General features: G+C 33.3%; 51 protein-coding genes (1 of these 51 running past the window's edge). 14 read left to right on the top strand and 37 right to left on the bottom strand.

All coding sequences use genetic code 11. The features are described from left to right. The 3 genes from sucC to Q1A60_RS18955 all read left to right on the top strand — a co-directional run. Positions 1 to 582 carry the 3' portion of an ADP-forming succinate--CoA ligase subunit beta gene (sucC, locus tag Q1A60_RS18965; RefSeq protein ID WP_299768885.1) on the top strand. Its footprint begins 609 nt before the window's first position, so the window shows 582 of its 1,191 coding nt (coding positions 610-1,191); the start codon falls outside the window, past its left edge; it ends in the stop codon at positions 580 to 582. Between the two features lie 279 nt (positions 583 to 861). After that, positions 862 to 1,200, top strand: a complete 339-nt coding sequence (locus Q1A60_RS18960) for a hypothetical protein (protein WP_299768882.1) — start codon at positions 862 to 864, stop codon at positions 1,198 to 1,200. 117 nt (positions 1,201 to 1,317) lie between these two features. After that, positions 1,318 to 2,535 carry a DUF4105 domain-containing protein gene (locus tag Q1A60_RS18955; RefSeq protein WP_299768879.1) on the top strand — a complete coding sequence of 406 codons (1,218 nt, stop codon included), beginning with the start codon at positions 1,318 to 1,320 and terminating at the stop codon, positions 2,533 to 2,535. Between the two features lie 6 nt (positions 2,536 to 2,541). On the opposite strand, the gene Q1A60_RS18950 is transcribed toward Q1A60_RS18955, so the two are convergent. Genes Q1A60_RS18950 through Q1A60_RS18910 form a run of 9 tightly spaced genes read right to left on the bottom strand, consistent with a single transcriptional unit; the run spans position 2,542 to position 12,732 of the window. Further along, a complete protein-coding gene (locus tag Q1A60_RS18950; RefSeq protein ID WP_299768876.1) occupies positions 2,542 to 3,936 on the bottom strand; it encodes a sugar transferase in 1,395 nt (464 codons plus the stop codon). Positions 3,937 to 3,972: 36 nt separating this feature from the next. Beyond that, positions 3,973 to 4,989: a glycosyltransferase family 4 protein gene (locus tag Q1A60_RS18945; RefSeq protein ID WP_299768873.1), complete on the bottom strand. Its 1,017-nt coding sequence runs from the start codon at positions 4,987 to 4,989 to the stop codon at positions 3,973 to 3,975. Further along, positions 4,943 to 6,307, bottom strand: a complete 1,365-nt coding sequence (locus Q1A60_RS18940) for an O-antigen ligase family protein (protein ID WP_299768870.1) — start codon at positions 6,305 to 6,307, stop codon at positions 4,943 to 4,945. The genes Q1A60_RS18945 and Q1A60_RS18940 overlap by 47 nt, the downstream gene beginning before the upstream one ends. Beyond that, positions 6,304 to 7,377 (bottom strand): glycosyltransferase, encoded by a 1,074-nt coding sequence (locus Q1A60_RS18935; RefSeq protein WP_299768867.1) that lies wholly within the window; start codon positions 7,375 to 7,377, stop codon positions 6,304 to 6,306. Before Q1A60_RS18935 ends, Q1A60_RS18940 begins: the two co-directional genes overlap by 4 nt. Beyond that, positions 7,374 to 8,483: a glycosyltransferase family 4 protein gene (locus tag Q1A60_RS18930; RefSeq protein ID WP_299768864.1), complete on the bottom strand. Its 1,110-nt coding sequence runs from the start codon at positions 8,481 to 8,483 to the stop codon at positions 7,374 to 7,376. The genes Q1A60_RS18935 and Q1A60_RS18930 overlap by 4 nt, the downstream gene beginning before the upstream one ends. Next, positions 8,483 to 9,028 (bottom strand): serine O-acetyltransferase, encoded by a 546-nt coding sequence (locus tag Q1A60_RS18925; protein ID WP_299768860.1) that lies wholly within the window; start codon positions 9,026 to 9,028, stop codon positions 8,483 to 8,485. Before Q1A60_RS18925 ends, Q1A60_RS18930 begins: the two co-directional genes overlap by 1 nt. Before the next feature lie 5 nt (positions 9,029 to 9,033). Continuing rightward, positions 9,034 to 10,062 (bottom strand): glycosyltransferase family 2 protein, encoded by a 1,029-nt coding sequence (locus Q1A60_RS18920; RefSeq protein ID WP_299768858.1) that lies wholly within the window; start codon positions 10,060 to 10,062, stop codon positions 9,034 to 9,036. After that, a complete protein-coding gene (locus Q1A60_RS18915) occupies positions 10,055 to 11,596 on the bottom strand; it encodes a glycosyltransferase family 2 protein (RefSeq protein WP_299768855.1) in 1,542 nt (513 codons plus the stop codon). Before Q1A60_RS18915 ends, Q1A60_RS18920 begins: the two co-directional genes overlap by 8 nt. Then, complete coding sequence (locus Q1A60_RS18910) at positions 11,593 to 12,732, bottom strand: glycosyltransferase family 4 protein (protein ID WP_299768852.1); 1,140 nt, start codon at positions 12,730 to 12,732, stop codon at positions 11,593 to 11,595. Before Q1A60_RS18910 ends, Q1A60_RS18915 begins: the two co-directional genes overlap by 4 nt. Before the next feature lie 297 nt (positions 12,733 to 13,029). On the opposite strand from Q1A60_RS18910, the gene Q1A60_RS18905 reads away from it, so the two are divergent. From Q1A60_RS18905 to Q1A60_RS18895, 3 genes are read left to right on the top strand one after another with little or no spacing between them, the layout of a single operon-like run. Beyond that, the gene (locus Q1A60_RS18905) at positions 13,030 to 14,181 is read left to right on the top strand and encodes a hypothetical protein (RefSeq protein WP_299768849.1); all 1,152 of its coding nucleotides are present in this window, start codon (positions 13,030 to 13,032) and stop codon (positions 14,179 to 14,181) included. A 33-nt stretch (positions 14,182 to 14,214) separates the two neighbouring features. Beyond that, positions 14,215 to 15,168: a glycosyltransferase family 2 protein gene (locus Q1A60_RS18900; RefSeq protein ID WP_299768845.1), complete on the top strand. Its 954-nt coding sequence runs from the start codon at positions 14,215 to 14,217 to the stop codon at positions 15,166 to 15,168. After that, positions 15,155 to 15,787, top strand: coding sequence for a class I SAM-dependent methyltransferase (locus Q1A60_RS18895; RefSeq protein WP_299768842.1), 633 nt, complete (start codon positions 15,155 to 15,157; stop codon positions 15,785 to 15,787). The genes Q1A60_RS18900 and Q1A60_RS18895 overlap by 14 nt, the downstream gene beginning before the upstream one ends. A gap of 564 nt (positions 15,788 to 16,351) precedes the next feature. Here the strand turns inward: Q1A60_RS18895 and Q1A60_RS18890 are convergent. From Q1A60_RS18890 to Q1A60_RS18755, 28 genes are all read right to left on the bottom strand, one after another. Beyond that, positions 16,352 to 17,752 (bottom strand): UDP-glycosyltransferase, encoded by a 1,401-nt coding sequence (locus Q1A60_RS18890; RefSeq protein WP_299768839.1) that lies wholly within the window; start codon positions 17,750 to 17,752, stop codon positions 16,352 to 16,354. Next, entirely contained in the window at positions 17,745 to 18,554 is an 810-nt protein-coding gene (locus Q1A60_RS18885; protein WP_299768836.1) for a formyltransferase family protein, read from the bottom strand. Before Q1A60_RS18885 ends, Q1A60_RS18890 begins: the two co-directional genes overlap by 8 nt. Continuing rightward, positions 18,532 to 19,482: a polysaccharide deacetylase family protein gene (locus tag Q1A60_RS18880; RefSeq protein ID WP_299768833.1), complete on the bottom strand. Its 951-nt coding sequence runs from the start codon at positions 19,480 to 19,482 to the stop codon at positions 18,532 to 18,534. The genes Q1A60_RS18885 and Q1A60_RS18880 overlap by 23 nt, the downstream gene beginning before the upstream one ends. Positions 19,483 to 19,492: 10 nt before the next feature. Beyond that, complete coding sequence (gene asnB / locus Q1A60_RS18875) at positions 19,493 to 21,196, bottom strand: asparagine synthase (glutamine-hydrolyzing) (protein ID WP_299768830.1); 1,704 nt, start codon at positions 21,194 to 21,196, stop codon at positions 19,493 to 19,495. Then, a complete protein-coding gene (locus Q1A60_RS18870; RefSeq protein WP_299768827.1) occupies positions 21,196 to 21,894 on the bottom strand; it encodes an acylneuraminate cytidylyltransferase family protein in 699 nt (232 codons plus the stop codon). The genes asnB and Q1A60_RS18870 overlap by 1 nt, the downstream gene beginning before the upstream one ends. Then, entirely contained in the window at positions 21,894 to 23,051 is a 1,158-nt protein-coding gene (gene neuC / locus Q1A60_RS18865) for a UDP-N-acetylglucosamine 2-epimerase (RefSeq protein WP_299768824.1), read from the bottom strand. The genes Q1A60_RS18870 and neuC overlap by 1 nt, the downstream gene beginning before the upstream one ends. Then, entirely contained in the window at positions 23,044 to 24,045 is a 1,002-nt protein-coding gene (locus Q1A60_RS18860; RefSeq protein WP_299768821.1) for an N-acetylneuraminate synthase family protein, read from the bottom strand. Before Q1A60_RS18860 ends, neuC begins: the two co-directional genes overlap by 8 nt. A 13-nt stretch (positions 24,046 to 24,058) precedes the next feature. Beyond that, the gene (locus tag Q1A60_RS18855) at positions 24,059 to 25,204 is read right to left on the bottom strand and encodes a hypothetical protein (protein WP_299768818.1); all 1,146 of its coding nucleotides are present in this window, start codon (positions 25,202 to 25,204) and stop codon (positions 24,059 to 24,061) included. Beyond that, positions 25,201 to 26,304, bottom strand: coding sequence for a glycosyltransferase (locus tag Q1A60_RS18850; protein ID WP_299768816.1), 1,104 nt, complete (start codon positions 26,302 to 26,304; stop codon positions 25,201 to 25,203). Before Q1A60_RS18850 ends, Q1A60_RS18855 begins: the two co-directional genes overlap by 4 nt. A gap of 17 nt (positions 26,305 to 26,321) precedes the next feature. After that, positions 26,322 to 27,404: a glycosyltransferase gene (locus tag Q1A60_RS18845; RefSeq protein ID WP_299768813.1), complete on the bottom strand. Its 1,083-nt coding sequence runs from the start codon at positions 27,402 to 27,404 to the stop codon at positions 26,322 to 26,324. Positions 27,405 to 27,409: 5 nt separating this feature from the next. Beyond that, the gene (locus Q1A60_RS18840; protein WP_299768810.1) at positions 27,410 to 28,663 is read right to left on the bottom strand and encodes a glycosyltransferase; all 1,254 of its coding nucleotides are present in this window, start codon (positions 28,661 to 28,663) and stop codon (positions 27,410 to 27,412) included. A 19-nt stretch (positions 28,664 to 28,682) separates the two neighbouring features. Next, a complete protein-coding gene (locus Q1A60_RS18835; protein WP_299768807.1) occupies positions 28,683 to 29,591 on the bottom strand; it encodes a hypothetical protein in 909 nt (302 codons plus the stop codon). Between the two features lie 67 nt (positions 29,592 to 29,658). Continuing rightward, a complete protein-coding gene (locus Q1A60_RS18830) occupies positions 29,659 to 30,546 on the bottom strand; it encodes a glycosyltransferase (RefSeq protein ID WP_299768804.1) in 888 nt (295 codons plus the stop codon). 2 nt (positions 30,547 to 30,548) lie between these two features. Further along, the gene (locus tag Q1A60_RS18825) at positions 30,549 to 31,646 is read right to left on the bottom strand and encodes an acyltransferase (RefSeq protein WP_299768801.1); all 1,098 of its coding nucleotides are present in this window, start codon (positions 31,644 to 31,646) and stop codon (positions 30,549 to 30,551) included. A gap of 2 nt (positions 31,647 to 31,648) precedes the next feature. Beyond that, complete coding sequence (locus Q1A60_RS18820) at positions 31,649 to 32,650, bottom strand: glycosyltransferase family 2 protein (RefSeq protein ID WP_299768798.1); 1,002 nt, start codon at positions 32,648 to 32,650, stop codon at positions 31,649 to 31,651. Between the two features lie 12 nt (positions 32,651 to 32,662). Next, positions 32,663 to 33,874: a glycosyltransferase family 4 protein gene (locus Q1A60_RS18815; RefSeq protein WP_299768795.1), complete on the bottom strand. Its 1,212-nt coding sequence runs from the start codon at positions 33,872 to 33,874 to the stop codon at positions 32,663 to 32,665. 95 nt (positions 33,875 to 33,969) lie between these two features. Next, positions 33,970 to 34,662, bottom strand: coding sequence for a hypothetical protein (locus tag Q1A60_RS18810; protein ID WP_299768792.1), 693 nt, complete (start codon positions 34,660 to 34,662; stop codon positions 33,970 to 33,972). Between the two features lie 5 nt (positions 34,663 to 34,667). Continuing rightward, positions 34,668 to 35,489 carry a glycosyltransferase family 2 protein gene (locus Q1A60_RS18805; RefSeq protein WP_299768790.1) on the bottom strand — a complete coding sequence of 274 codons (822 nt, stop codon included), beginning with the start codon at positions 35,487 to 35,489 and terminating at the stop codon, positions 34,668 to 34,670. A 154-nt stretch (positions 35,490 to 35,643) separates the two neighbouring features. Continuing rightward, positions 35,644 to 36,846: a glycosyltransferase family 1 protein gene (locus Q1A60_RS18800; RefSeq protein WP_299768787.1), complete on the bottom strand. Its 1,203-nt coding sequence runs from the start codon at positions 36,844 to 36,846 to the stop codon at positions 35,644 to 35,646. A gap of 5 nt (positions 36,847 to 36,851) precedes the next feature. Continuing rightward, on the bottom strand, positions 36,852 to 37,556 hold the full coding sequence (locus tag Q1A60_RS18795) for a formyltransferase family protein (RefSeq protein WP_299768917.1): 705 nt from the start codon (positions 37,554 to 37,556) through the stop codon (positions 36,852 to 36,854). Positions 37,557 to 37,558: 2 nt separating this feature from the next. Beyond that, positions 37,559 to 38,656 (bottom strand): DegT/DnrJ/EryC1/StrS aminotransferase family protein, encoded by a 1,098-nt coding sequence (locus tag Q1A60_RS18790; RefSeq protein ID WP_299768784.1) that lies wholly within the window; start codon positions 38,654 to 38,656, stop codon positions 37,559 to 37,561. Then, a complete protein-coding gene (locus Q1A60_RS18785; protein WP_300008200.1) occupies positions 38,656 to 39,597 on the bottom strand; it encodes a hypothetical protein in 942 nt (313 codons plus the stop codon). The genes Q1A60_RS18790 and Q1A60_RS18785 overlap by 1 nt, the downstream gene beginning before the upstream one ends. Beyond that, on the bottom strand, positions 39,597 to 40,925 hold the full coding sequence (locus Q1A60_RS18780) for a class I SAM-dependent methyltransferase (RefSeq protein WP_299768778.1): 1,329 nt from the start codon (positions 40,923 to 40,925) through the stop codon (positions 39,597 to 39,599). The genes Q1A60_RS18785 and Q1A60_RS18780 overlap by 1 nt, the downstream gene beginning before the upstream one ends. 14 nt (positions 40,926 to 40,939) lie before the next feature. Continuing rightward, a complete protein-coding gene (locus Q1A60_RS18775; protein ID WP_299768775.1) occupies positions 40,940 to 42,214 on the bottom strand; it encodes a polysaccharide ABC transporter ATP-binding protein in 1,275 nt (424 codons plus the stop codon). After that, complete coding sequence (locus Q1A60_RS18770) at positions 42,211 to 43,029, bottom strand: polysaccharide pyruvyl transferase family protein (protein WP_299768772.1); 819 nt, start codon at positions 43,027 to 43,029, stop codon at positions 42,211 to 42,213. Before Q1A60_RS18770 ends, Q1A60_RS18775 begins: the two co-directional genes overlap by 4 nt. A gap of 4 nt (positions 43,030 to 43,033) precedes the next feature. Continuing rightward, positions 43,034 to 43,903, bottom strand: coding sequence for an ABC transporter permease (locus tag Q1A60_RS18765; RefSeq protein ID WP_299768914.1), 870 nt, complete (start codon positions 43,901 to 43,903; stop codon positions 43,034 to 43,036). A gap of 21 nt (positions 43,904 to 43,924) precedes the next feature. Continuing rightward, positions 43,925 to 46,384 carry a polysaccharide biosynthesis tyrosine autokinase gene (locus Q1A60_RS18760; protein ID WP_299768770.1) on the bottom strand — a complete coding sequence of 820 codons (2,460 nt, stop codon included), beginning with the start codon at positions 46,382 to 46,384 and terminating at the stop codon, positions 43,925 to 43,927. 3 nt (positions 46,385 to 46,387) lie between these two features. After that, complete coding sequence (locus Q1A60_RS18755) at positions 46,388 to 47,179, bottom strand: polysaccharide biosynthesis/export family protein (protein ID WP_299768767.1); 792 nt, start codon at positions 47,177 to 47,179, stop codon at positions 46,388 to 46,390. 234 nt (positions 47,180 to 47,413) lie between these two features. Between Q1A60_RS18755 and Q1A60_RS18750 the strand changes: the two genes are divergently transcribed. From Q1A60_RS18750 to secA, 8 genes are all read left to right on the top strand, one after another. After that, positions 47,414 to 49,327, top strand: coding sequence for an ABC-F family ATP-binding cassette domain-containing protein (locus Q1A60_RS18750; protein WP_299768764.1), 1,914 nt, complete (start codon positions 47,414 to 47,416; stop codon positions 49,325 to 49,327). A gap of 165 nt (positions 49,328 to 49,492) precedes the next feature. Beyond that, positions 49,493 to 50,263, top strand: coding sequence for a class I SAM-dependent methyltransferase (locus Q1A60_RS18745; protein WP_299768761.1), 771 nt, complete (start codon positions 49,493 to 49,495; stop codon positions 50,261 to 50,263). 261 nt (positions 50,264 to 50,524) lie between these two features. Then, the gene (locus Q1A60_RS18740; protein ID WP_299768758.1) at positions 50,525 to 51,214 is read left to right on the top strand and encodes an ABC transporter ATP-binding protein; all 690 of its coding nucleotides are present in this window, start codon (positions 50,525 to 50,527) and stop codon (positions 51,212 to 51,214) included. 120 nt (positions 51,215 to 51,334) lie between these two features. Beyond that, complete coding sequence (locus Q1A60_RS18735; protein WP_299768755.1) at positions 51,335 to 52,423, top strand: pentapeptide repeat-containing protein; 1,089 nt, start codon at positions 51,335 to 51,337, stop codon at positions 52,421 to 52,423. 71 nt (positions 52,424 to 52,494) lie between these two features. Next, positions 52,495 to 52,674, top strand: a complete 180-nt coding sequence (locus Q1A60_RS18730) for a hypothetical protein (protein ID WP_299768752.1) — start codon at positions 52,495 to 52,497, stop codon at positions 52,672 to 52,674. Between the two features lie 196 nt (positions 52,675 to 52,870). After that, on the top strand, positions 52,871 to 53,446 hold the full coding sequence (locus Q1A60_RS18725; protein WP_299768749.1) for a cob(I)yrinic acid a,c-diamide adenosyltransferase: 576 nt from the start codon (positions 52,871 to 52,873) through the stop codon (positions 53,444 to 53,446). Between the two features lie 173 nt (positions 53,447 to 53,619). Further along, entirely contained in the window at positions 53,620 to 53,841 is a 222-nt protein-coding gene (locus Q1A60_RS18720; protein ID WP_013751528.1) for a DUF2795 domain-containing protein, read from the top strand. A gap of 100 nt (positions 53,842 to 53,941) precedes the next feature. Then, on the top strand, positions 53,942 to 57,304 hold the full coding sequence (secA, locus tag Q1A60_RS18715) for a preprotein translocase subunit SecA (protein ID WP_299768746.1): 3,363 nt from the start codon (positions 53,942 to 53,944) through the stop codon (positions 57,302 to 57,304). Positions 57,305 to 57,671: the final 367 nt, after the last annotated feature.

The raw sequence follows: 57,671 nt of genomic DNA, 5'->3' as shown, positions 1-57,671 counted from the left end.
TTATTTGAAATCAACCCTGTTCTTAAAACGAGTGATGATAAAATAATGGCTGTCGATTCTAAAGTATCTTTAGATGAAAATGCACTTTTCCGTCATAAAGATCTTGCAGCATTACGTGATGAGCGTGAAGAAAATGCAGTAGAAGTAGAAGCTAAAGCTGTAGGTCTTAACTATGTTGATTTAGATGGAAATGTAGGATGTATGGTAAACGGAGCCGGACTTGCTATGGCAACAATGGATCTTATCAAACAAGCTGGAGGAGAGCCTGCAAACTTCCTTGACGTAGGAGGTACTGCAGATGCAGAACGTGTTGAAATAGCATTTGATCTAATCCTTAAAGATCCAAACGTAAAAGCAATTCTTGTAAATATATTTGGAGGTATTGTACGTTGTGATCGTGTTGCGCAAGGTATTGTAGATGCATACAAAAACATGGGGAATATAGAAGTACCTATCATTGTTCGTTTACAAGGAACAAATGCAGATATTGCAAAAGAATTAATAGATAATAGTGGTCTTGATGTACAAAGTGCTGTAGAATTCCAAGAGGCTGCAGATAAAGTTCAGGCGGTTTTAGCATAAACTACCTTAACAATAAGAATAAAAGCTCTTTTAGCGTAATACGTTGAAAGAGCTTTTTGTTTTTAAGCATTTTAGTATCAATCATATAACTATTTATGTATTCTTTTAAAAAGATGCTTTATACGCTTTCGCGAAAGCGTTATTAAACAATTACCCGAACGTTAACCACCGTTAATAATCGTTAAACAATGGTTAAACTACGCATGACTATGTAACGAAATACAAGAAATGTTCGTCTCTTTGGTATATCAATCTTTTAATCTTTAAAAACGAACAATTATGAAAAATCTAAAAATGTATGTAGTAGCTATTTTATTAGCAGCAGGAACAACCGTATTTGCAAACAACTCAACTCCTAAAGTTGAAGAAAAAAAAGTAGATGTTACTACTCAAATTGCAGAATTGCTTAAAAATCCAGAAATGGAGATTAATGAAGACATTAAAGCAAAAGTGACTTTTATGGTGAATGACAAAAAAGAACTTGTTGTTATTAATGTAGACACAAAAAACGAAAGTGTAGATGCTTTTATTAAAAGTAGACTTAATTACAAAAAATTAAACACACTAAAAACTGGAGAGGAGTGGGTTGTACCTGTGCGTATTGTACCCGCCGTTTAAGTAGTACACATTAAATTATCATTTGTAAAAGCCGAGCTCATCACTCGGCTTTTATTTTTATAAATACATTATGAATAGACCTATTGCTAATTTATTTTTGCTTCCTATCTTTACCTCATGATTAAAAAGCTATCTGTAATCGCTATTATTCTTGTTTTAGCATGTGTTTTCACAACGAACCTTCAAGCTCAAAATCAGTTTAAACGACTTTCTGAAGATGCAGAAATAAGTATTATTACCATAGGTCCTGGTCCCGATCTATATGACTCTTTTGGACATACAGCTATACGAGTACACGATGATGCTATTGATATCGATTGGGTTTTTAATTATGGGTATTTTGATTTTGACACTCCCAATTTTTACACAAAATTTGCTAGGGGAAAGTTACTATACATCCTAGCAGTAACAAAATATGAAGATTTCATTGATGGATATAAAGAGCAGCGACGTTGGGTAAAATCTCAAACGCTATCCTTAAATTATCAAGAGAAAACCACCTTTTTTGAATTCCTTAAAAAAAATGCAAGTCCGAAAAACAGATCATATCAATATGATTTCTTTTATGATAATTGCGCAACACGACCTGTAGATGGATTAGAAAAAGTAATTGATGAGCAGCTTACAATTGATTATAGTAGTTTTCCAGAAGGATTTACCCATAGAGACCTCATACGCCACAATGTGCATTGGAATACATGGGGAATGCTAGGAATGGATGTAGCTATAGGTTCTGTAACAGATAAACTTGCAACAAAAAAAGAATATGCCTTCTTACCCGAGTATACAATGGAGGCTTTTGCTAATTCAAAGATTTCGGATGGAACGATCCAACGACCTCTTGTTTTAAAAACGGAAACATTGCACATTCCTGAAGAAGAAAATATTTATAAAGAATCTTTTATCGTAAGCCCTATTGTTATTATAAGTCTTCTTTCTTTACTTTTAGTATATATAACGTATAGAGATTATAAAAATGAAACGTCTTTAGGACTTGTAGATACACTTATCTTATTGTTTACAGGAATCATAGGACTTCTCTTAGCCTTTTTATGGTTTGGTACAGAACATAGCACTACAAAATGGAATTACGATTTATTATGGGCATTCCCATTTCACATCATAGCCAGTTTTGTTATTAGAAAAGCAACACCTCCTAAATGGATATATCCCTATATAAAACTTTCTATTATTATGTTAGCTTTATTGGGGTTTCATTGGATAGTAGGAGTACAACGATTTGCCTATGCACTTATCCCTTTATTTATTGCCCTAGCAATACGATACATCTATATGTTAAAAGTGATAAAGAAAAGTAGAGAGACTACTCAATAATGTATGTTATTGACCTCTGTAAAATACAACAGTACTTATTGTTTTAAGCACAATACTTAAATCCATAAATAAGTTACGGCGTTTTATATAATACAAATCAAACTGTAATTTTTCTAAAGCATCGTCTGTAGAACTACCATAACTCCCCATTACTTGTGCCCAACCTGTTAATCCGGGTTTAACAACATGTCTGGTTTCATAAAAAGGAATTTTTTCAGAAAGCTCTCTTACAAAAACGGGACGTTCTGGTCTTGGTCCTATAACGCTCATTTCTCCAAAAAGGACATTAAAAAATTGTGGAATTTCATCTATTCTAGAACGTCTCAAAAATTTACCAAAACGCGTAATACGCGTATCATTTTTTTGTGCCCACATTGCCCCATCTTTTTCGGCATCAGTCACCATAGTACGTAACTTTATGATTTTAAAAGCAAAACCATTACGACCTATACGTTTTTGTGTATAGAAAATTGGCCCTCTATTTCCTATTAAATTTCCTATTAAAATAAATGGAAAAATCACTAAGAAAAAAGCAATTCCAATGAGTGCCATAATAATATCAAATAATCTATGAAATAGCTTATAGAACTTATTTTGATTACTTCTACTAAAAGGAAAGTAACGATAAAAATCTTTATCTACATACTGTACAGGAATACGTTGTGTAATCTCCTCATATACCTGCATATATTCTCGTATAGGAAAACCAGATTCCAATAAATTTATGAGTTGTAAATATAGGGGTTTAGAGACACCATCACTATAATCACTTGCTACTACAATTTCAGAAATCCCATTTCTAGACACCGTAAACGTCAAATTTTCTATAGGGTATTCTTCTACTGTTTCGGGCACTTCCCCTACTCCATTAGAGCTATCTGTATTGATATATCCTACTATTTTATAATTAGGATCTGCTCCTTCAAGATTATTAATGATTTTTTTAATATCAAATGAATCTCCAACAATTAATACTCTTTTATAAAAACGTGGGGATGATATAAGTGTAATATACAACCATCTCCACACTAATATACCAAAGGTCATGGCTAAGAAAAAGTAAATAATTTGGAGTCGATTCTCTGGTAATTCTGGTGTATAAAAAGGAGTTAATAAATAAAACAATGCAGTTACAGATACCGTAAGGATTGTATTTTTAAGAATGGTTTGAAACTTTGAGGCTTGTTGTAGGTTGTATAATTCAAATACAGTCCCGAAGATATTTAGATACCCGGTTAATAAAATAATCCACAACCAGTTTTCTTGACTTATTTTAAAGTAATCAAAATCAAAAAAATTACCAACCAATTGTAAACATGCAAGCACAAATAACGTATCCAGTATACGCAAAAGGATTTTACGTTCAGAAATTTCAAAATGAATATCTGGTAATAGTGCCATAAAGGGGGTTAGTTAGGGTAAAGATATTATATTTTTTTAGGAGAGCACCTCGTTCCAAGAAATTTTGACAAGTCTCCAATCAAAATTTTGAACACTTTCTCTTGCCTGTACTGATATTTCACGTGCAATATCAGTATTATCAATCAATAATATAAGTTTTTCTACAAAAGTTCCTATATTTTCTGGCGGACATAAAAGACCGTTCTGTGTATCTTTTATTAAAAACGGAATACCACCTACGTTTGTTGATACGACAGGGAGTCCTAAAGCCATTGCTTCTATAATGCTAACAGGGGTATTATCAAAATTGGTCGTATTTATAAATATATCATGAGAGGCTGCAAGTGAGATCCATGCTTCCTTCGATAATTTCCCTGTAAATGTCACTGGAAGGTTATGCGCTTTCGCGAAAGCGGAACAACGATCAAAACTTTCATCTTTTTTAGGCCCAATCATGGTTAATGTTGCTTCTGGATAGGTTTTTTGAAGTTCTTGTAAAACCTGAAGCGCCATCATAGGATTATAGATAGTTGCAAAAGAACGTACCCATAATAGTTTAGGTGTATATCTTTCTCTTTCTTTAAAAGGGTATTTAGAAAGATCTATTGTATTTGGAATATGACGTATGTTTGTATATCCTTCTTTTTGAAAAGCTTCCATCAAATAATGAGATGGGGCGATGTTTATATATGCATTTTGAAAAAGTTTTCTAGCACTAGAAACACTTCTCCTAATACGTTCTGGCAAATTCCCTCCATGAAGGATTGGGATATATGGTATTTTATATAATCTACAGAGTTTAGCTACATATACTGCATACCAATAGTTTGTAGTACTATAGGTATCTATCAGCACGATATCAATATGTTTTCTATGTTTACGTACAGCAGAAATCATATCCAAAAAACGGCCTATTTTATTCTTAATGCATGATACAACAATGACATCATATCCTTCTTCACGTAGTGATGTACTAAGTGTTTCTATCGTAGTTACAGTAACGTTTTTATGCGTTAATGCGTTCCCTATGTATAGGACTTTTTTTCTTTTCATTTACGATATTTAAAAGGCATAACGAATAAATAAAAGCGGGTGCTGCTATACGCATAGAGGAGTGATTTATAGTTAAAAACCAAAAACCAAGCATAGAGAAAAATAAGAAATTGCGCCTATTTGCTAGCCTATAAATTAAAGGGTAAACACCTAGAATTATAAGTGCTAAAAGGCCAGATAATCCATGTTCTGATAACATACGACTCAATTCATTATGAGATGCTGCCGATATTCCTTCAGTTTCTTCTCTATATTCTTTAATCTTTCCAACCCCAATGCCAGTTAATGGGTTATCAAAAAAAGCTTCCAATTCTGATGATATCAATTCTTTTCTTCCTGTACTTAGATCTTCTTTTATACGCCCCGCTGCATCTTTATTTGCATATCTTTTATCAATAAGCCCAGAAGTTCTTACAGAGGTTAATAGATACGTAAAGGAAGCCGTAAGTACGAGAAATAATATAGGACCTAGTATTCGTTTTTTCTTTTTAATATTAACTGCTTTAAAATAAAACAAGATAAATGCTACACTAATAATTAAAGCCGTAAGCACACCTCCTCTTGAAAACGTAACAATACCTCTATACGTTAGCAACGATAAAAGTCCTAAGTTAACAGCCAACATAATTACATTTTTACTATTCATAAATAGCTGTACTACGAGACAAAACATACCTATTCCTATAGCTGTAGCTACTTGGTTAGGTCCAAAACCTCCAGATGCTGCATAATTAGAGCCTGTACCTGATAATATATCTCTAGTATCTGGCGTATAAAAAAATAAATATACCCCCATAGCAACTGTAGGCATTAAAAGTGACCATAAGACATACTGTAATTGTTTTCTAGTAATTTTACGATCAACACAATATAGTGCTGCTATTCCTAAACAAAAGGGACCGCTTAAATTAAAAATAACTGCTTTTCTAAAATCAGTACCATAATCAAGCGTAGAAGAAGCATATATAATACCAGGAATTAATAATAATAAGTATAACCAATATGGACCAGATTTTCTAGATGTTCCACTAAAAAAAAGGCCTAATAATATAAATCCAATAACACCATATTTACCTGCTTCGTATACAGGAATAGGAGAAGCATCTGTCATCCTAAAAAGCACTTCGGCACCAGTCACATAAGCTGCGGCATATAATGCTTCATTATTCTTATTCCCATTTTTAAATAAGTAAAAAAGAAAAATTCCTATGCTTGCTACAAAATAAAACTTTGCAAAAGGTCTAAATGCATAAATTGCAAACCCAATAACTACATGTATGGTAATCAAAAACAGGTATGGATTTTTCAAAAGTTTCATGCGCTTAGTTCAGTATAAAAATTTAATAATAATTGTACTGAAGATGATTCACTATAAAAATTGGATACCCTATTCTTAAAATCAGCTCCTTTCTTAGATCGATATGATGTATTATTCATTAACTTCATTAAAACTTCAGGTCCTTGTTTTTCTAGATCATCAATCACTTCACCATTTTCTTGAATCACCTGTGCACATTGCCCCACATTTGTGACCATCACTGCTAATCCTGCAATTCCATATTCTAATAATGCCAAAGGCAATCCTTCAGATGTAGAAGCTAACACACCTATATCCATCTTCTTTAAAATTGCAGCAACATCTTTTCTACTATCGTACAAAGAAACTACATTAGAAAGATCATGGGAAGTTATAAATTCTTTTACAGAAGCACTGGTATCATCATTAAAATCTTTTCCCACCAAATGTAGTGTCCAATCTGGAAATTGAGTAGTAATTTCTTTAAAGATCCTCAATAGTCCTATATGATTTTTCTGAGGGCGTAAATTTGCAAGACATACAATACGTTTTCCGTCTATTCCTGAAATTTCGGTTGTTAGCTCTTGGTTCTTATTTTCTACAACAAAATTAGGGAGAAAAATCACTTCTTTGCAATGCAAATGAGTCTTTGCCCAAGTTGCCAAATCTTCATTACATGCAACAATGCCCGACATATACTTAGAAATAACTTTAAGTAATTCCTGCGAAGGTCTTTCTTGTACAAATTCACTTAGACCATAATGATCATGCCATATAAGTTTAAGGGTAGGATGCATCAATTTTATAAGAAAAGCGGTATAAACAGATGTTGAGTGTGCATGTAACACATCTATTTTATGCTGTTTTATAAACTTTATAATTTTTCGCACTGCTTTAAGGTCATAAAAACTTCGCTTATCTGCTATAAAAACAGGAACTTCCTGATGAATGGCACTTTCTAAAATACCTCCTCTACGAGTTGCGCAAATAGCTGCAAAAAACGAATGATTTACACTTGCATTTGCAAGATTTACAGCCATACGTTCTGCTCCTCCTGCATCTAGTGTATCAATAAGTTGTAATACCCTCATAGCAATTCTTTTATTGAATTTTCAAACGTATCTAACGTATATTGATGAGACCATTGCTGTCCATTTACAGCCATTTTCTCTAATTGCTTTTTGTCTTTTAACGCTTTCGCGAAAGCGGAAACATCCTTACTCACATCCATATCTAATAATACTCCTCTTGTCCCTTCTCCTACCATCCACGGGACACAGGAAATTGGAGTCACTAGTGGAATTACTCCCCAAAACATAGCCTCTGCAATCACTTTAGGCCATCCTTCTGACTTAGAAGGTAGTATCAAAAAGTGAGCATTTTTATATGCTTGTTGAACGACTTCTGTAGGTTGATTACCATGTAATATAACCTTAGTATGTAGCTTATGAGATGTCAGATATTTTTCAAGTAGTTCTCTTTCTTGACCTTCACCATATATATCTAAGTGTATATCTAAGTCTTGATCAAGGCAAGCTTTTGCCCATTCTAAAACATACAAAGGTCGTTTCCCTGGAGATAAACTCCCTACAAAGAGAATTGTGATTGGATTCTCAAAAATGGGTGTCTTAATAGTAGGTACATCATCATCTCTATAAGTAGCTGTAAAAAAGGATTTGATATTTTTACTTTGATTCGGCCAATTACCATAAACCAATACTTGCATGTTTCTGGTCAAAAACTCATTTCCTACAATCCATTTTTGGAGCTTGTAACTTATAGGTTGTTTTGCTTTTGGACTCCAATTACCTGCATATTTTACTGTTTTTTTCTTCGATGGAAAAAACAATTGCACCACCGAAGCTATTAAAGCTATGGTCGCCGGACAACGTAAATGAATATGATCTGCTTGTTGCATTGCTTTAAATAATCGAAAAACGATTATAGGAATTGCAATAATTGATTTAAAAATAGCAGTGATTGTTCCAAAACTAATAGCGGGTATAGAAATAACGTCTATATCTTTTCTGTCAAAAGGAGCTTTTAATAGCTTTTTTTCATAAGACGTAGGAGAAATTATAGTTACCTGATCTACATGCGAAAACCAAAGATTCATTTCTTTTACATAGGGTGCATACGAATAATACGCGCTATTTTCTAAAAGTGTAGGTGCTAATGTGATAACTAGAAAGCGCATCAAATATATCCTTTTGAATCATTAGTACTTACTGCCTTCGCTGGAACCCCAACTACTGTAGTTGCCTCTTCTACATCTTTTACTACTAAAGAATTAGCGCCTATCACTGCATTATTTCCTATAGTAATATCTCCAGCTAGTGTTGCATTTGCTCCAATATATACATTATCTCCTACTACAGGAACACCTCGATGTGCTCCCCTTCCACTTACTCCTATAGTAACTCCTTGTGATATATTGCAATTATCACCTATCACAGCATTGGCATTGATAATAATGCCTCCAAAATGTCCTATATAGAACTTATGTCCTACTGTTGCGCTGTAGGGTAATTGAATGCCAGTAACAATTTCTATATACTTTTGAGAAAACACCCCCCATAAAAGAAGAATACTTTTAATAGGTTTCGGTAATTTACTTCTGTAAATACTATTAAAAAAGCGATAACAACACAAAGCCCACAACCCTTGCTGGGTCATTAAAAGTATGAGTGTAGACTTGCCACTATACTTCTTATACTTTATGAGGTCTTCTGTAAATCGCATGGATTTTATATGTGTTTTGGTTTGTTAAATATAAGGCTTAACCATCCATAAATTCGACCTAAACTTTCGTTAAGTGCTGCTTTTTTGTCTTGACCTCGTATTGCATTACTTACTCTTACCAATGTTAGCACAAAAGCGGTGAGGTTCCATAAAAGCCGTTGTTTCAAAGTAGGGTTTTCGTATTTACTTCTCCATATATACCATCCATTACGGAGTACCATTTTGCCATATTTAAAATGATTAGGTCTTCCTCCAGGATCATGGTAATGGTGTAATTGTGCATTTGTATTTATATACAGATGTCCTTTTTTTGACAAACGCAATGTATAATCTGCATCTTCATAGAGTCCATATCCTTCAAAATATTCAGAAAATTTCTGAGACTTTAAGGCACATATTCTATAAGAAGCGACACCTCCCATTAATTGTTCTACTTGATACGTTTTTCCTGAAGGAGGTAAAAAACTAATCGATCTTCCATGAGAGAAGGTGGGTAAAAATCCCGGAGGTCTATTAGCATCTAGCCCTAACTTCTTTCGCAAGACATATCTAGAACCATCAGAGCGCACATAGCCATCATAATAAAACTGATTGATTGCCGGTGTAAAGGGTTGTTCTACTTTTTCCCACGAAACCTCATTAACAATATAACCGCCTACTCCTAATGCTTCAGGATATTCTTGATAGGTGGTAAGTATTTCTTCAAAATAAGTAGGTTCTAACACAATATCATCATCAAGGAAGCATACAATTTCGATGGCATCTCCTACCCGATCAATTCCATAATTACGTTGCTTTGTCAGCCCTCTATGCGCTGGAGGTACTTTATAATAGGTAAGGTTTTTATATACGCTCCTGCCTGCCGGCGAGGCAGGTTCGCGAAAGCGGTCTTCGGTAGCATTATCTGTAGAACCATCAATAATCAAAATCTCATCTGGGTATTTTGATTGCAACTGGACACTATCTAGTAATGTACACACCGCTACTGGTCGCATGTAGGTACAAACAATTAAACTCAGTTTCCTGTTATGCATCTAGAGGTAATTTTTTAGCCCAATGAGTACTGTTTTTCCAAGCCTTCTTGAAGTATGAAATATAAGAAAAAGGATTTTTGATATCTTGATTAAAATAATATTTAAAGAAAAGTATCCATTTATACCCTTTTAACTGCTCTTCAGTGGTATTTTTTATACGATGATAAAGAATTTGAGGTGCAGGTTTTGGACGTATTTTATCATCATCCCAAGGGAATACAGGTAAACTTCTAAAGCCTCCTATGGGTGCTTTTAGATGCTTAATCTGAATATCTGGTGCATAAATCACATCATATCCAAGTGTACGTATTTGCATGCCAAAATCTACATCTTCTCCATATCCGTGTTCTAATGCCATATCAAAAGATGTATTTTCAACGACGTCTTTATGTACTACAGAACATCCAGAGCCAAATGTCTTCCATTGTTTATAAGTGCTGTGTTTTTCTACTTCTCCTTCTTGTAAGCAAGATATATTAATACAATGAGTTCCAGTTTCTTTAATAGCATTTTCAATTTTCTCTAAAATATCAGTGTCAAACCTAATATCATCATCAAAGAAGAAAACCCAATCTGAGCTTATTTTTGACAATGCAAGATTACGTGCATGACAAGCGCCTGTTTGATGGATGAACTGATGCTCTATAGAAAACGGCCATTCTTCTGAAGTTATATACCCCAATTCAGAGGTGCTATTTAGGTCAGGATTTTGTTCTACAATTATAATTTTCTTAGGAAGAATCGTTTGTTTAGAAAAATCGTTAAGTACATCATATAAATATTTCTTCCTGCCCAAAGTTGGAATAACCACATCTACTTCAAATATATCTAACACCGTTTTCGAGGATTGTATCGGAATCTTAGCGATGTCTAAATGAGGTGTATTTCTCTTCACAAATAATAATGCATATACAAATGCAATGAGTGGAAATTTTTTCTCATATCTCATTTGAGATATGCATAAGAAAAAAAGCCATGATGTCTTAAAATGTTCTTTCACAAAAGCATACTGCTTGTGTAAGCTTGCTTTTCTTAGTGTACTTTTTTGGGGGTCTGAATGTAGTAACAACGGCTCATGATAACAGAGTAATCCCGATGTCTGTCCTTTTCGCGCAAGCGAATTTAAAAAGTAATCAAAACCTCTAGTAACAGTAATCTGGTTTCCTATTGCTAGTAAAACACTGGCATGTATGGCTCCAGCAGCGCTACTCATACACCAAGTAGGGTATGTAGTACTTGTATTTATTTTTAAAAAGGGACTGTCTTCTATATAGCCTATAGATGGTGATAAAAAAGGTGATGAAGCATCTCCATTACTTATCATTCGTCTTTTATGATGTAATAGATTTGAAAATACCTCTGTATTCAATATATCTTTATTATCAAAATGACACCAAACAATCCATTCTTCTGGATAATTTTTAGCAATAGCTAGTAAAGCTTGAGTAGGCTTTTCTTCTTGTATAGAGATAGGTATATTCTGATCATCTACTATCGTTTTTACAGTATTGTGTATGTGATATAAAAAGATCATACAGAAGTAATACGTTTATAATACTTGATATTCTTTTCTGCGATTTCGTCTTGAGTAAAATTTGATATAATACGTTTGCGCGCTTGTGTACCCATTTTTCTTGAAAGGTCCATATCTTGTATCAAAGTAACGATTGCTTTTGATACTTTCTGTGTATCATCAGGATCTGAAATATAGCCTGTTTCTCCGTTTACCATTAACTCTTTTGCCCATCCAATATCTGATGTTACCATCGCTTTTTCTAATGCCATCGCCTCCAGCCAAGTCATAGGAAATGCCTCTGCGTAGCTTGGAAGGCATACTATTTGAGCTTTTCTAATAGCATCTGCGACTTCACTATATGGGATTTGAGATGTATATGTTATTTGAGCTAATGCCTCTTTACTGCATATAGATTGTATCAATTTTATTGTACTACTCCCTGTTTTTACGTCTGTAACATCCTTACCTATAAATGTCAGTTGAGCTTCAGGTTCTTCTTGAATTACTTTATTAAAAGCTTCGGCTAGTGCAAGTACTCCTTTTTTACGAATTATCGTTCCAAAATATAAAATAGACTTAGGCACGATCTTACTATGGTCTGGTGTAAACATTGTAACATCTACTCCATTATGTATGGTCGTAATTGTTTTTTTTATTCCAAATAATGAAACGGTCTTTTCAGCTGCAAAAACACTTACTGATAGAATATAATTTGCGTTTGTCAATGCTTTTTTCTCAAAATAATAATTCTTCTTTTTTTGAGATCTTCCTTCTAAATGACAAAAGTATGTATCTGATCCATGCAGCCTTATCACTACAGGAATTTGAAATTTCATAAATGAAGTAATGCCTGTCCAATCTGGAGCTTCTATTGCCGTTATATTGGTTTGTTTTACAACCTTATTTATATAACGATTAATGTGTTTTCTATATAAAAACCATCCTCCTATTCGGTAGTTTTTATGTTTGATAAGATGTAAAGTAACACCTTGATCTTCCAATACGACATCTTCAGATTGGCTATATACAAATACGGTTACTTTTATATGCTTTCGCGAAAGCGCAACAGCAAGATTTTTAATACTAGTCCCTATTCCCGCTGCGCGTTGTATACGTGGATGTGGGTATTCTGGAGTAAGAAAGGCAATATGCATTTAATTTCGAATAAATCGTTAACAATGCGTTTTATAAAATTTTTACCACAAAATGGTAATTCCTAGTTGCAATATTAGGGGAATATTGACTAATATAAAAGATATCTTTATAGCATTATGATTTTTTCTAGTTATTGAATTTTTATAATCAATTGATTCTTATTCTATTCTGTTGTAATATTCTGAATGTATCTTTTTAGTACCCTTATAAGATAATATTTTATCATAAGTTGAATCAACTATTTTAATTGTAAATTGCAACAATAATTCGTGTTAAAAATCAGGGAAAAACTGCTTATGAAAATAACAACATATATCAAAAAAGATACGTTGTATTTTGTTTTAATTACTTTGAGTTTTTTATCATTATTAAGAGCTCTTATCGTTCCTATTTTCGCAGATGAAATTACCTATAAAAACCTAGCAGACAGCATCATGGAAGGTAGGTATTATTTAAACAACCAACCATCTACAGTTACACCCGTCATTCCTTTTATCATGTCTTTGTTTTATAGCGCATTGGCTCCTACAGTAGGCATTATACTTATGAAATGTTTCAATATACTAATGATGTGTTTTGGATTCAGATATGTTTATTTATTTCTAAAATCGCAAGGTGTTGATATACGAATTGTCACTGCTATACTAGTTCTTACTCTTACAAATACGACGAGTATTGCTTGGTTTTCTAGAATATATCCTGAAGCTATTTTATTTTTTAGTTTTTGGGGGTTTTTATATTATTACACAAAAGAAATATCTATTTCTAATTTTAGAAAGATGCTGTTCTTTTTTGCGCTATTAACTCTTACAAGATATTTATATATTTTATTGGGAGTATTTGTTCTCATATACTATTACAAATGCTTTTATAAAAAAGCATTGAATCGTCGCGACAATATTCATATTATATTAAGTTCATTAGTAATTGCGATTCCATTATTAATATGGTTTAAATACGTGTATTTTATTGAACAAAATCAAACATCGGGCATCAGTTATTTTCATAGATTTAAGGAAGATAATATCTTCATATATAATATAAAGTGTGGTTTAGGATTACTACAACATCACGAAGTAAATAAAATAAACGGTATTCCTGCATTTATCTCATTATTTGTACCCATAACAGGATTGCGAAACTTTCTAATTAGTATTGTTTTAATTGTTTTATTTTTGTTAGGCTATATCAAAGCAAAGAAGAGTTATGGTATCGTAATTTTGTTTAGTAATATCCTTATAATTATGGTAGGTTTTATTCTTGCTGGTACGGGATTCAGTCGATATTGGTTACTATTACTTCCTGGTTTTTATTTAGGATATTATTATATATATAAAACGTTTAAATTAAAAGATGAATGGTTTATCCGTATTACAAAATGTATTTCTATAGTATATGTTCTTAATGAACTCAGACTTGATTATATGGTCATTACTGCGCATTTATAATTCGTAAACCTTTTATTAAATAAACCACTATCTATGTCTTCGCTTTTAGTGTATATGCCAGCTCTTAATGAAGCAGAAACTATTGCTTCTGTACTAAACTCTGTTCCTAAAAAAATAGCTGGGTTTACAAAAGTAGATCTACTTGTCATAAATGATGGCAGTACTGATAATACTGAAAAAGAAGCCCTCAATGCGGGTGCTCATGTAATAAACCACAAAACAAATAAAGGAGTTGGAATGGCTTTTCAAACAGCCGTTAATTATGCTCTAAAGGTCAAAGCTACTATTATAGTAAGTATTGATGCAGACGGACAATTTGATGTAAATCAAATCCAAGAGATGGTAGCTCCTATTGTAAATAAAGAAGCTGATTTTTGTATAGGTAATAGATTTCATGGTATAAAGCCTCAGAACATGCCTTCTATTAAGTATTTTGGGAATAAGAAGGTAAATAGTATTGTAAGCTTTATATGTAAAGAAAAAATTGAAGACGCGTCTTGCGGCTTTAGAGCCTACTCTAAAAATGCTTTAATAAACCTTAATTTACTTGGAGATTTTACATATACGCACGAAACCATACTTGATTTAATCAATAAAGGTTTTATTGTAAAACAAATTCCTGTTAAAGTTACATACTTTGAAAATCGAGTTTCTAGGGTTGCTAATAATGTTATAGCTTATGGATTTAAGACATCCAAGATTATTTTAAAATGCTTTAGAAACTATAAACCATTTTATTTTTTTGGGGGTATCGCACTTTTCTTTTTTTCAATTGCGTTATTTCTAGGAATATTTGTATTTATTCATTGGTTATCTACTGGTTATATTACACCTTATAAGTCATTAGGGATTCTAAGTTTAATATTGTTTTTAACTTCAATATTATTCTTAGTATTGGCATTACTCGCAGATATGCTTGGAGGAATACGACAAAATCAAGAGAAAATATTACTTCTTACAAAACTTCGCTTGTATGACAGAGATTGACCATTCTAAATTAAAAGCAACTCCAGAGACAGAAGATTTTGCTGGAAAATATGAAAATGAAGGTATGATAGCAAAATACCTTGTTACTAATTATTTCAAGTCTGTACGCAAACTACTTGAAAAAATCCCTACTGTACAATCAGCTCATGAAATTGGAATCGGAGAAGGAAGATCTACCTCTATTTTGAGTGAACTTGTTCCAAATTTATCGGGTTCTGAATTTGTAGAACATTTGGTTCCATTAGCAAAAAAAAACAATCCTACTCTTTCCATTTTTCAGGAGAGTGTCTACGAGCTCAAATATGAAAATGAACACGTAGATCTAGTTTTTTTATTAGAAGTATTAGAACATCTTGATTATCCTGATGTTGCTTTGGATGAAATAAAGAGGATATCAAAAGAATATTTAATTTTAGGAGTTCCTCGAGAACCTTTATGGCGCATTCTTAATATGGCAAGATTTAAATACTTAAAAGATTTAGGTAACACGCCTGGACATTTAAATCATTGGTCAAAAAAATCACTTATCAAATTAATCGAAGCAAAATTTGGAAAAGTAATCGCTGTAGAAAACCCTATTCCTTGGACCATAATACTGGCAAAGAAGCATACATCTTAAATCAAAGATTTCAAACCATACCTATACGTTAAGAGCAAATTACTGTGTATTTAAAGAAAATTAAGACTATCATTTCAAAAAACAGTACACTATTTAAGAGGTATATTGTTATCAGTCTTATTAGTTATGGGTTTGTGTTTTCTAGTTTGTATCTTTTAATAGATATATTTCACATAAATAAAACCCTTGCTTTTATTATAACATACGGGATTGCTTATATTTTCTTATATAAAGTACAATTAACTCACTTATTTAAAACAGCACATGATTCTTATAAATTAATACGTTTTTGTGCTGCTCTTTTATTTTTCTATATCTGTGCAAATCTTTTATATAATTTGGGACTTTATCTAGGATTCCATTACCTGGTTTCCACAATATTAACAAGTGCTATATTAATGCCTTTACGTTTTATTGTTTTTAAAATATTTGTCTATAAAGCCAATCATCAATAAAAGGTAATAAATCAGATCCCTTCAAAATATTGAAACGAATTTAGTGTACACAAGTTTAGTAAAACAGTAAAATGAGTTTTACTGAGGATCAAAGCAAGTTTAACATATACTATTGAGTACGTCTTACTAATTTCTCAATACCGTTCCATATTCTATTCGGAGCTTCTATCGCTGGTTGTTTATTAATCACTGCAAACCAATCATGAGCGGCAGCTACCGTGTTAGGAACTCCTTGTAACATCTTTTCTATAGAACTAGCAATGATATTTGGATGATCTAACCATATCACTGCTTCGGGTGATGGCATAGATCTAAAATGTACAAAATCATATAAATATACGCCTTTCTGAGCCTCTTCCTTATCGTTAAGATAATTGTAATTCATATACGCACAAGCCTTTCCTGCTGTTACATAATCGAATACCATACTAGAAGCCAGATTAATAACAAATTCTGTATGTGCTATTAGATTAATTTGTAAGTGTATATCTTCTCTTGTAGGTAGTATGGTATTCCATCCATCTCCTATTTTATTCCATAAAGGAGGGAGTACTACAATCACATCTTGAAATTCATTAATTACTGCATCATATCGCGTAGAAAAATCAACAGGACATCTCCTAAAAATAAGCCCTAACGCATGTCCTTTTCCATTTAAAGTACGCACTGCGCTAGCTATATCTCTAAGGTATAATTCGTCTTTAGGAGAGGTTGTAATATCATCACCACTAAAACAAATATATTTCTTGGTAAGATCTAGGGTATGTTCTTTATAAAATGCTTCTTTGTTTAGTAACGCTTCTTTTTGAAAATGAGGTTCAAACTGAGGAGTCCCTGTGATTATAATTTGTTCAGGTTGTATATAACGTTGATAATGTAACAACTCTTTTTTCATATGATCACTCCATACAAAATAATGATCACTTGTGACCACTGTCGTAGCTTTAGGCACATTATCCCACGAAAAAATATAGGATGTTGTAGGTATTCCTAAGTCTTGTGCTGCTGTAAGTGGGGATATGGCAATCACAGATCGTTGACTTGCACAAAATAATATATCCGGTTGCTCTCTTTCCAGCATTTCTTTACAAGAACGATAATACGCTGTTTTACGCTCTTGAGCAATCATACGTTTTCGAATCGTCAATAAACCAGATTCAGAACCGTATCTATAACAAAACCATTTTATTAACGCTTTTTTTAGTCTCGCTTTTAAGGAACCTGAGGGTAATGGAAACTTATATGATTGATATACCTCATCTTGATCGCGTTTTGAAAAAAGATTTAATTCAATACGTATACATGCGGTTTTTAATACATCTGTAAGCCAGTGCGGTTTTTCTTTTTTAAAAACCACTTGATTAAACCCTAATTCTTCAAGGTCAAAAGGAGTATGATTCCAGAATAAGACTTCGTGTCCTTTTTCTAATCCTTTTTTATAAAAAGAAGTGTATGCAAAATTCCTAAGGCTTACACCATCAGGCAATAACACAAGTACTTTTTTACTCATACGAGGCAGTAATGATTGGTTTGTTTGTTTTATGTAGGTGTGCTTGCTTCAAATATAGTACAATCCCTTGATTTGCTAACACATCATGAGCTTTTCTAATCGTATCTGGAGTAAAATCTTTGATGCGGTATTCTTTAGAGCTTTCTGTTTCTCTTTGAGATACAGGTTGTATCGTATTCATTATATACCCTTTTACAATAGCGGGATATAATGCACCTGCTTTTTCAATCAACCTATTACCTATACTATGAATGGTATCATCTTCATATAATTCTTCAAGCCGTACTTGGTGTAAAATCCCACCCGCATCTACTTTTATAGTGGCTATGTGTATGGTGGCTCCTATGCATTCAAATTCATTATTGACAATTGGAAAAAAATTGGTTCCAGATCCTTTGTAATAAGGAGAAAGCCCTAAGTGAAGATTGAGTACTTTATTAGGAAACTTTTCCAGAATCATCGGCTTTATAATAGAGGTTCCAAATAGTACTATATAATCAACGTTATACGCTTCTAAACGCGCTAACGTCTGCTCAGAATTTATAGTGCCATACTTTAAAGAAATATGTGGCACCTCTTCTGGAAAGCTTTTATATGCTCCAAAAAACTGCTCTTCCGTTGCGGTTCTATCTTTAAAATGCGTGTCTAACAATTGCTGATCTTCTTCAGGATACCCACTACTATCTTCAATCTTTTGACTTTTTTCTTCGGTGATAATAACCACAATATCTAGCTGCGATTTCAATTGTGCAGCAATATATTTGTGTCTAAGATGATTACTAGTGAATAAGGCGATGCGCATGCTCAAAAGCTTTTTGGTTTTTACCTAAAGGTAAGTCATTACAGTCAAAACGTTTTAGCAACAAAGGGTGTTCATTTCCTGTATTGATACTTCTTTCCATAGTAAACCCTAATTGATGTCCTGTGTTTTTAGCTATTTCATCTACCGGAGAGGCACACGCCTCTTGGCTACCATACGGGTAACTTACATAAGGAATCCCTTGGTTGGTAAGTTGTTCTAGATAGTTTTTTGAAGTTACAAACTCCTTCATAATCTCATGACGATCTAAATATCCTAATGGCACATGACTGTGTGTATGATTACCTAACATGCCTTCTTTTGCAAGCTGTATAAGATGTTCTTCTGTCATATAAAGATCATTCACTACTTGATGACTATCAAAATGGGCGTCAAAAATAGTTTGTATAAGATTATGCTGTTCTTGAAGTGATAATTTAAAATTCAATGTAAATTTTAAGCAAGCCGTTTCTTCATCATCATAATTATAATGTACAACAGCCTGTTTTTTCTCTTTATCGGATAATTGTGTTTTTCCTTTCGCATCAAACTTTTTAAGAATATCAAAAAAGTCAGATGTAGACATTTGAGATCGAAGTAGATGTATCTTATGTACTAAGGTGACTTCTTTCTCAATAAAATTGAGACTATTGATAAAGAATAACGCTTTGACATCTAGTGCATCTAAGATAGGTTTTGCTTTAAGATATTGTTCTTTAAGCCCGTCATCAAAGGTGATTAACACATAATTGGTAGGTGATTTTATAACTTCATCATAATTTTCAAGTAATTCTTGAGGTGTGATATAGGTCCCTATTTCTTTGATAGCGAGTAATTGTTCTTTAAAGAAGGTAGGTGTTACCCCAAAAATACTAGGGTACGGAGTGGTAAAATCGTCTCTTATGTAGTGATAATTACTTACAGTAAGCATATAAGGGGAATTAATGACGAAGCGAAGATACTAATAAGCTTGTATTGACCCATTGCCAAATATGAAAACTACTATCTTGATCTCCGTTTATATAGGCGTCCCATTCTTCTTTTAATTTTTCATACTCAAACCAAGGATGCTCTTTAAAGACGTCTAACGTCTCAGACACCCAATCTTTAAGGTCTTCTGCTAGCCATTCCCGTTGCGGTGTTTGTAAAGGACGTTTAGGTGCGTACGTAATCGTATCTGATAGATATTCAGAGACTATAGATCGCAATACATATTTCTGAATACCTTCATGAATTTTATACGCTAAGGGCTGTGCAAATGCAAACTCTACCAATCTATAATCCAAAAAAGGCTCTCTTAACTCCGTACTAGATTGCATAGACACACGATCATTAAAACGCAATGCTCTTGGGATTTTCGTGTAAAATAAATCTCGGTATTGTAGATTTAAGACACGATCATCAAATGGTGTTGGGTATGTTGGTTTTTTTGCTTTCGCGAAAAATTCCTCAGCCAGTACAGAAGTTCGAAACGGAGATTTGGACACCCCTTGAATCACACTATTAGAATTCTTCGTATAATAATCATAACCTGCCCATTGCTCATCCATTCCTTGACCATCTAAGAGCACCTTCACTCCTTTGGAACGTGCTTCTTTAAAAAGTTCACCATAGGCTACCGTAGGTACACCTCCATAAGGTTCATCTTGTTGAGCACTCATTGTTTCTGCAAGAGATGCCAAGTCATCTACCTTCAGTTTTACTTTTGTTAATGGATTTTTAGTATGTGAAATAAGTCCTTTTACCCAAGGAAGTTCATCGTATCGATCATCTCCTGTATAAAATGTAAAAGCTTCTATATTCTCTCCATCATCCAACCGATTTACCAAAGCAAGCAAAGCTGAACTATCCAATCCTCCACTTACATTAAATCCTATAGGCACATCTGCTCTAAAACGAAGTTGAATACTATGATCTAACAATTGTAAATACTGCGACTTAACTTCTTCAAAAGAAAGTGCAGTTTTATATTTCTTTACCTCCTCTTCAAAATGATACCATTTTTGTATTTCAGGTAATGACGTATTCAATGTTAAAGAATGACCTCCTGGCAATTGTTGTATGCCTTCCCAAAATGTCTCTTCAGGCATTCCATAACTTCCAAACGCAAAGTAATTTGCCCAAACAGACTCGTTGGGTGATTTAGAAATTCCTGCAGCAAACAAACTTTTTATTTCTGAAGCAAAATAAAAGGTATCATGTACAATGGTATAATAAAACGGTTTTACACCAAAACGGTCTCTAGCAGCAAAAAGGTACTGCTCTTGGGTGTCCCAAATCGCAAAGGCAAACATTCCATTAAGTTTAGAAAGACATGCCTCTCCCCACTTTTGATATGCTGCTAATAAAACTTCGGTATCTGAGTGTGTTGTAAAAGAATATGCAGCTGCTAATTCCTCTTTGAGTTCTATATAGTTATAAATCTCTCCATTAAAAACAATGATATATCGCTTATCCTGAGAAAAAAAAGGCTGATTTGCTTCTGAAGATAAATCTATAATAGCCAATCTATTATGTCCTAAAGCTACTCCGTCTTCAATATATCTTCCTGTATCATCAGGACCTCGATGCGTTTGTGCTTGAAGCATAGCATCGAGTTGTGTTTGTGAAGCTTTATTTCCTATAATTCCGGCAATACCACACATTAGTCTTGAAACTTTTTAACGAGTTCTTCTGCTAGTTTCCAATCCTCCATCGTATCAATATTCACATGCCATTCAGGATCAGATTCTATATAACTAATACTTGAACCATACAGCGAATTTTGCTCTAGCAACACGTCACTTTTTGTAATATAAATAGCACCATCACGGATATATGCATCAGGTAAATCTTGTCTCCTTTTTATGATTTCTTTTTCGCCTGTAGCAATATGTAGTTTTCCATCTTCTGAGGCTTCAAATACCCAATGCGGATTATATTCATGAGGTACTTTTAATACAGAGACTAATGAATCTGTGTTTGCTTTCGCGAAAGCGGAAACAGCATCATCAATCATAGTTGCACTACGAAAAGGATTGGTTACCTGTAATAAACATACAGCATCATACTGCTTTCCTTGTGCTTGCATATATCGCAATGCATGCTGTACCACACCTAATGACCCAGAACGATCTTCGGCCAATTCTTGTGGACGTGTAAAAGGAACAGAAACGCCTAAATCACTGGCAAGCGCCATTAACTCTTTATCTTCTGAAGAAAAAATTAAGGTGTCTAATTGTGAGGCTTGTAATCCTGCGGCTATGGTATATTGTAATAAAGGCTTCCCTCCTAGTAGTTTTTTGTTTTTACCAGGAATTCCTTTACTTCCGCCTCGAGCAGGTATAAGCCCTAGTACTTTCATTAATACGTAATCGTTTTATGATATGACAATGTACATGTAGCTAATATATCGGCTATTTTTTCTCCTGCTTCTCCATCTCCATAAATAGGCGATGATGTTTTACTAGGAGCCGCTATCTGTTGCTTAATAGCCTCTCTAATGGCTTCTTTGGTATAATTTACATCAATGACATTATCTCCACGGTCTCTTCCGTGTTGACGCGTTCCTATATTTACTACAGGCACGCCCAAATAAGCGCATTCACGTATCCCGACACTACTATTTCCTATGAGACATTTTGAATTGACAAGAAGTCTCAAAAAGTCGTTCGGTTCCATATTTTTAAAGAAACGTATATTTTTTGGGTTTACGCTTTCACGAAAACTTCTAATCCCATTACTCGTTCCATCAGATCCTGCATCTACATTAGGCCAAAACCAATAGGTAGGAATCCCTAATTCGTGCACCACTTCAAGAGTGGTCATTACATCTTTTTTGGCTTGCCCATACTCTGTAGTTACAGGGTGTTGCATCACCACTAGATATGCTGCATCTTTTGCAATAGTTGCTCCTACACCTCCATATTTTTCTGATGGATGAAACGTAAGTGCTGGATTTTCTTTTACATTTTTGGCAATATCTATAGAGGGGCATCCGGTATTATATACCATCTTTTCTTCTTCTCCTAATTTAAGCACACGTGACTTTGCACTCTCACTTGCTACGAGATGAATATCTGCTAGTTTGGTATTGGCATGACGTACTTTCTCGTCTATATTTCCTGTAACCTCACCCCCTTGTATATGTACTAATGGAATATTTTGATAAGCTGCTGCAATAGAGGTTGCGATGGTTTCAAAACGATCTGCAATGGTCACAACCATATCGGGTTGTAGTTTGTAAAATACGGTTGCGAGTTCCATGACACCTAATCCTGTGGTTTTTGCCATGGCTGTTTTGTTCTCACCTTCCAGTACCATAAATACTTTCTCGGCAATTTCAAAACCATCTTGTTCTATATAATCGACCGCATTTCCATAACGTCCTAATAAGGCAGAACCTGCAATCACGAGTTGCAATTCTAAGTTAGGATGTTTTTTGATAGCTTGTAAAGCGGTTTTAATCCTACTATATGAAGGTCTCGCTGTTACTACCACACATACTTTTCGGTTACTCATGTTCAATATCAGATTCGGTTAGAAAGTCCCACTTTTGTAATTCTTTTGTAATTGGTCTTCCAATTACGGTTTCAAATTGAGAAGCATCTATACCATATCCTTTTGGTTTTTTTGCTTCTAAATCATCAAAAGTGAGTATATGTCCCTTCGGCAATGCTTTATTTACCGATAAAGATTTTTCAAAAATACGTTTTAATTCGGCAAATTGGCTATTGTTTGATTTATCAATAGGATGCTTTCGCGAAAGCGTAATACCCCTAACACTTTTTGTCATTACTGGGATATCTTTAATTTCTATAGAAGAGGTTGCATCGGGTCCAAAATCAGTATGATTAAAAACAGCATGAAATTCTAAGATTTCTGCTCCTAATGCCGTCGCCGCAATACAGGTTCCTATATCTGCCGAATGATCTGAATATCCTATAGGTACCTTATATCTATCTTTTAATTCTTGTATCACATTTAATCCGTATTGTTCTGGAGCTGTAGGATAACTCGTTGTGCATTGTAAAATTGAAAAATCTACGTTCTTTCCTTTTAAAAAAGCGACCGTCTCATCTAGTTCTTTGAAAGAACTCATCCCAGAAGATACAATAACCGGTTTTCCTGTAGCAGCAATTTTTTCTAATAACAGAAAGTTATTGACTTCTCCAGAGCCAATTTTATAGCGTTTAATTCCTATGTCCTCCAAAAGGTCTACCGCTGCATTACTAAATGGAGAAGACATAAATTCTAATCCGGCTTGATCACAGCGTTTTTTTATTTCTACCCACTGTTCTTTAGAAAACTCCATACGTTTCCAATAATCAAAACGCGTGGCATCTTGATCTGAAAACTTCACTCTAAAAGGCTCATGAATGCTACTTTCTGCCTCTGCAATATGCGTTTGAAACTTAATAGCGTCTATGCCTGTTCCAGAAAGCGCTTCTATATAGTCATATACTTTTTGGATACTTCCGTTATGTGCTTGTGCTATTTCTGCTATGATAAACATAAATATATCTTGATTACTTTTTAAGTATTTTTTTGACGTTCTTTTTTAATCTAAAGATAAAAGCAGAAAAATAATGTTTTAAAACCACTTCTTTCTTTTCTTTAAGAGTATCTAATATTTCTTGATCAATTGGATTTAACTTTTTTTGTAGCAAGTACGTACTAATGTACATATCTCTAGTAGCCACATACCTATTTAGATCAAAGACATTTCCAAATTGTGACAATCTATCTAATAGAGCTAAGCTTGTCATCGTTTTGGCGCATTTATGGCAAGAAGAACAATTTTGATACCCTCTCTCTTTTGCAAGTAACGAATTTGTACATACATCCAAATAGTTTTGAACGGTGTTCTCCTCACTAATGAAGGCCGTTCTTTGCAATCGTGTTTTATCTAATGCAGTCGATTTTATCGTGAGATAAGAACTAGATATATAAGGAAGTAACAAGCTATCCCAATTACTGGTATCCCCTCCTTTTAATGTAGATTGCTTTTCTGAAAAAGCAGAAGAATAATAATAATCGCTATATAAATTACTCAAATGATAGACACAGGAAAGATTCACTAGACTGTGCGAACTTTCAAAACTAGAGGTGACAAAGGAACTTATATTAGAGCTTATGCATATCATTTCCATATCCAAACCCTGAGCTGCCTTTGCTGCATTTTGTCTCCTAAATTCTTTAATTTGTTTTGTATGTTCTTTTCCGTACTTACCATGAGAACCTGCGTCTAAAAATGTAACATATCGAACACTGATCCTACTTTGTATGAAATCATACAAGGTCGTAAAAGAGTCTACCCCACAAGAAAATCCAGTGCCAATCTGCGAATTCTTACTCTTACTCCTATGTGTATGTTTTGCACTAATTTGTGGCGTCTTCTTACATTTTGAAATTACTGCTAACTGAGGTAAAAATTGTGTATTCAAATGAGTGAGTAATACCTCATCTACAGTACCATCTACGTATAAATCTTCTGAATTTTCTAACATAAAAGGTATCAAAGCAATCACAAACGCATCATACGTTTCTTTTTCTACAAACGATTCATATGCACGATCTATCGTATAAAACAATGCAGACGGAAAAATATCAACTGTGACACTCCTCTTAATATGTGCTTCTTCTTGCGTATATGTTAGGTGAGAGATCTTCATGAGATTTTCGAATATGCTTCTAGCACTTTTTGAGTCACTACAGTTCGATCAAATGTAGTATTTTTCAAATAGTCATTATGAGCAATTCCTTCTTCTGAAATGTTATGTTCAATGGCATTTTTCATCACTTGACGTATATGGCCTATATCCTCTGGATGTTCTATTAAGTATCCACTAACTCCATCTTTTATAATTTCTGCAGTAGCATTCCCTGGATTTGACTGAATAGGAATACATCCCGAAATAATAGCTTCTATTAAGGTATTAGGAGTTCCGTCAGAAATACTATTTCCTATATAAAACTCATGAGACTCCATAGCTTCTAATAATAATGCATGATCTATGTTTTTCCTTATCTCTACATTTTCAATTGTGACAAGGTTTTCTTTTTCTAAAAGCTTATAAAAATCATCAGAAACACCAAATACAAAGACAGATACCTCTTTTCCTTCTTTTTTTAATTCTAAAAGAGCCTTAATGACTGGCAATGCTCTACCGTGTTCATTTTGATATCCTTTTACAATAAAGCTATTTTTCTTTCTTGTTTTTGTAGAAGATATACGTTTAGGGTATCCGCCGCCGCCTGGAAAAACGCCTAGATGTTCTCCTTTAAATCCTTCTTTTATAAGAATATGCTTATCCCTTTCACAATCGGTAATAGCATAATCTAAACGGCTACATACATTCGAAATAAATGAAGTTTCTCCTGCTTTGTTTTCTCTGAAATAAATATCACTCCCCCAAGAAGAATACAACCAAGGAATTTGTTTATTTTTTTCCATAAAATTCATAATAGGCTTACACCCTATAAATAAAGCAAAGCTATGAATAACATCAGGTTGTATCTCATTTACAGCCTCTGTAAATGCGGTCTCTAAAGGAATATCAAATACATTTGATAACTGCTTATATAAATAAGGAAGTTTACTTTTTATAAAATACCGCCCTCGTTTCTTTAATACGCGTTTTTTCCAGGCGGTTACTTGATGTACCCATGGTAATGATTCGATATAGCCTTGGTCATTAATATCAAACCAATACACCTCATGCTCGCTATGTTCTAATTGTGCTACCCAACGGCGAAAGTGTATTGAGTTCATTGATACCATTAATATTCTCATAGTGATGATAGATTCATGGTACAACTAATAATTTCTTTATTCCTATCAAAAACGTAATTATATGGAGTATTACGGTGATTCTTTATGATGGTTTCCAAAAGCATACTATTTGATGCTTCTAGTGATATAAAAAGTGGCGTTCTCTTCTTAGCTATTTTCTTGATCGTTGTTTTTAATGATGTTGCATCTGGATGTAATTGTATCACTATTTGAACGACACCTTCCCAAACTCCTTCTGACAACTGAAAACAAAGTGCTGTAAGGGCATTTAGTGTACTTGTACAATCAATGGTTATTTCGGGAGTATTCAATGCCTTATATGCTGTCTCATTAGGAAGAACACCCCATTCTTTTCCTACATTAGCATGTACCTTTTTATGCTTTCGCGAAAGCATAAGATATTCATAGTTCACACGCTCTAAATAGTAATGATAAGGTGCTGTACTCTCTTTTGATCTATAAAATTTAGGATGCCATTGATGTAAAAGCAATGTTTCCTTTTCATTGAAGTGTACGGGGATTCCAAGATTTCGTAATCGTATATGCACATCTGTATCTTCCGAACCCCAGCCATGATAAAACTCATCAAATCCACGTATTTTTTTTAAAATAGTTACAGGGAATAATGTCATTCCCGTTGCTTCCTCATTGGTGTAAAATTTCACTTGATAGTCTCCAAATTCTTTTTCAAGTGTACTTTCTTCTTCTGTTAGTATTCCTACTTTAAAATAAGTGACCTCATCAGGATGAACGTATTGTTGGATTTTTATCACAAACTCAGGATGAAATAACATATCCATATCTGCCACCATAAAATACGCTGTATCGCATTGTTGTAATACGATATTAATCGCTCTGGTTTTTTGCCATAACTGCCCTTGGGTAGGGCAACACATAAGTGACACGTTTTCTAATACTGCAATATATTGTTCAAGTTCTTTTTGATATACGACCTCACTTCCATAATCTATAACAACAACCTTAACATCAGCATGTAATTGAATAGCAATAGATGCTAGGGTACGTTTTACAGTAACCAAATCTCTATTTCTATTAGGAATAACAATAGTAAGGCTCATGAGTATTATAGTGTTTTAAATTGACCCGCTACATATTCAGGAGAAAAATAATAAGTTAAGTCTGTAATTGTATCTACTTCTAAAGTTAGACTGTTTTTATCTTTTTTCCAAAGTGTATATAAGTGCTGTAAGTGTTTTTTTATCATTAGCACATCGTCTATTTCAGACCAATAAGGATAGGCATCACCTAGCAATCTTTTGGTTTCACTTTTATAAGGACCTAAAAGTAGTATCGGTGTATTTGCTTTTATACAATGTGGTATTTTACCCGGTAAAAAAGGACTAAAAGGACCTTTGGCTTCCAGCACTACATTGACTGACGTTTTATATTGCATAGATAAAACACTATCAAAATTCAAATACCCCGGATGTACATACAAAGCCGAATAATTTTTTGAAATCTTTTCTAACTCATCATGAAAAACAGATCTATTTCCTATAAAAATAAGTTGTGCATCCTTTTTAAATTCTTTATTCTCTTCTGTCAATACACAGAAAGCCTCTGTCAATGCCATTGGGTTACGAGCGCTCATCATAGAACCTGCATGCATGACGGTAAATTTCTCTTCATCAAAAAAGTCAGGAGTTTCATCACTTACAATCACATCGGGTATCTGATGAGGAATGATCACTGCTTTTCCTCTTGATTTATGATAATAGCTTTCCATCCAATCACCTAAGTACTGACTAGGGTACATCATATATTTGGCACTATGAGACATTTCTACAAAGAAATCTCTTTTTTGTTGATGCCCTGGTTCTACCCAATCATAAGGTCTAGGATATGAATGCTGAGGATATGGATCATGGATATATGCTATAAATTTACGATGCCAAATAGGCAGTTTTGTTAACGCCATATGCGCTCTAAAACTTCCTGCATAACTTAGTGCTACGACCCAGTCATACTGATCTTGGTTTTCTTTTTGTATTGCTTGTTGAATACTTGCAACATCATAGGTATGTGTATATGAAAACCCTCTACGAGATTCCGTTTTTTTATGTAATGATATTCCTAAGATTCTTTTGGTAAAAATTTGAATTTTAGCAAGTAGATAGTAGATAGAACTCTTTTTCTCCTTTATAGAAATCGTCGTTGTTTTATCAATAGGAATTTCTTTTCTAGAATAGTGAAGAACTTTCAGGTCATACCCACAAGCTATTAGACTTTCTACCAATGCCAGACTCGTCTTTGCTCCACTACTGGCATCTACATCTAATGTATCTGCTACTATTAATATCTTTAACGATGTATTCACTAGCTAGTATTAGATTTGATTAATTATATCGCATATAATTAATATAAGCACGTTTTGCTTTATACAACGCACGCCTATATTTATCTATTTTATTTTTAGGAGGTATCACTTTTGCTTCTACAAATAACTTATGTACTTCCGTTTTCCAATGTTCATCTAACCAAGTATCAAAATACCTAGGATTGCAGCCCTTTGTATACCAAGTGCTAGCTTCTTTACTCTGTTCATTTTTAAAAATATGAAAAGCAGGATAATGTGTATCTATATAAATGTCTACTCCTAATACTTCTGCACGCGTACAAATATGTCTATCTTCTCCTGCATACGGCATATTCTCTATACGTTCAAAATTAACACCTTTCTCTAAGGCATTTCTTGTAAGCAATGTACAAGCACCTCCTGCACCTACTTTATACGTTCCAGGCGTTGGGAGCTGTAATATTGTTTCAGGATAAATATAATTCCAAGAATGGATATCCCAACAATTCGGTTTTGCAAAGGTCTGATCATGAAAAACCGTCCAGAAAACTTCAAACACAAAGTCTTTATTACAGCTCATTAAATGCTGTAAAAGGGTTGGGTGTATCACTAAATCTGCATCTAAAAGAAAAATATAATCATAGCCTTCGTCCAAAGCATATGAAATCGCTTTATTTTTTATAAAAGTAATTCTATCCGTAAGAGGTCTATTCCAATTATGAGTTTTATAATTAGAATCGCTTTCTATCCAATCTCTTTGCACCTGTACATTTGGGTTTTTTGCTTCAAAATCTGCAAGAAAATGAATGGCTTTCTTTTCATTATTATCATCATACAGAAGCATATCTACCTGACAACTTCCTGTGTCTAATGCAACCCAAGAGGGAAGCACCACTTCTAGGACTTCTTTAGACTTACATAAAGATGAAAATATCAATACTTTTTTCATTGGTTCTTTAATACATGTGGCTTATGGTACTACTTTAGCACCCTATTAGGTCATTTAAATATACCCTTTATGCACGAATAAGTGTTATCCAATAAGAATACACTCTATTTAGCTCAAAAACAAATCTAACATTATCTAGTTTAAATAAATGAGTAAAAAGTTTTTTTGTATCCAGTCGCATACGATAAAATACCCCTGTAGCCATTTTAGAATTATTTTTTCTTAGAAGAATTAACTGAGCCATGGTCTGGCCTTTTCCTCTAGCCATTCTATATAAATACGATTTTGTGAGTCGGTCTTTGGGAATAAAATGCTGGAATGTATTATCACAAATTTGTCGAATCTTATATCCTTTAGACACTGCATATTCGCACATTTCTGAATCTCCTCCAGAAGATAAGCTCTTTCCTTTCCTATCAGTCATTTTAGGTTCAAAATCATCAAAAATAGATTTTCTAAAACACATTCCTGCGCCATAAACATTAGTCACATCACCATCTCTTCGACATCCTAAGGCATAGATGCTTTTAAACTTTTCAAACCATGCAGGCGCTTCTATTTCACAAGCTTCTACGCCATTTCCGCCAACAACCCCATAGCTTTCATTTTCTTCTAGAAAATCATATAAGGTTTTTACATACCTGGTATTTAACCAATTATCATCATCACAAAAAAGAATGGTATCATACTGAGCACTATCAATTCCTTTTTTACGCGCATAATTAAGTCCAGGTTTAGACTCACTTACAATACGCGCATTAGGAAAAGAAGATTCTTTGATAAGATCTTGAGCTAATGCGACACTAGTATCTGTACTTGCGTTATCTACTAGAATTAACTCCCAAGGAACAGCCTCTAATCCTTCTTGACAGAAAATACTTTTCATGGTAGGAGTGATACGACTACTACTATTGTAAAAACAAATAATTACAGAGATTCCTTTTTCTTGCACCATACTCATCGCGATGTGTTTTTAGGTATATAATTAAATTTATTTTTGAGTTTCAGAAATTGCTTTTCTATAAGCACAAAAGAGAGCCATGAAATTAAAATAACAAGTATCGAGTTTTCAAAAATCAATAACACCATTTTATATTTTACATTAAAAAAATCGGGTAACAGCGGATTAAAGTATACATCAATATACTTTTTTGTAATCATACTAGGAATAATATTATGGTATAAATATATCCCATAACTTATTTTTCCTATAAAAATCAATATCCTATTATTTAAAATAAACTTTCCTCTAAGAGTATCTTTTTTATGGTGTATGTATATATAACAAATCAGCCAGAGTGATAGTATAGATACTGTAGTGCGTACAGATAAAACAAGCCATTGCTTTGTAATCGCCCCATATAAAAAGTAGAAGAAAACAATAATAGCAGCAATAGACAACTGTTTAAAATACACGGGAACTTTCTCTTTTTTATACGTAATGCACCACGCAAGTAACGAGCCAAGTCCAAAAGCATCAAAACAAGTAAACGTAAGTATTCTACTCATTTTCATTCCACTTACTAGTAACTGTCCTCCAATCCCTATAACAATAAAACATAAAATTATGGGAAGTATATATTTTCTATTCACTAATAAAACTAACCAAGGCCATATTAAATAATACTGCTCTTCTACAGCAAGAGACCACAAATGGGGAAGCATAACATCCCAGGATTGTTGATTAAAGAAATAAAAATTTGAAGTATACGTAGCATAATATATAAACGGGTCTTTAATAGGCGTATTGGCATATGCTGTAACCATATAGACTACTATAATCGTGAGATAATATATAGGGAAAATACGCAACGACCTTCGGATGTAAAAATTCTTTAGCACTGTAGCTGTTGACATATTCAGGGCTGCGGCTTTATCTCGATTATCAAATAATATTTTTGATATTAAAAATCCACTCAGTACAAAAAATATGTCAACTCCAATTTGTCCATTAGGTATGCTGTTCAATATATTTTGATTGGGTAACCAGTGACTTATAATCACCATAATAACAGCTATTGCTCTTATACTATCCAATTGTTTAATATACTGCATACTTATAATCGTTTTCTCAAAAAAGTAGTTACTGGATACATGCGTTTATAATAGTCAAGTTTAAGTTTGTTCTTTAAAATTCGTTTTATAATTGTAATCGCATATATACGTTCTTTCCAGTAGGCACCTATAAATCTAGTCTTAGATACGCTCTGAAAATTGAATCCTGATCTAACTAATTGAAAAGGCATTTTCATGAGTTTCCACTTGATAGGATAGGCTATCAAATTACGATAAATCAAAAATCGGAGATGTCCTTTAGCATCCGCTAAATTATTATTTCCTAATACATTTCTTTCTATAGATGCTATTGCTTTTTTTATTGCTTCAATGTACGCTAAAGATTGTTTTTTTGTAGCAATAGAATTTTCAACATCACGCCTGTAGTAATTATCGGCCTTTCCAATAGTAGCTTTTATTCGTGGATTGTACGTAAGTGCTCTCACGTGAAGTTCCCAATCTTGCCAAGCGATGAGTTCTTGATTCCATCCCCCTATTTTTTGCAAAAATGCTTTATTCCACAACACCCCAGTGGTATGCCAAGGCATATCTTGACGAAGAAATCGTATCAGATATTCTTCACTTGTTTCTCCTTGTTGCAAAATATTCCAATATACATCGGTGTCTTTTAGCTCTTGTTTAAAAGAAGCTGTATGAAACACAAATAGATCTATCGTGTCTTCTATGAGTGCAATGCGATTTTTTACACAATCTGAACCTAGTAAATCATCAGAATCTAGAAACATCACCCAATCATAGTTGGCATGATCTACTCCCATTTGCCGTGCGCCATTTCCTCCAGAGGCATACTCTTTCGTTCTTTCTAAAAGGTGTATTCTTGCGTCCGCTTTCGCGAAAGCGGAAACAGTAGCAACCGTATTATCTGTACTTCCATCATCTACCACAATACATTCCCAATCTGAACTAGATTGTGATATAACAGACTGAAGCGTTTCTTTGATAAGGGACGCTCTGTTATAGGATGGGATGATAATGGAGATCATTATACGATGGGTTTAAGTGTACAATTTAAAATAATCTTCAGCAACTTTTCTAATATCAAAATGTGTATGTGCATGCACAATAGCTTTTTCTTTCATTGATTGTAAAAGTTCATTGTCTACCATAAGTTTTTCAACAGCTTTAGCCATGGCATCAACATCTCTATCTGGAACAATAAATCCTGTAGTATTTGGGTCTATTGTCTCTGGAAACCCACCTGAATCAAAACCAATCACAGGCACTCCAGATGCTTGAGCTTCTAACGATACGATTCCTAATGCTTCTCTACGTCCTTTTTCATTATAGGTACTTGTCATTAAAAATACATCACTCTCTTGCAACAGTGCTTTAATCGCTTCTTGTGTTTGAAGCCCTACTAATAACACATGATCCTGAAGCGATAAGGTAGCTATGGTATTTTTTATAGTTTCCATAGCCTCTCCATATCCAACAATAGTATACTTCACATCATACCCTTTTTCTACGAGTTGTTTTACGACTTGAATTCCGTATATGTGCCCTTTTAAAGGAATTAATCTTCCAACACTAATCATTTTAAAAGGAGTTCGAGGCTGTTTGATTTTATCGTTATTTGCAAAGTATAATGTATCTATACCTACTGGCACAACAGTTATGCTATTTCCGTCAAATCCTTTTGAGATTAATTGATTTTTCAAAAACTCACTATTTACAGTAATAGCATGTATATGCGTTTTATAATCTTTAATTAATTCTGACAAAGCAGCACCTTCGGGCAACGCATATGCATCATATCCATGGAAGGTAACTACAATTTTAGATTTTAAAAAGCCTATTTTTTTTAAGTTCAATAAAGGCCCCATGGCTTTTGCAAAATGTACGTGAAATACATCTTGAGCTGTATATGACTTATAGAATTTTAAATAAAAAAGATATTCCCAAGTATACTTTTTATATAAGGAACAAAGTTTTACAAAAAAGTATACTAAAGATGGATAACGTACAAATAATGCTATTACTTCTTTAATTCTTTTTGATTTAATGCTAGGCGAAGTATAGTGACGCACTTTTTCTAACAACTCCATTTCTTCTATAAGAGCTGCTTGGGAAGAAGTATGTGCAGGGTATGTTTTATCTGCAATAATCTCTACAAAAAAATTATTTTTAATGGCGTGAGCAATGTGAGAAACTACAAACGTTTCTGAAGCCAAAGGAATCTCTCTTACTTTATAAATTAATTTTCTCAAGATTTTATAGGCTATACATATTTTATGGAAACTTATACAAAATACATCATTCAGGCATACTATAACAGTATTGTATCAATATCGAAATTATAATTCTAGAGGTCCCTTTTTTTATAGACATAAAAATCTGCTATAGATGTATGATCAGGGTTCGTAGGATCATAAGGGTAAGGATTTTTTTCATGAGTAGCTAATTCCCAATTTAACATATTGTTTGCTACCCAAGTAGTAAACTTACGTGATAATACATGAGGTGCAATTCTTTCATCATAATTACTGGCATAAATTATAACATATTTTGTAGATGCCGAAAATAGCGTATTCATATACGTTTCATACACCTCATTTTCAATAAGGTGATAAATTACATCTAGTGACATTGTAAGTGCTGCCTGCTGATTTTTCAAATTCTCTTCCGTAACTAATAAAAACGTTTTTGAATGATCATCTTTAAAAAGTTCCTGACATAGATCTACTGCCTTTTGAGATACATCAAACCCTGTATAACTAGGGTATTTTGCGAGTGTAAGTTGGTGGCCATCACCAGACCCAAATTCAATGACTTTATCAATCTTATTTTCGAGAACAAAGTTGTTTATAAACTCCGCTTTATAAAGTGCTAATCTACCATAACTTCCACTTCCAGAATTTCCATCTGCTACATATCTATTCTCCCAATATTTTTTGGATCCAATAAAAGTATCAACAACAGTTTCCTTTCCAAGGATTTTTTTTAGCCTTTTACCAAATGCTGTCTTTCCAATCTTTCTTTTTAAAACGCTCAACATACAGTCTATTTTTTAAACACTTTTGATAATATTTTTATAAAGATGGTGAAAAATTTCATTGCGTATCTATTATGTGATATTTTATGTACCGATCTTACTAATGAAGCATTTTTATCTTGCTGTAACATCTGTAATACCTCATAATCAGATTTAAAACTTGAGAAATGATCTGTAATACTTTCCTCTTTTTCCTTTAGTAGTAATGCTCGATACTTCGGATCACTAGAGATTCCATAGGCATCAAAGTTTGAAACTACGATGGGAATGTGTTCGTAACTAGCATCATGCTTACATATAGCCTTTACATAATAATCCCAATCTGCTACGATCTTAAACTTCTCATTATACAGTCCTAGTTGGGTAAATAATGTTTTCTTAAAAAATAACGACGGGTGTGGTAAACTACCTTTATGGAAAAAATAATAAAAACTAAGTGTATCTGGGTATTTTCGGATACGATCTCCTTCTGTAAATTGCATCATAAGATCTCCATAATAAAAATCTTTACCTCCAGATAACAGAGGTACAATTGTTTCAATACTATCATTAGATCGTAAACTATCTCCACTATTTATAAATAGCAAATAGTCTCCTGAAGCTTTTTTAACTCCTTTATTCATGGCATTATAAATTCCTGAATCTGGTTCTGAAATTTTAATGGCATTAGGAAGTTCATAGGCCTCAAGTATATCTTTACTTCCATCTGAAGAATTCCCGTCAATTATAATGTGTTCTATATTAGCATAGGTTTGACTAGCTACGGACTCTAATGTTTTATCAAGGCCATTGGCATTATTATAATTTATGGTGATTATTGAAATTTTCATAGCTAATTCATCAAATGGAAATACGTACTAGCATAAATGTGCTCGTATAATTTTCAAAATATAATATTTATAATCATCTTATTCTTGATATAAAATAGTAATACTTATATAATTTGCAGAATAGTAAGCATATAGGATTACTATTAAAAATGGACTAATTTTTATTTAAATATATATATTTGATTATTTCTTCAGCGCCAGTTTTCTTAATACGTCCTGACATCTTTTTCCCATTTAACCTTGATTGATGACGATACGTCTCATCTGTAACTAATTGTTTTATTTTTGATGTCATATCCTCTATATCAAAAGGGTCAAATACAAATTGTTTATCTCCTATTGTTTCTGGTAATGATGTTACATTAGAACAGATTACAGGTATTCCCATAATAATAGATTCCATAAGGGGAAAACTTCCTGCTTCATAAAGAGTAGGTACTACAACTCCTAACGCATTCTTATATGTTGCATATAAGGTTTGTTCATCTAATATACCTGCAAAAATAACATCACCATTAAGACCTAACTTATCTACCAATTGTTTAACTACAATGCCTTCTTCATTATCATTATTACCCGTGAGAACTAATTGAGTAGTAGCATCAGTTTGTTTTTTAAATATAGAAAAAGCTTCTATCAATCTTTGATGATTTTTATGTTTCCAGAAATTTGCAGGATATAATAAGTAATCTTCTTTATATGGATTTGATGGTATTGTATTTTTATATTCTTGTTCTAATTTATTAAACCACAGGTCTTTCATATTTAATAAACAAACTTGTATTTTATTAGGCGAAGTATTAAAATATGTAATTAAATCTTGAGCAATATGTTGATAACTAACGACTACTTTATGGGATTTTGTTACACAATCCAAATACATATTAGCTCTATAAGCTCTTACTTTTGCAGGAAAAAATGCAGGGAAATGTAGCTCTTGTACATCGTGTAATGTACATATCACTTTTGCACTCAAATTTGTTTTTGGTATAAATTGATATGGAATATGTACATATTCTATTTTTTTTTCTTTTAAAAACACATCAAAAGCATCTATTGTTTTAAACCTGTAGGGTTGTTTCCCTATAAAAAATTGAGATAGTAAGGTTATTTTTTTTCTCCAAAAATTTCTCCTACTTATTGCTGGTATATATATATCCTTATCGGTAATTAATGTACAATTCTTATAGGACTTTATAATCTCTAATACTTCGGGATCTTTTAAATTATGATAGATATAAAAATGAAATGAATCTTGATCAAAATTTGCTATTGTAGTTAGTAAATTAATAGAATACTGCCTTACTCCTCCGTGGGTTTGATCTACATCAGGAATATAGAAAATAATATTATTCAAATTTATTAAGTTATATTTTTAAAGTCAGTAAATGTTTTAACCTCTTTACCCTTAAATGTAGCATAAGGTAATGGTGGATAGTTCATGGCTCTTATAAAACGTTCTATTTTTAGTTCTGACCAATTAATATTAATATCACCATTATGAGGACATCCTCTCTTGTAATACTTACCCATTGATTTCTGAGACTCTCCTTCATAACCATTTAGAACTCTATTAAAAGCAGTCATAAATGATTTTGACGCCTCAAACATGACTCTATGATAAAGGGTAATTTGCGTATCCCTTTCTTCTATTTCAATTATTTCTTGCAAAATAATATTTCCTGTGTCAATACCTCCTTCTATATAATGATAGGTATACCCTACATTATTTTCTCCTTCTATAAGTGCCCAAGTCAAACTACTACAACCTTTATATTCTGGAAGTAATGATGGATGTAAATTAAAAATTTTACCTGATGTTATTTCTATTATATCTTTAGGTATTATATACCTATAATAGATACTACATACTATATCTGGTTTAAAAGGCAAGTTATTTAATTTAATTTTTTCTAAAGAATATGAGATCTCTTTTTTATCACAATATTCTATCAAACTATTAATATAACTTGGATTTTCATGTGTATATACAAAAACATCATATCCCTTACTAAGTAATAACGATAGTACCTTACAGCCAATCCAATTATATCCACATAAAATCACTTTCAAAATATATATTCTTTTAATTTATCAACTATATATAATATATCTTCTTTATGTAATTCTGGATAACTTGGCAAATTCATACCTCTTCTAGATAATTTCTCAGCAACAAGATGTTTTTCGTATTGCTTAGAATAAATAGGCATGGTATGAATTGGGTAGAACATAGGACGTGTTTCTATACCTTGCTGAACTAAAAATTGTTTTAAAGCTTCTCTATCTATATGAGTAGGTAATAAAATCGTACACATCCAGTATGAATGGATCGTATTTTTAGCTTCCTGATGAAAATCAATATCAGAGCCTTGAAAAGCTTCTTGATACCAATTAGCAATTTGTTTTTTCTTTTTTAAAATTGTTTCGATTTGTTCTAATTGCGCATACCCTATAGCTGCACAGATATTTGTCATTCTATAATTATATCCTACAATATCATGCCAATACTCTCTATATTTTGCAAGTCCTTGTCCTTTTAGATGCATTATACGTTCATATAATGTCTCATGATTTGTTACAACCATACCTCCTTCACCAGTAGTAATTGTTTTATTACCATAAAAACTAAAGGTAGAAACATCTCCAAAAGTACCAACATGTTTTCCTTTAAATGAAGTACCAACTGCTTCTGCACAATCTTCAATTAAAAATAATTGATGTGCTTCACAAATTTGTGTCAATGCATCCATATCACATGCGTGTCCATATAGATGAACACATAATACTGCCTTTGTATTCTTAGTTATTTTCTTTTTTATATCTTCTGAATCTATTTGCCAGGTAGTTTCCAAACTATCAACAAATATTGGTTTTGCTCCTGTATATGTAATAGCATTTACAGAGGCTATATAAGTTAGAGTTGGCACAATTACCTCGTCACCTTCTCCTATCCCTAAGGCTTCTAGAGCTAAATGCAATGCTACAGTTCCATTACATACTGCAACCGCATGCTGAACTCCAATAGTACTAGCAAATTCTTTTTGAAATAAATCGACAAACTTTCCTTTACTAGAAATCCAAGTAGAATCTAGACATTCATTCACATACTTCTTTTCATTTCCATTCAAAGAAGGTTGATATACAGGATATTTTATTTCTGACATTAAATTTCTTCTATTTGATTGGTTATTGTATTAAAAACAGGCATTCCCTTAAGCTCTTTCAATCTATCATCACCTCTAAGATACGTTAATTTACCATCCTTATTTCTAGACTCTCTGAATTTCGAAACTACATATCCTTTCTTAACATCAAGGGTTTTTATATTTTTCTCGTATCCTTTTTTCAAAAAGTAAGCATTATTTCCTGCACTATTACTTCCTATAAATACATATCCTTTTTCTAAAGCTAAATCACATAAAGCTGGTAATGAACTCCCAGCATATAGGTTGCTATAATGTGCTTTACTTCTAACAAAATCAGACCTGTAAGGGATTGTAATTGATCTATCTGATCCAAATATACTATTATACTCCACAATCATAATAATTGGCGTCACTACTTCAAGTGCTTTCCAAATCCAATAATCATTACCATCAATATCAATGTGCAATAAACCTATTTCTCCAGAAAATCCAGCATCAGAAATCAGAGTATTTATATTTTCTACAGTAATAAAAGCATGTGTTGCCTGTAAATCATATTTCCAATAAATGGTACTATTTTTTATAGTATTAATATTTGCAGAACTTCCATCTAATACCAGTCCCGACCAATTGTTATTCATTAGAAGAAATCGCGTATTTGATTCTTTATAATCTTCTACTCCAAATTCTACAAATATTGTATTGGGGATAGCTAAATAATTTATTAAATATTGAATAATCCCATCATCTCCCCATTGCGAAAAAACTTTAAATTCAGCATCATGTAAATTATGAAGTTCCCCTTTCAATTTAAGTTGAGATGTCAAAAGTTGACCATATTGGAATGTTTGTATCTCATATACTTTTTCTGATTTTGACAATCGTTTTCTAATATCTTTTAATAAAACAATGATTTCATCAAATTTGTCTCGGATGATATGTATATATTTTTTTATCACTATATATCTTTCGAAAAAAACAATAAACTTCTATTCACCCCATTATCGTTTATTATTTTTTCAATTTTTATTTTTGGAAATTTACAACTAAAATACTTTTTCACAGATTCAATAGTATAGTCCTCTGGAGGATTTATGTTCCATTTTTGTACGTGTATATCATTAGGGTCAACAAACTCTAATATAACGCCTTCCTTAGCGTATGATAAACATATATTACAAAAAATAGATACAGGTATGCTTTGCCTTAAACAGATATGATGGATTAACCCTAAAGATAATACTATGTTTGATTTGAATCTATCAAATGAAGATCTATTGATTAAACCTACTCCAGATGCAGGCGTAGGGTGATTAAAATCCATTTGACAAACCGTCACATTCCCTTTTTCTTGATTTATGATTTGCCTACAAATATCTATTGTACTTTCTTCATAATCAAAAGCGGCTACTTGCGCTCCTAAATGGCTAGCCATAAGAGAATAAAACCCTTTATTACATGCTAAATCCAAAACTTTAAAAGGTTGTTTTTCTTTAATAATAGTATAAACAAATTGTTGCTTAACTGTTTTTGGCTCACTAATTTCTGCTAGATGTGCTTGCTCATAATTATTCCAATATTCTTGTTTTGCTTTTATAGATTTTAAATTTTTAATATAATCGAGTAGTTTACTGAAAAAAATCTCAGGTTGGTTTGAAAACTTAAAAAATGATGGTCTCTTATAGTTAATTATTTTACGAAAAACACCTTCTCTTTTAAGAGAAATTCCTAGTCCTTTCACATGTTCTCGTCTATATAATCCTGACATATCAGAGTTTACTTTCTTAGATGAAGCCAAAACAAGAGGAAGAATAAAATATGTTTCAAATTCATTCATCCATGAATCTGAAATCGAATCTCCTTTATAAATCGATGTAAAATCAAAAAATTTAAAATCACTCCCATTATAAGTAATATTCCAAGGATGAGCATCAAATAATAAAGCACCATGATTTATGTATAATTCCTTACACAAAGTCACAAATTTATAAGATGCTTCCCAAAACATCATATTTGTATATTCCGATGGATTTAAAATATACGGTATATATTCATGATTGAGAATAAGGCAAGTATCTGAAGAATATTTTTCAATAATTTTTGTTGAAACTAACCCTAATTTTAACAAATCATTATAATTTGGAGAATTAATTAAAGTGTTATAGAGATTAATTCTTGCAGAATCTTTAACTACTCTATATACTTTTCTATTCTCTATTAATAATTTGCCTCCAGCATCAAATAGTGATGGCGTTGCTAATAAGTTATCAAATTCATCTTTAGTCATATTTTATTATAATATTAACTCCAACTATGTTTATACAGTACTTTAGAAAGACTATCTGTATCTAACATTCTACTACTCCCTAAATAATTATCATTTACAATATCAAACGCTACTTTTCCTACAAGATAGTCCTCTAATATCCCGTCGTTAAACAATGCAACATTAACGGTATATCGTCCTGGCATAATAGTAAGATGATCTTCTAAAGAACATGTTATTTTAGTGATCCCATTTTCTTTAAATTTTAATGCCCCTTGACTCTGGCTATCAAATCGTAAAATCCCTTCTTCTTTTATATTATAGACACCTACAATAATTCTAAAATTATTAGAAACAATGTCTTTTTTTATCTTAAACTCAAAATTAAAATTTAAAAAATCTCCAAGTTTAAAAACTGTCTCATGAGATTTCTTGTCATTTAGTGTTAGTTTAGAAAAAACAACATTTCCTCTTCCTTTTCTATCTTTAATATGATACAAATCTACATGTGACTCTTTACTGCCAGATAAATAATAATTTATAACTTCTTCAGTTTTTCCATCTTTTACTAGTTTTCCATCCTCTAACAATATACATCTAGAGCATAAACTTTGCACACTTCCCATATTATGACTTACAAATAAGACAGTCCTCCCTCCTTCATTAGAAATATCCTGCATCTTCCCAATAGCCTTCTTTTGGAATTCAGCATCACCTACCGCTAATACCTCATCTACTACTAATATTTCGGGCTCTAAAAAGGCAGCTACCGCAAACCCTAAACGTACTCGCATCCCGCTAGAATAACGCTTTACAGGCGTATCTATATACATCTCACATCCTGAAAACTCGATGATCTCATCTATTTTACTTGAGATCTCGACCTTTGTCATTCCAAGAATGGCCCCATTTAAAAAGATATTCTCTCTTCCTGTCAGTTCTGGATGCATCCCGGTTCCCACTTCTAGTAAACTTGCAATACGTCCTGCTGTTTTAATATTCCCTTTGGTTGGAGCTGTAACTCTAGATAGTATTTTTAGCAAGGTAGATTTTCCTGCACCATTCTTTCCTATAATACCAAGAACTTCTCCTCGCTTTACTTCAAAATTGATATCTTGTAATGCCCATACATAGTCTGAACTTGCTTTTGCACTACGATCATTTACACTCCCTACGGTAAGATAAGGATCTTCTTTGCCGCGTATTTTATGCCAAAAACGATTTACATCATGTCCTAACGAGCCCAGACCTACTTGTCCCAAGCGGTACTGTTTAGATATATGCTCTGCTTTTAAGATAATATCGCTCATATAAACTCTTTTGGAAATGCATGTTTAAGCGCATTTCGTATTTCTTTTAATTTCTCTTCACTTGGTAGTGTTTCTACTTCAGAAAAGATAGTATCATAGGTTGACATCGGTTGTTTTTGATCTATATAGGTAGCGCTATAAGGTTTCATATCAACAGATAAAAAATAATCCTCGTACTTTACATTATCACCACTTAACTTATTTGAAAATTGCACCCAAATGGCTGGAATACCATAGGTTTGAGCGACAATCACCCCATGTAGTGACGAACTGATCACTTTCTTACACTCTAAGATACGATCTGTTGTATAAAATATATCGTCATGAATAAGATTTAAGACCGTAGCCTCTTTCTCTTCTCCATACCATTTTGAAACAATATCTTGATCTACATAATGCGGAATAAACCCGTATTCGTATTTTTTTTCGATGGTAGGTTGGTAATAGTCTGGCAATAAAATAGCAGGATCTCCATATATTTCTGGACAGGAATAGCCAAGGGCTAGTATACGTTTTCGCGAAAGCGGACCCCGAACTGCACAAAACCTAGCCTTAGAAAATTGATCTTTTCTAGAAATAATACCACTTCCCCAGACCATAGCTTTGGCTTGTGTATATGACATAATACTTCCTATCGCCATGAGATATGGCTTTTTAAACCAACTTTTTCTTTTATGAGGTGCATTATAAAAAGACACTTCCTTACCACTCACCCATGAAACTATTTGAGCAGATAAAATATCTCCATAGTTTTCTTGGGCTTTATTTTCAAAAACCTTGGAAGACCAATAAAAAAGAGGGATTTGTTTTCTCATATCATTACACTGTGTCTATAAAGGTTTTTTCTGTCTTATTAAATACAATAAGCCCCAAGAAAACAAATAAAATACTTAAGCCAAAACTTATCCATAAGCCACTCATATTTGCCTGACCAACGTTTAATAACATATAACGATACGCTTCTATAACTTGCGCGATCGGATTATATTCAACCACCCAGGCATAATCTGATAGTTTTTCTTTTACTAAAGATAAAGGATACATCACGGCAGATAAATACAAAAGTAATTGCATTCCAAAAGAAATTAATATTTTAACATCCCTATATTTTGTAGCAAATGCGCTTAAGATCATTCCTACTCCTAATCCAAACATTGCAACAGTAGCAATGGCTATAGGCAATAAGTAAATCGTACTTCCTACACTAATGGGTTTTTCTTTGTACAAAAGATAATAGAGAAAGAAAACTATAAATATCGTAAGTTGTATACCATACTTAAAAAGACCAGATAGTATTCTAGATAAAGGAGAAATAACCCTTGGAAAATACACTTTACCAAATAGACCTGCATTGGTAGCAAAAGTGACTGATGTATTTGTAAGACACTCTTTAAAATAGGTCCATAAAGTAATCCCTGCAAGATTAAAAAGAAATGAAGGAGCTCCATCTATTTTTATTCCCGCTACATTATTAAACACTAAGGTAAAGATTACCGAAGTAAATAGCGGTTGTATTAAATACCATAAAGGACCTAAAACAGTCTGTTTGTATACTGTGACAATATCTCGTTTTATAAATAAAACTAATAAGTCACGGTAGCGCCATATCTCTTTAAAATTAAGATCTATAAATTTCCCTTTTGGCTTTATTTCATACAACCATTTTGTGTCTTCTGTTTTATTCAAAATCTTATATTTAAGGGCCTTTAATTACTTCTTTTTAAATATTTTTTTAATCTTTCTATGCCAACGTTTAAAAAAAGGCGCTCTCTTAATATCTTCATGATACCCGTTTCCATATGCGCCGTACCCATAGCCGTAACCATACCCGTAGCCATAGCCATATTTTCCTTTTGTTTGAAAATAATTTAAGATAAAGCTCACATTTTTCACTTCTCCCTTTGCGTATTTTTCATTAATCAATCCTAGCATTCCCTTTTTGGTATACCCTTGGCGTATCATATATAAAGAAGCATCGGCATAATTCATAATTTCAAGAGCATCAGCCACAAGTCCTACAGGAGGTGTATCTAAAATGATATAATCATAGGTTTTTTTTAATTCTTCCATAAACGCTTTCATACCATCACTTAGTAACAGTTCTGAAGGATTAGGAGGGATAGGACCCGATAGTATGATATCTAAACAAGGAATACCACTTTCTTGTTTAATTTCGTCAATGGTATTTTGACCTATCAAATAATTAACAACACCCGTTTCATTAGATAAATCAAAATCATCAAAGATTTTAGGTTTACGTAAATCTAGTCCTACTAATACGGTTTTCTTTTCGCTTAACGCGAAAACAGAGGCTATATTAATAGAGGTAAATGTTTTTCCCTCTCCACTTACAGAAGAAGTAACCAATACCGTTTTTGCGCCTTCTATGTCTTGTTTACGATACATAAACTGTAAGCTTGAGCGTATCCCACGAAAGGCTTCTGCGATAGCTGAGCGAGACCGGTCACGTACTACTAAATTATTACGATGCTTACTCTTTCCTACAACTCCTAAAATAGGAATTTTTGAAAGTTTCTTAATTTCATCTGGATTACCAATCTTCGTATTAAAAAATACCAATAAAAATACAAGTACAAGGGGAATTACCCCTCCTACAATAGCCGCTATGATATAATTAAGGCGTGTATTAGGGCCTACTTGCCCACCGCCTACATCTTTTGCCTCATCTATATAGAGTATATCCGAAACATTAGAAGCTTTTATAATGGTCGCTTCACTTCGTTTTGATAAATACAGATTACGAGCTCCTTCACTTAACGCAAATTTACGCTGAATATTAGCGAGTTTTTGTTCTGCTTCTGGAAATTTACGTAACTCTGACTCGGCAATACTTATGTCACGATTAACGTCTCGAATCTCCCTATTGATAAGACTTGTAGATGAAGCAATGTTTTCTAGAAGCACTTCTTTTTCTGCATTGATACTTCGATCTATCTCTCTAAACTTAGGATTACTCTCTTTTGCAGAATATCGTAAATCACTACGCTCTACAGACAATGCGATGATCTTACTAACACTTGATGATATATTTGCTTCTTCTATTCCAGACACTGAAGGAGCAGGAACACTTGTGTAGTCTGTTCTTGAAGTAAGATAATCTTCCAGTATTTTATAATAAGACAACCGCTGTTCTAATTCCTCTTTTTCAGTATCGTACTGTTTTAGTTTTCCTGTTAAAGTAGCTGACCCTCCTTTAAGAGCTACATCTATATTATTATTTTTAAATTCATTAAGTTCGTTTATAACAGCTTGCAAATCTTCATTACGATCTACCAGACTACTATCTATAAACTTAATCGTGTTGGTTGCAAATAAATTTTTACGCTCTAATTGATCTTTTTCCCTAACTAAAACAGATGCATTTAAGTAATCTACAATACGGTACTTATTAGTTCCAGAAAGGCTTAACTCTAAAATAGAAGAACCTCTTGGGTTTTGTGCTACAGAAATACCTCGGTATCTTTTTACAGTGCTATTAAAATTTCCAAAACTAACATAATATTCTCTTCCAGATCTAGGTTGTACTTCTGTAGATTCAAAAACGCCTTTCAAAAAAGGGAAATTTAAGGTATCTCCAAGTTTTACTGTTTCTTTAAATTCAGGAGTGGGAACAGATACATAATTAAATTTGTGGGTACTATAATTGTATACTCGTGCTTTATCCTTTGTAAAAGGAATCGTAAATTCAAAAAGTCCGTCTCCTATATCCTTTATCGTAATACGTGTGCCGTATAATTGCTCTTGTGTATCGTCTAGTTTAAATTTAAAGGGTGTTTTTCCATAGACATCAATTAAATTATATTTCCCTTGTTGTAAATAGCTGATATAATACTGTAAATAAGAAACTACTTTTTCTGTATGTGTCCGAGATTTAAAAAGAATAATACTCGTTTGTACTTTATCAGTGGTCCCGCCCCAATTAAACACTAAACTTGTATTTCCAGTAAATAAAGGATTTTGATCATCTTTAATAGAGATCATATTACTAAGTCTATATACAGGTTGTTTACGTATATTTTTATTGTAGGCAACTCCAAATGCAATTCCTAAACAGATTACAAAAAGAGGCCAAAAACTTAATACTTTAAGAAGAAATCCCTTAAAGTCAAAGAAACTACCTGAATCCTGTATGTCAAAATCTTCATCCATAATTTATAGACGTGTAAATAATAATATCGTTGTGGTAAGGGCGGTTACTACGGTAAGGATTGTTCTAAACGTATCTAACCCTGTTGTTCCTGCTCCTAAGCTCTTCTGCGGTAATGGGTTTACCACAATCATATCATTAGGTTGTATATAATAATAAGGAGAGTTCATAGCATCGATAGTCGTTAAATCGATATGATGTATTTTTTGTCCTCCTGGATATTGCCGTATAATAATAACATCGGTACGATCTCCTGTTAATGAAATATCTCCAGCGTTTGCAATCGCCTGCATGACAGATAGTTTTTCTGTAAGTTCTGTCTTAACACCTGGACCTCCTATCTCTCCAACCATCGTATATCGTATACCTGCTAACTTCACTGTTACAAAAATATTAGCTTCTTCTTCAAAATAATCTTCCAACAATTTCCCTTCTACAATGCCACGTATTTCTTCTGTAGTACGGCCTAATACATTTAGTTCTCCAAGGGTAGGCATCCGTATATTCCCATGTCTATCTACAGCAAATCCATCATAATAATATCCTTCATCTAGGCTGGTAGACCCTGATCCAATAGGATTAAAAAATTCTACAAGCTCCTGATCTAAAGCCTTTAAACGGACACTTAACACATCACCTACCTGAACCCTATAGGGTTGTTGTTGTAAATGTAAACTTATAAGGCTATCATTAGCTTTCTTAGTATTTTCTTGAAGATACGTAAGCTTTTTAGTAGGGATACAAGAAGAAATGCTCGCAAGGATAACGAGCAATAAAAGCACAGCTGGGTATTTCATCAGGTTAAGGTTATGAATAGCAAATATAGGCGTTCATCGTTAATAATGAAACTTTCATAGAGCTTTAACGCATATTGTCTTGCTATTTTCTAAAAAGGAATTGCGATTATTTGTAATCCTATCTATAGATTAGGTATTTTAGCAACATCAAAAAAGCGCGTATTTTAACGCCTAAAAACAACTAACTTGAATTACCCTTAGCAAGGTTGTATTCATCCTTCAAAACAACATACATTGAATTACCTTTCGGTTGAGCAAATATCAAAATCATTTGGAGAACATGCCTTATTTAAAGACATCTCCTTTGGCATTAATAAAGATCAAAAAATAGGTTTTGTAGCAAAAAATGGAACTGGAAAAACTTCCATGCTACAAATTATAGCAGGACTAGAAGAAACAGATAGTGGCCAAGTAGTATCTCGCAAAGGAATTACGATCTCTTACTTACCACAAGAGCCTAATTTATCTCCTTCGCTTACGATAGAAGAAACCATATTTACGGGTGACAATCAAATTGTCAAAACAATTGCTGCTTATGAAAAAGCATTAGCAAACCCAGAAGATCAAGACTCTTACCAAAAAGCATTTGAAGCCATGGATGCAATGGATGCTTGGGATTTTGAAACACAATACAAACAGATACTATCAAAATTAAAACTACACGATCTAGATAGAAAAGTAGCCTTATTAAGTGGAGGACAAAAAAAACGTCTCGCACTAGCTTCGCTTCTTCTTAGTAAACCTGATTTAGTTATTCTTGATGAGCCTACAAACCATTTAGATCTTGAAATGATCGAATGGCTAGAAGACTATTTTAAGAAAGAAAATCTCACCATTTTTATGGTTACGCATGATCGGTATTTTTTAGAAAATGTATGTAATGAAATCATAGAGCTTGATCAAGGAAAACTATATAGTTACAAAGGAAATTATGCATACTATCTTGAGAACAAAGAAATGCGTCTCGCAAATGAATCTACTGAATTAGCAAAAACAAAATTACTTTACAAAAAAGAACTTGCATGGATGCGTCGTCAACCTAAAGCGCGTACTACAAAATCAAAATCTCGTATAGATGATTTTCATAAAATCAAAGAAAAGGCGAGTCAGCGACGAAATGACCATCAAGTCCAATTAGAAATTAATATGGAGCGTTTGGGAAGTAAAATTCTTGAATTCCATAAAGTAAGTAAAGCTTTTGGAGATTTAAAAATACTGAATCAGTTCGAGTACGTGTTTAAAACAGGAGAGCGTATTGGAGTTATAGGAAAAAATGGAACTGGCAAATCTACATTTCTTAATATTATGACGGGTGCTTTGCCTGCAGATGCGGGGAAGGTCATTGTAGGAGACACTGTAAAATTTGGGTATTATACTCAAAAAGGAATCGATATCAAACCAGGTCAAAAAGTAATTGATGTTATTAAAGAATTTGGTGATTTTATTCCTCTTAAAAAAGGAAGAATTATCTCGGCAGGACAATTATTAGAACGTTTCCTTTTTGATGCAAAAAAGCAATATGATTTTGTAGAAAAATTAAGCGGTGGTGAACGCAGACGTTTATACTTATGTACTGTTTTTATACAGAACCCAAATTTTCTAATACTGGATGAACCAACAAACGATCTTGATGTCGTTACCTTAAATGTACTTGAAAACTTTTTATTGGATTTCCCAGGATGTCTTGTTGTAGTATCTCACGATCGTTACTTTATGGATAAGATTGTAGATCATCTTTTTGTCTTTAAAGGGAATGCCATTATTGATAATTTTCCAGGAAATTATTCAGACTATCGTACATATGAAGGGAATGTAAGTTTTAACAATACAGACACAGCAACTAAAGTTAGTAATCAAAAAATAATTGCAAATGCGACAGAGACTTCTTCTTCAACAGAAACTAAGTCATGGAAAGAAAAGCAACATGCTGGCAAACTAACGTATCAAGAGCAAAAAGAACACACAAAATTAGAACGTGAAATTGCACAGCTAGAAAGAGATAAAACTGAAAAAGAAAAGGAATTCTTAAATCCAGATTTAACACAAGATCAAATCACAGAAGCATCTACCGCTTTAGAAAAAATTATAACAGCTCTCGAAACTAAAGAAGAACGCTGGTTTGAACTCTCTGCAAAAATGGAAGAATGACTAGTGTTAAGTGTTAAGTGTTAAGTGTTAAGTGTTAAGTGTTAAGTGTTAAGTGTTAAAATAAAAAAAATTACAAACTCCCTCTCGTTGTAAATTATAAACCACAACTGAGAACATAAATATTGGATTTAAGGTTTGAGAAATATAAAAATGAAACAATAGATAGTGTTACACCAACTCATAACATATCTTAAATGGCTTCCTACTACCTTCCATCTTCACGGGATACACTCCCCTTTTGTGTTTTCATTTGAAAAAAAGTGTCTCAAAAGCAACACAAATAAAGATACTTATGAACTTTTAAAAACGTATAGAAATACACTTTTAAAAAACAATCAAACAATCTCAGTGACAGATTATGGCGCTGGATCACGTGTCTTTTCGTCCAACAAAAGAAAAGTAAAAAAAATTGCCAAATATGCAGGCGCTACGTTAAACCGTATGCAACTTATACAACGTATAGTTCAGTATTTTTCTCCTAACCATATATTAGAAATTGGCACCTCTCTTGGTATGGGTACTATTGCTTTAGCATCTCATAGAAAGGCACAACTCACAAGTTTAGAAGGGTGTCCTGAAACGGCTAAAATTGCAAAAACACATCTTCAGGATTTTAAGCATCCAGATATAGAAATCATCATTGGAGAGTTTAGCGAAAGCATAAAAAAAATTCAAGATAACACCTATGATCTCATTTATTTTGATGGCAATCATTCCAGAGAAGCTACCTTACAATATGCGCAAGATTTAGTAGTAACTACTACCAATGAAACAGTCTGGGTTTTTGATGACATTCATTGGTCATCAGAAATGACAAAGGCGTGGAATGAAATTAAAGAACTTCCAGAAGTTACAGTAACGATAGACTGTTTCTGGGTAGGCTTTGTTTTCTTTAGAAAAGAGCAACACAAAGAGCATTTTTCTATTAGGTTATAAATATTGAGGAAACAAAATACTCTTCAACTCTATTCTCAAATAGGTTGATTCCCATTATTTCTACATCATACTTTTTATAGACTATGTAAAGGGAATAGCATGTTTATAACAATTAAACATGCTTTCTTATTGATTCATTCTTTATGTTTTTTCGCTTTAAGCGAAATTATTATAGGCAAACTTGTAACAATCCTTTACTTTAGTCTTCTAATAGCAAAACCATTTGTTATTCCTCAAATAACAATACAGTAATTACATAGTATGAGTAATTTGATTAAGATTCGAGATATTCGAAGAAACTTTCGATTAGGAAGTGAAATTGTATACGTACTTAAGGGTATTGATTTAGATATTGATAAAGGTGAGTATGTAGCATTTATGGGGCCATCAGGTTCTGGAAAATCTACTTTAATGAATCTTTTAGGATGCTTAGACACGCCTACGTCTGGTAGCTATATTCTCAATAATCGTGATGTGAGTAGCATGTCTGATGATGAACTTGCTGATGTACGTAATACAGAAATAGGTTTTGTTTTTCAAACATTTAATTTACTTCCGCGTACTACAGCGTTAGATAATGTAGCCTTACCCATGGTATATGCAGGATCTTCCAAAACAGATCGTCGCAAACGTGCCGAAGAGGTACTTACTGATGTAGGTCTTGCAGATCGTATGGATCATAAACCTAATCAACTTTCTGGAGGTCAACGCCAGCGTGTAGCCGTAGGTAGAGCCTTAGTAAATAAACCTTCTATTATTCTAGCAGATGAGCCTACAGGAAACCTAGATTCAAAAACATCTGTAGAGATCATGGCCTTGTTTGATGAAATTCATGCCGCTGGAAATACCGTTATCCTAGTTACGCACGAAGAAGAAATTGCAGAACATGCACACCGTGTCATACGCTTACGAGATGGTATTATAGAGAGTGATGTGAGAAATAAAAAGTAACTCCTTGCTTTCCTTGAAATATATTTTTTCTTTATACGCTTTCGCGAAAGCGTACCCTAGCTTTATACATTACTTTCAAATTTTCTAAAAGTACACTACTTTTAGCTGGAAATAACCAGCATGAATCTTTCGGAAGAAAATATCCAGCACATTCTACAAGAGAATAAAGACTTAAAAAAAAGATTAGATGAAATTTCATCTAAACAAAATCAAAACAAAGACAGACTCTTAAAAGCATCTATAAAAGGTGTTGGTATATGGGCGGGTGCTGATTTAAAAAATAGTTTTAATATTGTTTTTGAAGAGCTCCCAAATGTTTCTAAAAAATCATTTGCACAACTTTCTGCGAGTATCGCAAAACGATTAACTCGTATCGGACTTTTCACGCTGTTATTTGCTGTGATTCCTGCACTTGTACTCCTTGTACAAACAACTATTTTATTCCAACAAAATCAAAAACTAGAACGGCAAAACCAAAAAATACAACAACAAGTATATCTAGAAGAGGCAAGTAGACGTAACAATCTTGTATTTCTAATGGATAATGTGTTAGACATTGTGCACGAAGAACTTTATGATTCTAAAAATCTTACACAATCTACTACAGCCCGTATAAAATCATTAATGTATGGGTTTAGACCTTATAAGTTTCTGGAAGGAGAGCAACTTACCGAGCCACTAAGTCCTGAAAAAGGGCAATTTTTATTAGCACTGATCCATAGTGATATAAGTAATAAGAGTATGCAAGAAATCTTTACTGCATCTTTTAATAATATATACCTTAAAGATGCAAATCTGTTTGGTGTATCGCTAGAAAATATAGATATGCCTTTCTCAGACTTCCAAGGAGCAGATTTATGGCAATCTAATCTCAAAAATGCAAATCTCTACAAAGTAAACCTCAGTTATTCAAAACTTGGGAAAGCAAATCTTACACATACCGATGTACGATTTGCACAACTAGATCATGCAAATTTAACAGATGCTATTCTCGATGATGCCTTTTTAGAAAATGCTACTTTAGAAAATACAAACCTCAGTGGAGTATCTCTTCAAAATGCACACGTAGCATCAAAAGACTGGATAGAGAATTTAAAAAAATGGAATGTTATTGGAGCAGAAGAAATCGCAAATATGTATACAATTAAAGGTCCTCGTAAAAATGAATTTGACACTGAATATTATGTTGTAGAACGTATAAAAAATTAAAACTCAAAGCTCTTTAAAAGTTTGCAAATTTCTTATAAGCGCAGTACCTTATTCACATACAAAATAATGTCATGAAATTCTTCGATTCATTATCTACAACCACACAAATATTTGTTGTCTTTATAGGACTTGCTGTTCTATTTATGGTTGTTTTTGCAAATAATAAGCGAAATAAAGACAAACTATATCACCGCAAGAGACGTAATTTCAAAGACAATTACGAAGCAAAAAGAAAAAACAAAGAAGAATAAGATGTGCTGGATAACACGCGTATTTGAATTTTATTTAGGACTAGGAATATTAGGAAAGTGAAAAAGAAATTCAAAAATTTTCCGTGAAGACGGAAAACTCATAAAAACGAACAACTATTAATCTAAGGTATACATGATGTATCCCTTTCTATAAAAAGTCGATAGCGAGATAAGATACTCGCCTTCGCGAGTAGTAATGAAAATATACACAAAAACAGGAGATAAAGGAACCACAGCACTTTTTGGAGGCACACGTGTTCCTAAACATCATATTAGAATAGATAGCTATGGAACTGTAGACGAACTTAATTCTCATATAGGACTCATACGTGATCAAGAGATTGATCCTAGAAGCAAAGAAATTCTAGTACATATACAAGATAGACTTTTTACGGTAGGGGCGGTTCTTGCAACCGATCCAGAGAAAATGACATTAAAAAATGGAAAAGACAGGCTTAATATCCCTCGTGTAGATGAAGAAGATATCACACTTCTAGAAACAGAGATGGATACCATGAATGATCATTTACCTCCCATGACACATTTTGTATTGCCTGGCGGACACACAACAGTGTCATATTGTCACATAGCTCGCTGTGTATGCCGTAGAGCAGAGCGTTTAGCCACAGCACTTTATGAAGCAGAACCTTTTGACGAGTATACTTTAAAGTACCTAAACAGACTTTCTGACTACCTTTTTGTACTGGCACGGAAGTTGTCCCATGACTTACAAGCAGACGAGATCAAATGGATCCCGAAAAAAATAGAATAAAGAATACCCCTGCTATCCATCAAGCAAAAACAGTGCTCCCAAGTAAGAATTATAGCCGTACTGACATGCCTCTGATATATACGTTCTTAAATTTATTTTGAAATAATCGTCATTTCACTTGGTTTTCTGCTTAGAAAAATTATTTTTGCACAAAATTTAAAAACATATTTGATATGTACTGGACATTAGAACTAGCTTCGTATTTAAGTGATGCACCTTGGCCGGCAACAAAAGATGAATTGATCGATTATGCGATAAGAACTGGAGCACCTCTAGAAGTAGTTGAAAATCTACAAGCAATTGAAGATGAAGGTGACTCTTATGATTCAATCGAAGAGATTTGGCCAGATTATCCTTCTGATGAAGATTATCTCTGGAACGAAGATGAATATTAATAAAACATTACGTTAAAACACTATAAAAAGTCTCGCATAGAGGCTTTTTTTTTGAGTAAATTTGATGTTTATAAATTACACATAACAGACACCATATATTATGGGATTATTAGACAAAGTATTAAAAGTATTTGTAGGTGATAAGTCTAAACAAGATGTTGGGGCTATTACACCTATTGTAGATAAGATCAAGTCATACGAAAGTGAGTTTGAAGCTATTTCCTTAGACGAGTTAAGAGGAAAGACTGTCGAATTTAAAAAACGTCTTGCTGATGCATTACAAGAGATAAACGATCGTATCTCAGCATTACAATCTGAAGCAGAAACTACCGAAGATATAGATCATAGAGAAGAAATCTACACACAAATAGATGGCTTAAAAGACGAATCATATACGGTTTCTGAAAAAACATTAAATGACATTCTTCCTGAAGCTTTTGCTGTTGTTAAAGAAACAGCAAAACGTTTTACTCATAATACTTCACTAGAAGTGACTGCCTCAGAATATGACAGACTCTTAAGTGGTACTAAAGAGTATGTGACTCTAAATGGTGATAAAGCCATATGGGCAAATAGTTGGGATGCTGCAGGTAAAGAAGTTACTTGGGATATGATCCACTATGATGTGCAGCTTATTGGAGGTGTTGCCATGCATCAAGGTAAAATTGCCGAAATGCAAACAGGAGAAGGTAAAACACTTGTGGCTACCTTACCTGTATATCTTAATGCGCTTACGGGTAATGGAGTTCACTTAGTAACTGTAAATGATTACTTAGCAAAACGTGATAGCGCATGGATGGCTCCAATTTTTCAATTCCATGGATTGACGATAGACTGTATCGATTATCACAGACCGAATAGTCCAGAACGTCGTGCAGCGTATGCCGCAGATATTACCTATGGTACCAACAATGAATTTGGTTTTGATTACTTACGTGATAATATGTCACATGCGCCAGATGACTTAGTACAACGTCCTCACAATTATGCTATTGTAGATGAAGTTGACTCGGTACTTGTAGATGATGCTCGTACACCGCTTATTATTTCTGGACCTGTACCAAAAGGAGATGTCCATGAATTTGATGCTCTAAAACCACAAATAGAAAAATTAGTTTCTATACAACGCCAACAATTAGTTGGAACACTTGCAGAGGCAAAAAAATTAATTGCTGCTGGAGATACGAAAGAAGGAGGCGTACAATTACTACGTGTATATCGTGGTCTTCCAAAAAACAAAGCACTTATTAAATATCTAAGTGAAGAAGGAATTCGTCAATTATTACAAAAGACAGAAAACTTCTACATGCAAGATAATAATCGTGAGATGCCTAAGATTGATGCAGAATTATACTTCACTATTGATGAGAAGAATAATCAAATCGAACTTGCCGATCGCGGAATAGAATACCTTTCTGGAGCAGAAGACCCAAACTTCTTTGTGATGCCAGAAATGGGGATGGAGATTTCTAAAATTGAAGAAAAAGGACTTACACCCGAACAAGAAGCTGAAGAAAAAGAAGAACTCTTCCGTGAATTTAGCGTAAAGTCAGAACGTATTCATACCATGAACCAGTTACTAAAAGCCTATACGCTTTTTGAAAAAGATACGGAGTATGTTGTGATGGAAAACAAAGTAATGATCGTCGATGAGCAAACAGGACGTATCATGGACGGGCGCCGTTATAGTGATGGCCTTCATCAAGCAATTGAAGCAAAAGAGAATGTAAAAATTGAAGATGCTACACAAACATTTGCTACCGTAACATTACAGAATTACTTCCGTATGTATCGTAAATTATCTGGTATGACAGGTACTGCGATTACAGAAGCTGGAGAACTTTGGGAAATCTACAAATTAGATGTTATTGAAATCCCAACAAATAGACCTATTGCTCGTAAAGATAGAGATGATCTTGTTTATAAAACAAAACGTGAAAAATACAACGCAGTTATAGAAGAAGTAACACAACTTTCTAATGCAGGAAGGCCTGTTCTTATTGGAACCACCTCTGTAGAAATTTCTGAGTTACTGAGTCGTATGCTTACCATACGTAAAGTGCCACATAATGTACTGAACGCAAAGCTTCACAAAAAAGAAGCAGATATTGTTGCCGAAGCTGGTAACGCCGGTATTGTAACCATTGCAACAAACATGGCAGGGCGTGGTACTGACATTAAACTTTCTGATCAAGTAAAAGATGCTGGAGGACTTGCCATCATAGGTACAGAACGCCATGATTCACGTCGTGTAGACAGACAGTTACGTGGTCGTTCGGGACGTCAGGGAGATCCAGGAAGTTCGCAATTTTATGTGTCGTTAGAAGACAATCTAATGCGTCTTTTCGGAAGTGAGCGTATCGCTAAGATGATGGACCGTATGGGTCTTAAAGAAGGAGAAGTGATACAACATGGTATGATTTCTAAATCTATAGAACGTGCGCAGAAAAAAGTAGAAGAAAATAACTTCGGTGTTCGTAAGCGATTACTTGAGTATGATGATGTGATGAATGCACAGCGTGAGGTGGTTTACAAACGTCGTCGTCATGCCCTACATGGAGAGCGTTTACGCGTAGATTTAGCCAATATGATCTATGATACTTCTGAAGTTATTGTAGAAGCTAATAAGCAAGCACAGGACTTTAAAAACTTTGAATTTGAGTTAATACGCTACTTCTCTATGAGTAGTCCTATCTCTCAATCTGATTTTGGTAGCCTTTCGGCGAAAGACATCACAGACAAAGTATACCATGCCGCATTTGATCATTATAAAGATAAAATGACGCGTAATGCAGATCTTGCACTTCCTATTATTAAAAGAGTATATGAAGATCCTGCTAGTAATTTTGAGCGTATCGTCGTTCCTTTTACAGATGGAACAAAAGAATTACGTGTTGTCACAAATCTTAAAGATGCCTACGAATCTGAAGGAAAACAACTAGTAACTGACTTCGAAAAGAATATTACACTTGCCATTATCGATGATGCTTGGAAAACGCATTTACGTAAAATGGATGAATTAAAACAAAGTGTACAATTAGCTGTTCACGAACAAAAAGATCCTTTATTAATCTACAAGTTTGAAGCCTTCGAACTTTTCAAAGTAATGATTGATAAAGTAAATAAAGAAGTGATCTCTTTCTTATTTAAAGGAGAAATCCCTCAAGGAAACCAGCAACAAGTTGCAGATGCAGGAAAAGTGAGACGTCCAAAAGAACAATTAGAGACGTCTAAAGAAGAAATTCCTAATATGGATGAGCGTTCTGCGCAAGCGAGAGCAGCTGGTAACACACAACCTCAGCAACAGCAAGTCACAGAGACTATTGTACGTGATCGTCCAAAAATAGGACGTAACGATCGTGTCACTATTAAAAATGTAATGACAGGAGAAAACAAAGAAGTCAAATACAAACAAGCAGAACCCCTCATTGCAAAAGGACAGTGGGTACTTGTAGAAGAGTAATTTTTTAGAGAATACACGTTATTAAAGAGACTATTTTATTAATAGTCTCTTTTTTTATTTCCCTTTTCGAGAATTAAGGGGCTTTCCTCTCCCTTCCGTCTGTATCTCGTCACCTCGATACAGTTACCTTCCCTCTCCAAGGGAAGAAGCTTTTTTAAAACATTAAATAGAGTAACATTCTATTTTAGAGTATTACTCTATTTCCAGTCGGTAATTTCGATACTATTTTCGCTTTTCGCGAAAATCACTCAATTACCTCACATAGTCTATTTCATTCCCTTGAAAAAGGGAATCTTATTATTAAATACTTCAATATAAATTACTATAATCGTATCTTATATATCTTTTCTAAACTCCTAAACTCCTA

Origin of the sequence: uncultured Dokdonia sp. (assembly GCF_947492535.1) — a bacterium.
GTDB lineage: Bacteria > Bacteroidota > Bacteroidia > Flavobacteriales > Flavobacteriaceae > Dokdonia.
Note: the sequence above shows the minus strand (reverse complement) of the source record. Positions and strands in the feature narration are given on the sequence as shown.

Bases quoted from the DNA above. Each gene is read 5' to 3' on its own strand.
- Q1A60_RS18960 (WP_299768882.1), top strand. From the start codon at position 862: ATGAAAAATCTAAAAATGTATGTAGTAGCTATTTTATTAGCAGCAGGA.
- Q1A60_RS18955 (WP_299768879.1), top strand. From the start codon at position 1,318: ATGATTAAAAAGCTATCTGTAATCGCTATTATTCTTGTTTTAGCATGT.
- Q1A60_RS18950 (WP_299768876.1), bottom strand. From the start codon at position 3,936: ATGGCACTATTACCAGATATTCATTTTGAAATTTCTGAACGTAAAATC.
- Q1A60_RS18945 (WP_299768873.1), bottom strand. From the start codon at position 4,989: ATGAAAAGAAAAAAAGTCCTATACATAGGGAACGCATTAACGCATAAA.
- Q1A60_RS18940 (WP_299768870.1), bottom strand. From the start codon at position 6,307: ATGAAACTTTTGAAAAATCCATACCTGTTTTTGATTACCATACATGTA.
- Q1A60_RS18935 (WP_299768867.1), bottom strand. From the start codon at position 7,377: ATGAGGGTATTACAACTTATTGATACACTAGATGCAGGAGGAGCAGAA.
- Q1A60_RS18930 (WP_299768864.1), bottom strand. From the start codon at position 8,483: ATGCGCTTTCTAGTTATCACATTAGCACCTACACTTTTAGAAAATAGC.
- Q1A60_RS18925 (WP_299768860.1), bottom strand. From the start codon at position 9,028: ATGCGATTTACAGAAGACCTCATAAAGTATAAGAAGTATAGTGGCAAG.
- Q1A60_RS18920 (WP_299768858.1), bottom strand. From the start codon at position 10,062: ATGCATAACAGGAAACTGAGTTTAATTGTTTGTACCTACATGCGACCA.
- Q1A60_RS18915 (WP_299768855.1), bottom strand. From the start codon at position 11,596: ATGATCTTTTTATATCACATACACAATACTGTAAAAACGATAGTAGAT.
- Q1A60_RS18910 (WP_299768852.1), bottom strand. From the start codon at position 12,732: ATGCATATTGCCTTTCTTACTCCAGAATACCCACATCCACGTATACAA.
- Q1A60_RS18905 (WP_299768849.1), top strand. From the start codon at position 13,030: ATGAAAATAACAACATATATCAAAAAAGATACGTTGTATTTTGTTTTA.
- Q1A60_RS18900 (WP_299768845.1), top strand. From the start codon at position 14,215: ATGTCTTCGCTTTTAGTGTATATGCCAGCTCTTAATGAAGCAGAAACT.
- Q1A60_RS18895 (WP_299768842.1), top strand. From the start codon at position 15,155: ATGACAGAGATTGACCATTCTAAATTAAAAGCAACTCCAGAGACAGAA.
- Q1A60_RS18890 (WP_299768839.1), bottom strand. From the start codon at position 17,752: ATGAGTAAAAAAGTACTTGTGTTATTGCCTGATGGTGTAAGCCTTAGG.
- Q1A60_RS18885 (WP_299768836.1), bottom strand. From the start codon at position 18,554: ATGCGCATCGCCTTATTCACTAGTAATCATCTTAGACACAAATATATT.
- Q1A60_RS18880 (WP_299768833.1), bottom strand. From the start codon at position 19,482: ATGCTTACTGTAAGTAATTATCACTACATAAGAGACGATTTTACCACT.
- asnB (WP_299768830.1), bottom strand. From the start codon at position 21,196: ATGTGTGGTATTGCCGGAATTATAGGAAATAAAGCTTCACAAACACAA.
- Q1A60_RS18870 (WP_299768827.1), bottom strand. From the start codon at position 21,894: ATGAAAGTACTAGGGCTTATACCTGCTCGAGGCGGAAGTAAAGGAATT.
- neuC (WP_299768824.1), bottom strand. From the start codon at position 23,051: ATGAGTAACCGAAAAGTATGTGTGGTAGTAACAGCGAGACCTTCATAT.
- Q1A60_RS18860 (WP_299768821.1), bottom strand. From the start codon at position 24,045: ATGTTTATCATAGCAGAAATAGCACAAGCACATAACGGAAGTATCCAA.
- Q1A60_RS18855 (WP_299768818.1), bottom strand. From the start codon at position 25,204: ATGAAGATCTCTCACCTAACATATACGCAAGAAGAAGCACATATTAAG.
- Q1A60_RS18850 (WP_299768816.1), bottom strand. From the start codon at position 26,304: ATGAACTCAATACACTTTCGCCGTTGGGTAGCACAATTAGAACATAGC.
- Q1A60_RS18845 (WP_299768813.1), bottom strand. From the start codon at position 27,404: ATGAGCCTTACTATTGTTATTCCTAATAGAAATAGAGATTTGGTTACT.
- Q1A60_RS18835 (WP_299768807.1), bottom strand. From the start codon at position 29,591: ATGAAAAAAGTATTGATATTTTCATCTTTATGTAAGTCTAAAGAAGTC.
- Q1A60_RS18830 (WP_299768804.1), bottom strand. From the start codon at position 30,546: ATGGTGCAAGAAAAAGGAATCTCTGTAATTATTTGTTTTTACAATAGT.
- Q1A60_RS18825 (WP_299768801.1), bottom strand. From the start codon at position 31,646: ATGCAGTATATTAAACAATTGGATAGTATAAGAGCAATAGCTGTTATT.
- Q1A60_RS18820 (WP_299768798.1), bottom strand. From the start codon at position 32,650: ATGATCTCCATTATCATCCCATCCTATAACAGAGCGTCCCTTATCAAA.
- Q1A60_RS18810 (WP_299768792.1), bottom strand. From the start codon at position 34,662: ATGTTGAGCGTTTTAAAAAGAAAGATTGGAAAGACAGCATTTGGTAAA.
- Q1A60_RS18805 (WP_299768790.1), bottom strand. From the start codon at position 35,489: ATGAAAATTTCAATAATCACCATAAATTATAATAATGCCAATGGCCTT.
- Q1A60_RS18790 (WP_299768784.1), bottom strand. From the start codon at position 38,656: ATGTCAGAAATAAAATATCCTGTATATCAACCTTCTTTGAATGGAAAT.
- Q1A60_RS18780 (WP_299768778.1), bottom strand. From the start codon at position 40,925: ATGACTAAAGATGAATTTGATAACTTATTAGCAACGCCATCACTATTT.
- Q1A60_RS18775 (WP_299768775.1), bottom strand. From the start codon at position 42,214: ATGAGCGATATTATCTTAAAAGCAGAGCATATATCTAAACAGTACCGC.
- Q1A60_RS18770 (WP_299768772.1), bottom strand. From the start codon at position 43,029: ATGAGAAAACAAATCCCTCTTTTTTATTGGTCTTCCAAGGTTTTTGAA.
- Q1A60_RS18760 (WP_299768770.1), bottom strand. From the start codon at position 46,384: ATGGATGAAGATTTTGACATACAGGATTCAGGTAGTTTCTTTGACTTT.
- Q1A60_RS18755 (WP_299768767.1), bottom strand. From the start codon at position 47,179: ATGAAATACCCAGCTGTGCTTTTATTGCTCGTTATCCTTGCGAGCATT.
- Q1A60_RS18740 (WP_299768758.1), top strand. From the start codon at position 50,525: ATGAGTAATTTGATTAAGATTCGAGATATTCGAAGAAACTTTCGATTA.
- Q1A60_RS18735 (WP_299768755.1), top strand. From the start codon at position 51,335: ATGAATCTTTCGGAAGAAAATATCCAGCACATTCTACAAGAGAATAAA.
- Q1A60_RS18730 (WP_299768752.1), top strand. From the start codon at position 52,495: ATGAAATTCTTCGATTCATTATCTACAACCACACAAATATTTGTTGTC.
- Q1A60_RS18725 (WP_299768749.1), top strand. From the start codon at position 52,871: ATGAAAATATACACAAAAACAGGAGATAAAGGAACCACAGCACTTTTT.
- Q1A60_RS18720 (WP_013751528.1), top strand. From the start codon at position 53,620: ATGTACTGGACATTAGAACTAGCTTCGTATTTAAGTGATGCACCTTGG.
- secA (WP_299768746.1), top strand. From the start codon at position 53,942: ATGGGATTATTAGACAAAGTATTAAAAGTATTTGTAGGTGATAAGTCT.